Origin of the sequence: Streptomyces sp. NPDC006326 (assembly GCF_040612915.1) — a bacterium.
GTDB lineage: Bacteria > Actinomycetota > Actinomycetes > Streptomycetales > Streptomycetaceae > Streptomyces.
This window is the reverse complement of sequence record NZ_JBEXRC010000012.1, coordinates 1-56,527: the sequence shown is the minus strand read 5'-3', so window position 1 is coordinate 56,527 and position 56,527 is coordinate 1. Positions and strand designations below refer to the sequence as shown.

The window sequence follows — 56,527 nt, the reverse complement described above, 5'->3', positions numbered from 1 at the left end:
CGGGCGGGGCGGCCTCCCCGGCCGCGGGCGGTTCCCACCGGAACGCGACCCCGTGCCGGGCGCACTGCTCCCGCCACACCTCGGCCGCCTGCTCCAGGAGCGCGACGAGGTCGGTGTCGGCGGGTTCCAGGCGGAAGTCGTCGGCCTCCAGCCGGGCCAGGTCGAGCAGGTCGGACAGGAAGCGGTCCAGCCGCTGTGCCTCGGCGACCAGCACCCTGCCCGTCTCGGCAACCCGGTCCGCGGGGATCACGTCGTCGGCCAGGGCCTCCGCGTAGCCGCGCATCGTCGTGAGCGGGGTGCGGATCTCGTGGGAGATGGAGAGCAGGAACTCCCGGCGGCCTTCCTCGCTGCGCAGCAGGGCCCGGTCCAGGACGGCCATGGCGCGGTTGAGCTCCGCCACCTCGGCGGGCCCGCCGCCCGGTCCGCCGCCCGCCTCGTCGTCCCGTACCGGGTCCGGTCCTTCCGCCGCGATGCCGCGGTGGCCGTCGGCCAGGCGGCCCGCCACCTCGGCGGCCCGGGTCAGCGGGCGGGTGATGCGGCGGGCCAGCAGCAGCCCGGCGCAGGCCGCCGCGACCAGGCCGGCGCACAGCGGAAGGACCAGGCTCCGCCGGATGCGCGCGGCGGCCTCGTCCACCGCGCCCATCGGTTTGGCGAGCACCACCCCGCCCGCCCCGAACGTCCGCCCCTCCACGATGACCTGTTCGCCGTCGAGGGTTCCGGTCGCCGACAGCGGCCGGCGGGTGAGCAGCCGGTCCCGCTGCGCGTTGGTGACCGCCGCCGAGGCCGGACCGCGGAGCGTGCCCGAGGCGTCGAGGACGGCGAGGCGCAGTCCGTTGGAGCCGGCGATCAGCTGCTCCCCCTCCACCAGCAGTACGGAGAGCCGCGGGATCCGGCTCAACGCGGTGGCCTGCCGGGCGAGTTGGCGGCGTTCCTGCGCCTCCGCGCCGCCCCGCGCGGTGTACCAGGCGGTGAGCCCGCTCATCAGTACGGCCACCAGGACGACCAGCCCCGCGAACAGGACCAGTTCGCGGGCGAGGGTGCCCCGCCGTCGCGTCCACCGTCGCGTCCACCGCCCCGGTCGGGCGGCGCTCACGCGGGCTCCCCGGCGGCCGCACTGTAGCCGACTCCCCGTACGGTCCTGATCGGGCTGGCGTCGCCGAGTTTGCCGCGGATCTGGGAGACGTACACGTCGACCACGCGGTGGTCGCGGTGGGCCGAGTCGCCCCACACCTGGTCCAGCAGCTGGGTACGGGTGAACACCTGCCCGCGGTGTTCGAGCAGGTAGGCGAGCAGGCTGAGCTCCAGGGCGGTGAACTCCACCCGGGTGCCGTCGACATGAACGGTGTGCCGGGCGGGGTCCACCCGCAGCCGCCCCGCCGTGTGCACGGCCGCAGCCGCCGCGGGGCGGGCCCCGCGGCGGAGCACGGCGTTGACGCGGGCCACGAGCTCACCCGGCGAGAACGGCTTCGTCAGGTAGTCGTCGGCACCGAGCTCCAGGCCCAGGATCCGGTCCGCCTCGTCACCGCGGGCAGTGACCAGCAGGACCGGGGTCCAGTCGTCCCGCTCGCGCAGTCGGCGGCACAGCGTCACCCCGTCCATGCCGGGCAGTCCGACGTCCAGTACGACGGCGGCCGGTGCGAGCCGGGCCACCGCCTCCAGACCTGCGGGGCCGTCCTCGACCGTCTCCGTCCGGTAGCCGTCCCGCTCCAGGTACAGGCGCTGCAGCGCGGCGATGTTCGGGTCGTCCTCCACGATGAGGACGAGCCCCTTGCGGATGCTCATGACGACTCCGGTGACCTGTGCGCGGAGCGGAGCCGCGGAGGGCGGGTGGGGACGCCACTCATGCTAGCCAGGCTGCGCCCCGCGCCCGGGGCGGGCGGCGCGCCGCCCGCCCGGCCTTACACAGCCCTGACAATCCCCTCATGGCCGCCGGGCAATCAGCGGCCATGATCGGTGCCGGTGGCCGGGTGCCGCGGCGGCGTACGCGCCGCCCGGCAGCACCCCGTGCCCTTTCTCTCCGTACCGATCCCCCGGCAAGGACTCCCTCGATGAAACCCAGTGACCAGGCCGCACCACCCGGCTCCGCCCCGGGCGGGCTGCTGTTCCGCACCGGCCGGGCCTGCGCCGGACGCCCGTGGCTCGTGATCGCCGTCTGGCTCCTCGCGCTGTCGGCGGCCGTCGGCGCCGACCGGGCCTGGGGCGGGCAGTACGAGGACGACTTCGCCCTCCCGGGCACCTCGGTGCAGACCGGCGCGGATCTGCTCGACGCCCACGGCGGCCCGGCCCACCGCGGTGTCCCGGCGCAGGTCGTGCTCTCGGCCGGCGCGGAGGGCCTGGCCGGACACCGGGACGCCGTGGAAAGCGCGGGGCAGCGGCTCGCCGGCCTGCCGGAGGTGATCGGCGTCGCGGACCCGCTCGCCACTCCCGCCGCCGTGACCGGGGACGGCCGCACCGGCTACTACACCGTCCGCTTCGACGCGAACCCGGCCCAGTTCGACAAGGCGTACCTGGAGCAGGTCGACGCCGCCCTCGCCCCGCTGCGCGCGGACGGCGTCACCGTCGAGTACGGCGGACCGCTGGGCAAGCTCGCCGCCCCGGCCGGCGCCGACCGGGCGTCGGAGCTCATCGGCATCGCCACGGCCGTGATCGTCCTGCTGCTGGGCTTCGGCAGTGTGGCGGCCGCCGCGTTCCCCCTGATCAGTGCCGTCGTCGGACTGCTGGCCGGGCTGGCGGGGCTCGGCCTGCTCGCCGCGGCGTTCGACTTCGCCGCCGTATCGCCCACCCTCGCCGTGATGATGGGCCTCGGCGTCGGGCTGGACTACTCCCTGTTCCTGGTCACCCGGCACCGCAAGCTGCTCCACACCCTGTCCGACCCCGCGGACGCGGCCGGCCGTACGGTCGCCACCAGCGGCCGTGCCGTGCTGGTCGCCGCCCTGACCGTGACCGCGGCCCTGGCCGGACTGTTCGCCTCCGGCGTCGGCTTCATCGGCATGCTCGGGGTCGCAGCGGGCACCACCGTACTGACCGGCGCGCTGGCCGCGCTCACCCTGACGCCCGCCCTGCTGGGCCTGGCCGGCCGGCGCATCGACCGGCTGCACGTCCGCACACCCGTCGACGAACCTGGCGAGGAACCCGGCGAAGAGCCGGGCGGGGACGGGGACGTCTGGCAGCGCTGGGCCTCCGCCGTCGGACGCCGGCCCTGGACCGTCCTGCTGCTGGGCGCCGCCGTACTGTCGGTGCTCGCCGTACCGGCCGCGTCCATGCGGCTCGGCCACGTCGACGCCGGGGCCTCGCCCCCGACCGCCACCGAACGCCGGGCGTACGACCTGGTCGCCGACGGGTTCGGGCCGGGCACCAACGGACCCGTCACCGTCGTGGTCACCCTCGACAAGTCCGGCACCGACCCGGGCCGGCGCACGGAGCTCGCCGGGCGGCTGCACCGGGCACTCACCGACACCCCGGGCGTCGCCTCGGCCACCCCGCCCGCCGCGACGGCGGACGGCGCCCTTCTCGTCTCCACCGTCGTACCCGGCAGCGCACCGCAGGACCGGGCCACCGCCGACCTGCTGCACCGGCTGGCCGAGGACACCCTGCCCGGCGCGCTCGATCCGTACCACGCCACCGGCTACCTCACCGGGCAGACCGCCGCCCAGCAGACCTTCCGCGACGTGCTCGCCGACCGCCTGCCGCTGGTCGTCGGGCTCGTGGTCGCCGCCGCGTTCGTCCTCCTGCTGGCCGTGTTCCGCAGCCCGCTGATCGCCCTCAAGGCGGCCGTGCTCAACCTGCTCTCGATCGGCGCCTCGTTCGGCGTGGTCGTCGCCGTCTTCCAATGGGGCTGGGGATCCTCGCTGTTCGGCCTGGACGAGAGCGTGCCCGTGGAGTCGTATGTGCCGATGATGATGTTCGCCATCGTCTTCGGCCTGTCCATGGACTACGAGGTGTTCCTGCTGGCGCGGATCCGGGAGTACTGGCTGGCGGGCCGTGACGGCCGGGCCGCGGTCGCCGCCGGCCTGGCCTCCACCGCCCGCGTCATCAGCTGCGCGGCGCTGATCATGACCAGCGTCTTCCTCGCCTTCCTCCTCTCGGCGAACCCGGTGGTCAAGATGCTCGCCCTGGGGCTCGGCGTCAGCGTGGTGCTCGACGCCACCGTGGTCCGGTTGCTCCTCGTCCCGGCCACGATGCACCTCCTCGGCCGCGCGAGCTGGTGGATCCCCGCCTGGCTGGACCGGATGCTGCCGCACCTCGATCCGGAGGGCGGCCGTACGGAGGAGTCCCGGCCCGGCGACCGGACGCGGGAGGTACGGGCATGAGCCGTGGCACCAGTACGGGCATGAGCCGTACCACCACCGCAGGTGCCGGCGGGCGCCCCCGCACCACGGCCGCCGGGCCCGGGGCGGGCGGAAGGGCGGGCGGCCGGCCGTCCCGCTCCCGGCGCGGGCGACGGCGGGTCCGGATCCTCGCCGCGGTCCTGGGCACGGCACTCCTGGCCGGCTGCGCCGAAGCCACCGCGACCGCGGTCGTCGAGAACGGAGTCGAGGACGCCCTGCGAGCCCGCCTGGGGCGGACCGACGCGGACCTCTCCGGTTCGGGCCTGCTGGCGCTGGCCCGGGGCCGGGCCGGCCGCGTGACCGTCACCGGGGACGATGCGGCGCTCGGCCGGGTGACGGGGGCTTCGGTGCGGCTGGGCCTGGAGGGGGTCCCGCTGGGCGGGGGCGGCAGCAGGGCCGTGGACGCCGTCCGCGGGCGGATCACCGTACCGACCGAGGCCGTCCGTGCCTGGCTCCCGACGGGGGAACAGTCCCTGCCCGTCGCCGGGGTGACCACCGATCCGGCAGCCGGGGTCCTGCACATCGGACTCGGGCCCGGCGGCGCCCTGGACATCGCCCTGCGTCCCCGGCTGCACGAGGGCCGGGTGGAGTTCACGCTGGACGCGGCCACGCTGATGGGGACGCCGGCCCCCGAGCGGCTCACCCGGGGGATCCGCGACCGGCTGGCCGCCGGACCGGGGCCCCAGGGCCCGGCGGCGGCCCTGAAGCCCACGTCGGTACGGGTCACGGACCGGGGCATCGAGGCCACGGTCGACGCACGTCATGTCGGCTTCGCCGGAGCCCCCGGCACGGACGGTCCATGACCTCGCACCGAGCGCCCCGGGAAAACAGTAGCCATGTACATAGTATCCATGTACTGTATTTGCTGTGAGTACAGCACCTGAGGGCGCCACGGTGGGATTCCTGGTCTGGCGCCTGTCGATGAAGTGGCGGGTGGCCGTCGACCGGGCGGTCGCGCCGCTGGGCCTGACGCACGCCCAGTACGCCCTGATGGCCTCGCTCCACGGCATGCGGCGCTCCGGGCTGCAGCCCAGCCAGCGTCTGCTCGCCGACCACACCGGGCTGGAGGCGTTGTACGTCTCCAAGCTCGCCCGCGCCCTGGAGGCCGCCGGACTCGTCGCCCGGACCCGGGACCCGAAGGACCCGCGCGCGATGCAGCTGTCGCTCACCGAGCGGGGAGACGACGTCACGGGCCGCGCGATCACGGTGGTCCAGGGGCTCCTGGACCAGCTGCTGGAGCCGCTCGGCGGACAGGACAGCCCGCGCACCCGGCAGTTCACCCGCGAGCTGGCGACCCTGCTCGATGCACCTCTTGATCCACACACCGAGAACGAGAAGGAGCAGTCATGACCACCACCGCACCCCTGGTCAACGCCCGGGTCATCGCCCTGGCCCACTACGCCGGTCGCGCCCTCGCGGAAGACGCGGTGGCCCGCCACGGCGTCACGTTCCACCAGAACGTGACGCTCCGGGCCGTCGTGGTCGCGGGCGGGTCCATCGGCCGCGAGGAGCTCGTCGCCGAGGTCACCGGCTCGCTGAAGACCGACGCCTCGTTCGTACACGGCGTCATGGAGGAGCTGACGGCCGCGAAGCTGGTGGAAGAGGACCCGGCGGACGCGTCGCGGATACGGCCCACCGAAGCCGGACGGGAACGGTACGAGACCACCGCCGCCGCGACCGCCGAGATCGCGGCTCGGCTGTACGCCGGCATTCCGGCCGAGGACCTGGCGGTCGCGGGCCGCGTGTTGACCCTGGTCACGGAGCGGGCGAACGCCGAGCTGGCCGGCGCCTGAGGCTCCGCCCGGCCCATCGCGGTCACGCCGGGCAGCGTCCCGGAAACGCCGGCATGCCCGCCGCGCCGATCAAGCCGATGCAGCCGTCGCATGGACGGACCGGACCATGTGATGTCCGGATCCGGCCCGTCCGTACGCCGCTAGAGGTCGAGTTGGTACTGGTGTGTCGTGTGCGTGGGCGTGTAGCCGAGACTGTCGTTGATCTGTCTCATGTGCGTGTTGCTGTCGGCGGTGTCGGTCAGGAGGCCGCCGAGGTCCGGATAGCGCTCATGGGCGTGTCGGATCGACTCGGCCTTCATCCATCGGCCGAGGCCGTGCCCACGGTGCTCGGGCAACACGCCGGTGCCGTAGTGCTGGCCGTCCCCTCTGCCGTCGCCGGGGACGACCAGCTCGGTGAACCCGGCGATCGAGTCGTCGCAGGCGTCTACGGCAACGACGGTGTGCAGGTGGTCGCCACGCTGTTCGACGGCCTTCGCCGCGGCCCGGACACGGTCCACGTCCCAGGCCACCGCGCCGTAGTCGGTGTCGTCCATGGGCATGTCGTCCATGGCGCGACGCGAGGCGGCGAATGTCTCGGCGAGACCGTCGGGCACGGTTCCGCGCCATGACACCAGCCGGTAGCCGGGATGCGGGCGCTCGATGATGCGGGCGAGGGCGGTGGTGTCCGCGTCGGCGAGCGGCAAGCGGGAGAACCTCAGGGTGAGGACCTTCCTGAAACCGCGCGCCGGCAGGAAGTGGTCGCCCGGCGATCCGGCCTCGGCCTGCGCGATGACGCAGCGCCGGGCATCGGCCCGGGCAGCGGCCACGGCGGCGTTGAGGAGCTGCGAGCCGACGTGCCGGCGTCGTTCCACGGGATGGACACCGAGGGTCAGTTCGGCGAGGTGCTCCTGTCCGGGACTGTTGAACAGGCGCAGAAAGGCGGTTCCGATGGGGATGGCATCGGCGTCGGACGCCAGCCATGCAAGACGCCGGCTGTTCGGGCCGTGAACGGGGTCGGTCAGCGGGGTGATGCGGGACGACAAGGTGTCTCCGTCATGAGGAAGTGGCCAAGGTCAGTACGCGGACTCAACTGCTGAGCACTCCTGCGCATGTGCTGCACACCTCCTCGTCGACAGCACCGGTCCCGAACGCCATCGGACGGCTGGGAGAACCTAGCTGTCCCATCGGATGCTCGGCAAAGGGTTTACGAGAAGCCGGTGCGAACGTGCGGTCACAGCCACTCGTTGCCGGCCGCGACCAGCACGGTTGCTCGTAGCGGACCGCCGGCTTAACGGTCCGACATCGCCCACTGTTCGTGGCGCAGGAGCGGGATGAGCACGGCGGCGACGGCCAGGTGCATCAGCGTCAGGGCGGCCTTGGTGGCGCCGGACGCCTGGACATACGCCATCGGCGCGAGTGACAGCAGCAGGACGGTGACGGCCAGGCGGGTCCAGACGGTCGGGGCCTGGCCGGTCAGCCGGTCCAGTCGCCTCCGCACGGCTGCGGCGAGCAGGCAGACGACCAGCGTGCTGCCGACGACGAGGGGCAGGCTCACGACCTGGATCGGCAGCCCGTTGCCGGGATCGACGCGGAGTTCCACGCCGAGGCCGCGGGCTGCGGTCCACAGCAGGGCCGTGAGGAGGACGGCGCCGACGGCCGCGTATGCGTGACGGCGCAGGCTCGGGGTCGCCCTGTGGGTGGGTGTAGTGGTCATCGGAACGCTCCAAGAGGGCAGGGACGGTCTCACCGCACGTGTGGCGGCCCGCTGCGGCGGCGATGCGGCTTCGTCGCGTCGCTTTCGTGAGGTGGGCGGGGTGTCAGCCGGCCGTGGCTGACACAGGCCGGGCTCGGCACCGGCCGCCGTGAAGCGCGCCACGAGCCCCCATTTCCACACGTCGTGAAATTAACGAGGAGGCTCACGGTACGCTCGCCGCCCTTCGGCGGGCAAGGGTAATTTCCATACACCGTGAAAAACGGGCGGCGGTATGGCCCGTGTGCAGGTGGGCGCGGCCGCGGGCAGCGAGAGGCTCGGCGCCACGCCGCAGGCCAGGGCGGGGGCCGCGACGGTCAGCCGTGCGCCGCGGGGTCCTCGCCCAGGGCGCCGGTGAGGTAGTGCTGCACGGTGGGCGCGATCAGGCGGACGACCTGCTCCGAGGACATCCGGGCGAGGCCGTCGATCGCCCAGATGTAACGCGTCATGGCCAGTCCCACGATCTGAGTGGCGACCAGCTCCGCGCGCAGCCTGGCCTCTTCGTCGGCAAGACCGGCCGAGACGACCTGGAGGACGAGCGTGGAGAAGACGACGCGGAGCTGCTCCATCGCGAAGGGCTCGTGACTCGCGGCGAGGATGATCGAGCGCAGGACCTCCGAAGTGGCCGGATCGTCCCACATGCGCAGCGCCGCCTCCACGAAGGCCCGCCCGCGCTCCTCCAGCGGCACCCGGGCGGCCTCGGCGATGCCCTCACCGAAGGCGGCCGGCGGTTCCAGCGCCGCCTTCAGCAGCCCCGCCTTGTTGGAGAAGTAATAGTTCACCAGGGTCGGGTCCACGTCGGCAGCCTGAGCCACCGACCGCAAGGAGGTACCGAGGTAGCCCTGCTCGGCGAAGGACTTGCGCGCCGCCGCCAGGATGCGGTCCGCCTGTGCGCCGCGTTCCCCGCGCGGCCCCCTGCCTGCTCGCGCCGCCATCCCTGCCGCTCCCCTTCGCGCATTCCGGACGTGGCGCTCAGCCGCCAGTGAAGTTTCAGCTTACCGGGAAATTGGTGCGCGGGCTCCAGCCCTGCCGGTGGAGGCGGTCGAAGCCGTCCAGGAGGAGGTCCAGCGCGAATTCGAACTCGAACTGGTCATCACAGCCCGGGCCGACGACCGAACCGTCGTCGTGGGCCACCGCCGCGGCCAGCTCCATGACGTGGGGGTACGGAGTCTGAGCGGCCGGGGAGGGCTCCGCCGCGGGCGCGGCTCCCGGCGGGGCGTCGAACAGCTCCTGGGTGAAGCCCAGCACCCGGCTGCCCAGGGCGTGCATCACGTGATGGGTGAGATCGACGGAGAGCCCCCCGGCACGGAACATGCCGATCACCGAGTCCAGGTAGGCGAGGACGGCCGGGGTCGGGCCGGTGCGGGAGCGGATCACCTCGGCGGCCCACGGATGGCCCAGGAGGGCGGCGCGCGCGGAGAGGATGCGGCGGCGTACCGCGCTCTTCCAGTCGGCGCCGGGGGCCGGTGCCTCGATCTCCCCGACGACCGTCTCCACCATCGCGTCGAGGAGTTCGTCCTTATTGGCGACGTGCTTGTAGAGCGCCATGGGCACCACCCCGAGCTCTTGGGCGAGTTTGCGCATGCTGAGCGCTTCGATCCCGATGCCGTCGGCCAGCGCCACCGCCGCGTGCAGGACGCGCTCGCGGTTCAGAGGAGCGCGGCGCGCCTGTTGTGGATTCGCCATGTTGACGAGTGTACGCCGTACACCTACGGTAGGCGCAGGTGTACGCCGTACACCACAACAGGGGGTGCACATGAATGCGAGCAGGAGAACCGCAACGGTCGCGGGGGTCTTCTTCCTCGTGACGGAAGTCGCCGCGATCGGCGGACTCGCGCTGTACGGGCCGGTGTTGGGCGGGTTGAACGGGAGCGACTACGTCCTCGGCCCGGGCGCGGACAGCCGTGTCCTGCTGGGCGCGGTGTGCGAGCTCGTCCTCGTGACCGCAGTCATCGGCAGCGGCGTCACCCTGTACCCCGTCATCCGGCGGCAGAACGAAGGCGCCGCCCTCGGACACGTCTGCGGCCGGCTCCTGGAAGCCGCCGTCATCCTCGTCGGCATCGTCGGCGTGCTCTCGGTGGTGACCCTGCGCAGGAACTACGCGGGCGCCGACACCGCGTCCTTCGTCACGACGGGCAAGGCCCTGGTGGCGGTGCACGACTGGACGTTCCTGCTCGGGCCGAACGTGGCGCTGGGGGCGAACACGCTGGTGCTGGCGTGGCTGGTGTACCGCTCGCGGCTCGTACCGCGGCCCATTGCCGTACTGGGGCTCATCGGTGGCCCGCTGATCTGCGCGTCGGCGGGCGCCGTGATGTTCGGGCTGTACGAGCAGGTCTCCCCCGCGGGATCGCTCGCCGCCCTCCCGGTGTTCGCCTGGGAGGTGTCCCTCGCGGTCCGCCTCATCACCAAGGGCTTCGACCCGCAGGCTATGCGGGCAGGTTCAGCTGCCAGGACACACCGAAGCGGTCGTTCACCCAGCCGAATCGGGCACTGAAGCCGTAGGAGCCGAGCGGCATCAGCTCCGAACCCCCGTCCGACAGGGCCGCGTGGAGGCGGTCGATCTCGGCCCGGTCCTGGCACTGCACGAACAGGGAGACGGCCGGGGTGAACCCGAACCCGTGCTTGACGTGGCTGTCGATGCACATGAGCTGCTGACCGGCCAGCTCGAAGGTGGCGTGCCGCACGGTGCCCTCCTCGCCCGGGCCGTCGGCGCCGTAGCGGCTGATGTCGATGATCCGTGCGTCGTCGAAGAGCGAGGTGTAGAAGTTCATCGCCTCCTCGGCCCTCCCCTCGAACATGAGGAAGGTCGTGATCTTCTGCGGGGACGCGTTCGCCATGCGGATGACTCCTTCGGGATGCCGGGCCCAGTGTCCCGTAACCCGGTGCCTCCTGCGGGTCCGGCGCACCGCGTCGCCGCCATGGCCCGCGCCCGGGAAGCGGCGGGGTGGATGCCGATGTCCTCACCACCCCTCGCGGGGCCGGGGGAGCACCGCGTCCACGACCTCGGCCGCGAAGTGGTCCGGCAGCGGTTCGCGGCGCAGCAGCACCCGGACCCAGACGGCGCCGACGACGAGGTCCACCAGCAGCTTGGGGTCCGTCGTCGCCGGCAGCTCGCCCCGGGCGCGCGCCCGTTCGAAGACGGGCTGCTCGCGGGCGAAGCGTTCGGCGAACAGTTCCCGGGTGAGTTCCGCCAGTTCCGGCTGCCCCGACCCGCCGGCCAGGGCGCGTACGACCGGTTCGGCGTAGGGCCCGGTGAGCAGCCCGATGACCTGTTCCACGAGCGCGACCAGGTCACCGCGCAGGCTCCCGGTGTCCGGAACGGAGATGTCGAGGGCCCGGGCGTGCAACACCGTGGCGCGCACCAAGGCCGGCTTGGAGGGCCACCAGCGGTAGATGGTCGTCTTGTTCACGCCGGCAGCCCGGGCGACGGCCTCGATGGTGAGGCCGTCGTACCCGTGCTCGGCCAGGAGTTCGAGGGTGGCGTGGAAGATGGCGGCGGCTGCGCGGGGACCTCTGGTGTCGCTCATGGCGACATCGTACGCTGGGAATGCAACGCAACGTTGTGTTGCATTGTCCGTGAGGGAGAGTGTGACCGATGCCTGCCGAGAGTGCCGTCCCCGCCACCGTGACCTGGGGTCTGCTGGCTGCCTGGATGCTGAACGACGCCGAGGAGCTCGCGACGATGGCCCGCTTCTCACGGGTGCCCCAGCGTCGGGTGAACATCGCGATCGGGCTCATGGGGTGCGTCGTGGTGGCGGCCTCGGCCGCGGGGGCTCGCACCGGTGGCCGCAGCCGGTTCTTCCGCACGGCCGTGACGGGCTTCGGCCTGCACGGAGTCACCCATCTGGCATCGGCCGCCGCCCTGGGCCGCTACACGCCGGGAGTGGCGACGGCGCCGACGGTGGTGATTCCGTACGCCCTGTGGGCCGCCCGCCGCATGCGGGCGGCGGGCGTGCCGTTGACCAACGGCGATGCGCGCGCGTCGGTGCTGCACGGCCTGGGCCTGGCCGCCGTGACGACGGCTGCGGTCCACGCAGTGGCCTGGCTCGCCACACGGCGCGCCGCCTGACCGCGTGGATCCGCGGGCCCCGCCGCGCCGGCCCGGTCGGCTCCGCCGGCACCCGTGCGTACGCCTGCCGGAAGCCGGGCGGCGACCCGTCTGCCCTACACCACCGGCGGGTTGAGCCGGGCGAAGCCCTCCTGGCGGTGGTAAGGGAAGTACGGGTAGGGGGCCGTCCGAGCGCTCGCGGCGTCGAGCGTCGCCATCTGCTCGGGGGTGAGCGTCCAGCCCACGGCACCGAGGTTCTGGCGCAGTTGTTCCTCGTTGCGGGCGCCGATGAGGACGGAGGACACGGTCGGCCGCTGCAACAGCCACCGCAGGGCGATCTGCGGGATGGCCTTCCCCGTTTCCTGTGCGATCTCGTCCAGGGCGTCGACCACGCGGTGGAGGTGGTCGTCCTCGACCGGCGGACCGTAGTCGGCCGTGTCGTGCAGCCTGCTGCCGGCCGGCAGCGGGCGGCCCCGGCGGATCTTGCCGGTGAGCCGTCCCCAGCCCAGGGGACTCCAGACGATCGCACCCAGCCCCTGGTCGAGCCCGAGCGGCATCAGCTCCCACTCGTAGTCGCGGCCGATGAGGGAGTAGTAGACCTGGTGGGCGACGTAGCGCTCGCGGCCGTGGCGGTCGGCGGCGGCGAGCGACTTCATCGCCTGCCAGCCGGAGAAGTTGGAGATGCCGAGGTGGCGGATCTTCCCGGCCCGTACGAGGTCGTCCAGGGTGGAGAGGACCTCGTCCACCGGGGTTCCGGCATCGAAGGCGTGGAGCTGGAAGAGGTCGATGCGGTCGGTGTCGAGGCGGCGCAGGGCCTTGTCGACGGAGGCGATCAGGCGGGAGCGCGAGGTGCCCGCGTCGCCGGGGCCGTCGCCCGTGGGCAGGCCGGCCTTGGTGGAGATGAGCACCTGGTCCCGGCGTCCCTTCAGGGCGGCCCCGAGGACCTCCTCCGAGGCGCCGCCCGAGTAGACGTCGGCCGTGTCGAACAGGGTGATCCCGGCGTCGATGCAGATGTCCACGAGGCGGCGCGCCTCCACGACACCCGTACGGCCCCAGGCGCCGAAGAGCGGCCCCTGTCCGCCGAAGGTCCCGGCGCCGAAGCTGAGCGCCGGAACCTGAAGGCCGGATGCACCCAGTCGCCTGTACTCCATGACGAATCCCCCCTCACCACCCACTAATGGGGCTGTGGTTCCGTTAAGATGCTCGCAGCGTAGCAAGCTGCGAGAGCTAATGGAACTGGAGTCCCGTTATGGAGTTCGCGGAAGTCGAGTCCGACCCGGGGACCGTCCGGCCCGGAGGGCGTACGGCGCGGGTGCGAGCGGCCGTTCTGCGCGCCGCCGCGGACGTCCTGGCCGAGCAGGGATTCGCCCACCTGGACCTCGCCGACGTCGCGCGCCGCGCAGAGGTCGGGAAGACGACCGTGTACCGCCGCTGGGGCACGGCCACCGGGCTCGTGACCGACCTGCTGCTGGACATGGCCGAGCAGTCCGTGCCGCGCACGGAGACGGGCTCACTGCTCGGGGATCTGAGGGCCAACGCGCGTCTGGTGCAGCGGACGCTGGCCGATCCGCGGCAGGGAGCCCTGTTCAAGGCGGTGATCGCGGCCGCCACCTGCGACCCGAAGGCGGCGCAGGCCCTGCACGGCTTCTACACCGTCCGGGTCGAGGAATGGGCGCCGTGCGTGGAACAGGCCGCCGCCCGCGGGGAGGTGCCCGAGGGCACGGACCCGCACGAGGTGATCCGTGCGGCCTCCGCCCCGCTCTACCACCGCCTCCTGACCACCGCCCTCCCCCTCGACGAGGCCGCCGCCGACCGCGCCGCCACGGCCGCGGCGACGGCCGCACGCGCGGGGGCGTACGTACGGGAGCCGTAGCGGTACGGCTGCCCCGTACCGGGAGCGCCTACGGGGCGGTACGCGCCGGGAAGGTGAACGTGTAGCCCCGCTTGGTGAGCCAGGGCAGGTACTTCTTGAGCGCCGCGACCGTCTCGCTGCGGTCGCCGCCCCCGTCGTGGAACAGGACGGTCGGCTGCTGGGGCAGCTTGCCCTCCAGGGCGGCGACGATCGCCGCAAGCCCCGGCCGGCTCCAGTCCTTGGGGTCCACGCTCCAGCCCAGCGGCCGCATCCCGTTCGCGGCGGCTATGGCGCGGCTGTCGGGGGTGAACGCGCCGCCCGGTGCGCGGTAGTAGGTGACGGCGACGCCCGGCACGGCCTTCTCGATCATGGCCTTGGCGTCCAGGATCTGCTTCCGCTGGTAGGCGACGGGCTTGTGGTCCATCGTCACGTCGTGGTCGACGGAGTGGTCGCACAGCTGGTGCCCGTCGGCGGCGACCGCGCGCACCAGGTCCGGGTACTTCTGCGCGCGGGTTCCGATCATGCAGAAGGTGGCCTTCACGTGATTCTGCCGCAGCACCTGTAGGACCTGCGGTGTCCAGCGCGGGTCCGGACCGTCGTCGATGGTGATGGCGATGTCGTGGCCGGAGCCCTGGGCCAGGCGGGATATCCCCACGGGAACCGGGGTCGGGCCGTGGGCGGGCCCTGCGGGGCGGGCGGCCGAGGACCGGGCCGTCGAGCCGTCCGCGGCGGCGAGGGCCGGGGTGCCGGTTGCCGCCAGGAGGCCGAGGACGGCCGCCGCCACGGCGGAGCCCGCCCGCCGACGGCGTGCGGAACTGGTGGTGATGCCCATGGACGCGCTCTCCCTTTGCGCTCGGCCCCCGGATCTCGCGTGTCCGAGCCAGGGTAGGTCACGCGTGCGGGTCCCTTCTGTGGTGCGCGGCACATGCGGTGCGCAAGGCCGCCGCGGCCGTCCCGTCTGCCCGGCAGACCCCCGACCCTGCGTGGTCGGCGGCTGGCTGTAGGTTGCCTCTCACCGTCTGTGCAAGGAGCGCCACCCGTATGTCCATACCCCCGCAGCCACCGTCCTCCCCCGAGCCGTACCCGCAGCCGGGCCCGTACGGAGGACCGGGGCAGCCCGGTCCCTACGGCAGTCCTCAGGGCTGGTACGCGCCGCCGGCGCCGCAGAAGACCAACGCGCTCGCCGTGGTCTCGTTCGTCATGTCGATCCTGTGCGCCATACCGCTGGTCCCCCTGATCCTCGGCATCATCGCCCTCTCCCAGATCCGCAGCCGCGGCGAGAAGGGCAAGGGCTTCGCCATCGCGGGCATCGCCATCCACGCCGCGACGATCCTGTTCTACGGAGGCCTGCTGATCCTCGGCCTCTCCGGAGCACTGGACGACGGCCCGTCGCCGCAGCGCGACACCAGTGGCCAGGTCACCACCCCGGGCTCCAGCGCCGTGGAGGACATCCGCAAGGGCGACTGCTTCAACACGGGCGGCGACCTGGAGAAGTACGACGACGAGGACGGCGGCCAGGCCGGCTTCACGGTGCGCATCGTGCCGTGCACCGAAGCGCACGAGGGAGAGGCGTACCACGTCTTCGACCTGGAGGACGGGTCGTACCCCGGCAAGGACAAGGTCATCTCGATCGCCGAGGAGAAGTGCGGCGGCTCGGCGCTCACCGACTACGTGGGCGATGACGCGAAGCTCCCGAAGACGATGGAGGTGTACTACTACTTCCCTCAGTCCACCACGTGGATCCGCGGCGACCGCGAGGTCACCTGCTTCCTCGGCAGCACGAGCGGCAAGAGCACCGGATCGGTCCACGCCACTTCCTGAGGCGCCGGCGACGGTCGGCCCGCCGTCCGGGCCGGCCGTCACTGCGCGGGCACGGCCGTGCCGCTGCCGAGGTGTTGTTCCATCCAGTCGGCGGCGGCCCGCCGGTAGAGGCGGCGGTTGTCCGCCCGCAGGAACTCGTGGCCCTCGTTGCGCAGGGTCAGCAGTTCGGCCGGTACCCCGCGCTCACGCGCGGCCCGGACGAACTGCTCCGACTCCGTCGGGGGCACATTGGTGTCGTGCTCTCCGTGAACCGCCATCACGGGGGCGCGCAGCTGGTCGATGCGGCTCATCGGGGACAGGGCGCGCAGCAGGTCGCGGTCGCGCTCGGGGTGGCCGTACTTGGCCGCGGCGGACTGGGCGATCCACGGCTCGGTGCCGGTGAAGAAGGTGGCCAGGTCGGACATTCCGCAGACCGCGACGCCCGTGCGGAAGAGGTCCGGGTGCCAGACCAGCGAGGCCATGGTGAGGTAGCCGCCGTACGAGCGGCCCATCACGGCCAGCCGCAGCGGGTCGGCGTACCCGAGGGAGACCACGTGCGCGGCGCAGTCCGCCACGTCGTTGATCGCCGCGAACCTGCCGGTGCCGAGGTCGGCGTCGACGAAGGACCGTCCCCAGCCCGACGAGCCGCGGACGTCGGGGGCGAACACGTCCATGCCCCGGCCCAGCAGTTCGTGGTAGAGCGGGCTGAACACCGGGCGTTCCTGCTCCTCGGGGCCGCCGTGCAGGTGGATCACGCACGGCCCCGGCCGGACCGGGTCGCGTTCCGGCGCCCGGTAGTACCAGCCGCCGAGCATGAGCCCGTCCCGGGCGCGGCACCGCAGCGGAACGGGGGTGGCCGGGGGCCTGCCGGGCGGCCTCGCGTTCTCGTCACTCGCCGACCAGCCGGTGCGCACCGGGGCGAAGCCTCCGGTCAGGTCCCAGATGCCGGGCCGGCGCCGGGAACCGGAGAGCGCGGCGAACAGCCCGCCCCGCCCGACCGGTGCCATACGGGTCACCACCTCGTGCGGGAGCTCCGACCGGTGGTGTGGGCCGACCGGCTCGTCCGCGTGCGTGGCGGGCAGGCCCACGGTCTCCAGTTCGCTCGCGCCGTGGACGTTCCAGGCCAGCAGGGCCCACCGGCCGTGGTCGGGGAGGCTCAGCAGGTCGAGCGGGGTTTCCTCCCGTTCCGCGGCGACGAACAGTTCCTGGAGGGCTCCGTGCTGGTCCAGCCGGGCCCTGAGGAGGGCGGCGAACTCGCGGTCGGCGTCGCTGCGCAGCCACAGGACCCGTGAGTCGGCGGAGAGCCGGCCGATCCACGGGTCGCCGTCGGCGACCGGGAGCCTGAAGGTGATGCGGCCGGCCGAGGCCGTGTCCAGCAGGAGTGCCTCACGGCGTCCGCGCGGTCCGCGGCGCAGCAGCGCGAACCGGCCTTCGGCGCCGATGTCGCACACGCGCAGCGAGGCGGCGCCCGCTTCGCTGAAGAGCACGACGGGCGCCCGGGTGCCGTCCGGGTCGATGAGGTAGGCGGCCAGGCCCCCGCTCATCGTCGCTGCGGCGTGGACGTGGGCAGCGGCGTGGTCGGGGGCGGGTCCGGGCGCGCCGGGGCCGGCCGGTGCCAGGGTCGGCAGGCGCGCCCCGCGGGCCAGGCCCTCGCGGGGGCCCACGGCGCGGACCGGCGGATCGAGCAGGGTCGCATGGCCGTCGCGTTCCGTCCACGCCTCCCCGGAAGGGCTGACGGGGACGGCCGGGTCGGCGTCCTGGGGAAGGTGCCCCGCGCCGCTGTGTGCTCCAGCGACCCCGGACGGCTGGGCGACGGTGACGGCCAGCGACGCTCCGTCGCGGGTCCAGCAGCCCAGGTGGGCGGAGGCCCCCGGTTCGGCTCCGGCGAGGACCCGGCGGCCGGTCCCGTCCGGGCGCACCACCAGGACCCGGGTGTGCTCGCCGCCTCCGGGCGCCGCGGTGTAGGCGATCCACCGGCCGTCCGGCGACCAGGACACCTCGGTCACCGGGTCGGGGTCGGCGTCGAGGATGTGCGCCTCGCCGCCGTCGGCGGGGCCGCTCCACAGCTGCGGCACACCGGCCCGGTCGCAGATGTACGCCACGTGCTCGCCGGTGGGGTCGGCCGAGGGGTACCAGCAGCCGTGGACCGCGAGCACCGAGGGCGGGTCCACCGCACCGGTGTCGGCCAGGTGGACGGGGACGGGCGCGGGGGCCCGGCCCGGGTCCTGGCCGGGGTCCGCGTCCCGGTCCGGCGGGGACGCGGGGGCGGGCGGGGGCGCGTATCGGCCCGGCGGAGCGGCGGGGCGGGCCCGGTCGGGGCGTACGGTCAGACCGGGCGCCGCCGCGCCGTCGGGCCGAAAACGGTGCCGGCGTTCGGAGCGATCCAGGGGCATGTGGGCCTCTTCGAGGGCTTCCGGGGACTCTCACCGTTCAGTGTCGGCGTTCGGCGTCAGGGAGCGGCGCCGGCTGCGGTGTCAGGTGATGCCGTGGGTCTGCAGCCAGATCTCCAGCGAGGCCACCTGCCACAGGGTGCTGGCTCCGCGCTTCGTCCTGTGCCCCGCGGGGTCGGCGAGCATCTCGGCCACGCGGTCCTGGTCGAAGAGGCCGCGCCGGCGCGCCTCCGGAGCGGTCAGGGCCTCCCGTACCCGGTTCAGCACGGGTTCGGCCATGTGCCGCACCGCCGGCACCGGGAAGTACCCCTTGGGGCGGTCGACGACCTTCCGGGGCAGGATCTGCCGGCCGATGTCCTTGAGCACTCCCTTGCCGCCCTGGGCCAGCTTGAGCCCGGGAGGGCAGGCGGCGGCCAGTTCGACGAGCTCCTGGTCCAGGAAGGGCACCCGAGCCTCCAGGCCCCAGGCCATCGTCATGTTGTCCACGCGTTTGACCGGGTCGTCGGTCATCAGCTTGTGGACGTCCAGGCGCAGGGTGGCGTCGAGCGTGCTCTCCGCGCCCGGGGCCGCCATGTCCGCGCGTACGAACTCGCGCGAGGCGTCGTGGTCGGGGGCCGCGTCCTCGTGCAGCAGGGCGGTCACGTCCTCGTGCGGACGGTCGAAGTAGGCCTCCGCGTAGGCGTCCGGCGCATCGGCGCGCCCGGCCGCGGCGATCCCCGGGTACCAGTGGTATCCGGCGAACACCTCGTCCGCGCCCTGCCCGCACAGGACGACCTTGACGTCCTTGGCGACCTGTTCGGCCAGGAGGTGGAACGCCACGGCGTCGTGGCTGACCATCGGCTCGCTCATGGCGCCGATCGCCGATTCCAGCGCGGCGGGGAGCCGGTCGGAGGGGATCAGGAACTGGTGGTGCTCCGTGGAGTAGTGCCGGGCGACCAGGTCCGAGTAGGGGAACTCGTCCCCTTCCTCGCCGCTCTCCGACTCGAAGCCCATCGCGAAAGTGGCCAGGTCGCTCCGCCCCTCTTCGGCGAGCAGCGCGACGATGAGGCTGGAGTCCAGTCCGCCGGACAGCAGTACGCCCACCGGCACGTCGGCGACGGTGCGGCGCCGCACGGCCGTGCGCAGGGCGTCGTGTACGGCTTCCTGCCAGAGCGCCGGATCGTGGCCGAACTCGGCGCGCCGGGTGTACGACGGCTGCCAGTAGCAGTGGTCGTGGTGCGTGCCGTCCCGCTCGATGACGCGGACGGTCGCCTGGGGCAGTTTGCGTACGCCGGACAGCACGGTCCGGGGCGCCGCCACGGTGCCGTGCCAGCTCAGGTACTGGTGGAGCGCCACCGCGTCGAGAGATGTGTCGACACCGCCGCCCGCCAGGAGGGCGGGCAGGGACGAGGCGAAGCGGAGGCGCTCGCCGTCCTGGCTGAGGTACAGGGGCTTGATGCCGAGCCGGTCACGGCCCAGCACCACGCGGCCCGTGCGGTGCTCCACCAGGGCGAAGGCGAACATTCCCACGAGGTGCTCGACGCACTCGCGGCCCCACTGCCCGTAGGCCCTGAGGAGGACCTCGGTGTCGGAATCGGAGTAGAAGCGGTGCCCCAGCCCCTGGAGGCGGCCGCGCAGCTCACGGTAGTTGTAGATACAACCGTTGAAGACGGCCGTGACGCCCAGTTGTGCGTCGGTCATGGGCTGTGCGCCGTCCTCCGACAGGTCGATGATCTTCAGTCGCCGGTGACCGAGCGCCACGGCTCCCTGGGACCAGAGCCCTCTGCCGTCGGGGCCTCGCTGTTCCATTTCGTCGGTCATGCGCTCGACCGCGGCAAGGTCCGGCCGTCCGCCGTCGAAACGTATTTCCCCGCTCAGGCCACACATGCGGCACCTCCAGGTCGCTTCGCACCTCGGGACCGCCGCCCTGCGGGCGCCTGTCTCACGCAGGCCTCGGACGCCTCCTCCAGCATGTGCATTCACTCCCGTGCTCTGCCGGCCCAGACCGTACGACCTGGGCCGGACAGGCGATCGACATGCTGGGCCACTGCCCGCACACGCGTCCCTTAAGCCTCTGTGTTCGATCTCTGACTCTCGGTGCACGGACGGACGGGGGGCCGAGGCCACGCCACCCTGAGGAACGGGCAAAATTCCCTCATCGGACATCGGCTGGAATACTCGTCCAGGTGATCACTGTCGGGGTCGAGGAAGAATATCTGCTGCTGGATCCGGAAACCGGGCTGCCGGTGCCCCGGGCGGACGCGGTGCGCGCGGCCGCCGGGCTGGATCCGGTCAGCGAGGAGGACGAGGTCCAGGCCGAGCTCCTCCAGGCGCAGGTCGAGATCGCCACTCCGGTGTGCACCGAGCTCGACGAGGTCGGCGGTCACCTGCTGCGCCTGCGGCACGCCATCGGTTCCGCCGCCGAGCGGATCGGCTGCCGGGCGGCGCTGACGGGGACCGCACCGGTCAAGCCCGCCGAGCCGGTGCCCGTCACGCCCAAGGCGCGCTACCTGGAGATGCGCTGCCAGGCCCGCCGGCTGGTGGACGAGCAGCTGATCAACGGCATGCACGTCCACGCGGGTGTCCAGGACCGGGAGATGGGCGTCGAGGTGCTCAACCGGATCCGCGTCTGGCTCCCGGCCCTGCTGGCGATGTCCGTGAACTCGCCGCTGTGGGAGGGACGTGACACCGGTTTCGCCAGCTGGCGCACCCTCGTCTACGGGCGGTGGGCGGTCAGCGGTCCCCCGCCGGTCTTCGCCGGTGTCGGTGACTACGACCGGCGGGTGGCCCGGCTCGTGGACTCGGGTGTCATCTCGGACGCGGGCCAGCTGTACTGGCAGGCCAGGCTTTCGGAGAAGTACCCGACCGTCGAGATCAGGTGCACGGACGTCCAGCTGCGGGCCGACGACGCGGTGATGTTCGCCGGCCTCGTACGGGCGCTCGTCGCCACCGCCGTCCAGGACGCGAAGTCGGGGGCGCCGCTGCCGGATTGCCCGCAGGAACTGCTGCAGGCGGCGACCTGGCAGGCCGCCCGGTACGGGCTGAGCGGCCCGCTGGTGGGCTGCGAAGGGGGGCGCCACAGCGCCCGTGACGCCGTGGGCCTGCTCATGCGGCACCTACGGCCGGCCCTGGACGAAGCCGGCGACTCCCGCGAGGTGACCGCCCTCGTCCACCGGCTCCTGCGGGACGGCGCGCCGGCCGACCGGCAGCGCCGGGCGATGGCAGAGGGCGGCCTGCCCGCTCTGATCGAGCTGATCACCACCCAGAGCACCGCGCCCTGAAGGAGCGGTGCGCCGTACCACCGGAGGAGAACCCGTGCGTGTCGTCCTGCTGGCCGGAGTCCCGGAGCGGCCTGTGCGGGCGGACCTGACCGTCCCCCGCGGACCTGCTGTGGAGGTGGCCCGGTGAGTGCGGCGGGCCCGGCCACCGCGTCCGGCGACGCGCTCCCGGGGCTGCTCGCCGAGGCGCACGCCCTCCTGCCCGACACGGTGGCACTGCGCCGGAGCATCCACCGCTTCCCCGAACTGGGCATGCACCTGCCCCGCACCCAGCGCACCGTCCTGGAGGCTCTGGACGGGCTGGATCTGGATCTGGCCACCGGCTCACGCCTCAGTTCCGTCACCGCCACCCTCGAAGGTGCCCGTCCCGGCCCCACGGTGCTGTTGCGCGCCGACATGGACGCCCTGCCCCTGGACGAGGCGACCGGCCTGGACTTCGCCTCCGAGGTGCCCGGGGCCATGCACGCCTGCGGACACGACATGCACACCGCCATGCTGGTCACCGCCGCCCGGCTCCTGTCGGCCCGGCGCTCGCAGCTGGCCGGGCGCGTCGTCTTCATGTTCCAGCCCGCGGAGGAATCCGGCGGCGGAGCCCGGCACATGATCGACGAAGGCGTACTGAAGACCGCCGACGGCGGCGAGGTGGAGTCCGCGTTCGCCCTGCACCTGACGACCCGCTTCGACAGCGGCACGGTCCACCTGCGGCCCGGCCCGACCTTCGCCGCCTCCGACCGGCTGCACGTCGTCGTCCACGGCCGCGGCGGGCACGCCTCCGCCCCGCACCGTGCCCTGGACCCGGTCCCCGTCGCGTGCGAGATCGTCCAGGCACTGCAGACCATGGTCACCCGAACGGTCGACGTCTTCGATCCGGCCGTGGTCACCGTCGCCTCCCTCCACGCCGGCACCACGGGAAACGTCATCCCCGAAACGGCGGAGATCCACGGCACCTTCCGCACCCTCTCCCCCGCCACCCGGCAACGGGTGCGCGAGGGCATCACCCGGGTGGCGGAGCACGTCGCCGCCGCGCACGGAGCCCGCGCCGAGGTGACGCTGACCGAGGGCTATCCGCCCGTCGTCAACGACGGGGCCCGTACGGCGGCCCTCCACGCCGCCGCGGCCGCGCTCCTCGGATCCGGGCGGGTCCACCGGCTGCCCCAACCGTTCATGGGGGCCGAGGACTTCTCGTACGTCCTGCAGCAGGTGCCGGGCGTGATGGCCTTCCTCGGCGCCCGCCCGCCCGGGGTCCCGCCCGAGGAAGTCGCCGACCTCCACTCGAACCGGGTCGTCTTCGACGAGGAGGCACTGGCCACCGGGTCGGCCCTCCACGCGGCCGCGGCCCTGCTCGCCGAAGACCCCGCCCCCGACCGGCCCCGCTGACCGGGCGCGGCCCCGGACGGCCTGTTGGCCGCCGGTCCGGGCCGCTCAAGGGGACACGGTCTGGGTGATGCGCCACAGTCTGCGCGGGAGGGCGCCTTCTTCGCATGCGTGGACCTCTTGGAGGTGCCATCCCTCCGCGAGCGAGTCGACCAGGTCGGCGGAGAAGAAGTGGACGGCGAAGCCGCCGTGCTCCCAGATGTCGTCTCCGTGCCCGGTGCCCGCCCGGTAGTGCGCGTCCTCGGTGTGGCGAACGGTGTAGACGAGCGTGCCGCCCGGCCTCAGCACCCGTTTGACGTCCTTCACCAACGCGTGGATCTCCTCGGTGGACAGGGCCATGCACAGCAGCATGTGCGCGAATACGGCGTCGACCGAAGCACCGGCGAGCGGCAGCGGCTCGCGGACGTCGTGGACCACCGTGGTGACCCGCTCGGCCACGCCCTGCGCGAGGGCGGCCCCGCGCAACTGCTCCAGGCCCACCGCACTGAAGTCGGCGGCCAGTACGGTGAAGCCCTCGCGGGCGAAGTACAGCGCGTCGCGGCCGTGGCCGGCCCCCAGTTCGAGCACCTGACGGGCACCGGCGGCCCGGAAGACCGCGGCGGCGTGGAGGGCCGGCTCGGACGGCTCCCGGCCGTACATGCCGGGGTGTTCGCCGTACGTCCGCTGCCAGTGCTCACGCTGGGAGCCGGCCGGCCCGTGCTCGGATTCCGACATGCCGGGACGCCTCCTTCCCACCGCCCGGGCCGCGATCGCCGCGGCCTCTTCCCGTCCCCCTGCCCGTGCCGAGGCCGAAGCCGTGCTCCGCCGCATCCTGCGGCCCCGCTGACGCGCCGAACGGCGTCAGGCCGCCGTATCCCCGGACGGCCCTGCACGGGTGCGCTCGACGGTGGAGACCACCCTCACCAGTGCCGGCGTCGCGGGGGCCGACCCGAATCCGAACCGCACGGGCGGCACCACCGGAGCGAGCGGACCGAGGTCGACCCCGCCGAAGGACGCAGCGGCGTCCGTGATCGGCCGGAGGTCGCGTGCCGCGTACCACTGGCGGTATCCGCGGCGCGAGCTGCCGCGGGTCCGTACGCCGGGCAGCAGGCGCGCGGGCCCGGCGGCCAGCGCCGCCCAGGCCGGCCGCCGGGCGAGCGCCGGCGGGACGGCCCGCAGCGCGAGGCCGAGGGCTCCCCGTCCGCCGGTACGGAACCGCAGGACCAACGGGCCGGCCGCAACGTCCCAGACGCGGTCGCACCTGTGCACGCCGACGGGCACCGTCCGGACCTCGTCGAAGTGGTAGATGTCCGCGACGCATTCCGCGATACGGGCGCTGGGCGCGAGCAGGATGCGCTGTCCGTCGACGCGCTCCAGCATGACGTCACTGAACGGCCCGAGCGGCGAGCACGGCCAGTGACCCACGACCACGCGCGTACCCGACTCCGTTCCGACGGCTGCGATCCACCCGTCGAAGGTCAGCCGCTCACGTTCCACTCCCCGGGGCTACCCCCGCCGCACCGGCGTATGCACCACCTGACGCTCGCCGCGTCCCTCCGGGGCCTCGCCGTCGTTCGCTCCCGCGGTCGACGGTGGGGCCCGGGCAGGGGGCGTCGCGACAGGCGGAGGGTCACGCCTGCGCCACGGCTTCCAGGGGGCTCAGGGCGGCTGCGCGGCGGGCCGGGACGGCGGCGGCGAGAGCGCCGATCGCGAGGGACACCAGGCACACGAGGAGCAGCGTCCCCCAGGGCAGTGCAAGGGAGTACTGCTCCATCGCGCCGTTGGCCAGCGAGCCGACCGCCCAGGCGCTGAACAGTCCGCCGGCCAGGCCCAGCAGGGTGCCGAAGGCGGCGACGGTCACCGCCTCCAGGCGGATCATCCGGCGGATGCCGGAGCGGTCCATGCCGAGGGCGCGCAGGGCGCCGATCTCGCGGGTGCGTTCGGAGACCGACATGGCCAGGGTGTTGGCGATGCCGAGAGCGGCGATCACGACGCCGATGGCGAGCATCCCGTACACCACGTTCAGCAGGTCGCCCATGGAGCCGGCGGCCTCGTGGACGAGCTGCTCCCGGTTGTGCACCTTCAGCAGCGGGTTGTTGCCCACGGCGGTGCGCAGTCGGTCCTCGATGGTCTTCGAGGCGGCGCCGCCGTCGGTGCGGACGAGTATGCGCTGGACCGAGTCGGGTACGAAGCCGTCCCGCTGCACTTCGGTACGGGCGCCGAGTACGTCGTGGGCGGTGGGGTTGTCCTTGTAGACGCCCACGACGGTGTAGGTGGTGGAGTCCTGGTTCCGGCCGATGCGGGCCTTGACCTCGCTGCCGGTGGTGAGGCCGTTTGCCCGGGCGACGGTAGCGGCGACGGCGATGCGGCCCGGGCCGAGCTCCTCGGCGGATCCGCTGGTGAAGTCGAGCTTCATGACGGCGTTCACCGTCTCGGGGGCGACTCCGGAGATCTGCCGGACGCTGCCGCCGATGAACAGTGTGGAGTCGGTGACGGCGCTCGCGGTCCGCACCCCGGGGGTGTCGGCCACCCGCCGTACGGCGGCGGGGTCGATACCGGCCATGGTGCTGCGGGTGCTGATCACGAAGTCGGCGCCGAGGCCGGCGGCGGCCTGGCGGTCGAGGGCCTGCCCTGTGGAGTTCCCGATGACGGCGAGCCCGGTGACCAGCGCGGTGCTGATCAGCAGGGTGGCGGCGGTGGCCGCGGTGCGCCGCGGGTCGCGCAGCGCGTTCTCCCGTGCGAGACGGCCGGTGGTCCCGAAGCGGCCGGTCAGCCGTCCGGTCAGCCGGATCACCGGGACGGCGAGCAGCGGCGCCAGCACGATCAGGGCCGCGACGAGGAGGGCGCAGCCGAGCATCGCGTTCTGCAGGTTCTCCTCCGAGGCGTCCTTGGCTCCGCTCAGCGACATCAGCCGGCCGGCGCCGAGCACCAGGAGCGCGAGGCCCGCCACGCCGCGGAACCGGTCCCGGGGGGCGGAGGGCGCTTGTCCGGCCGTGCGCATGGCCTCGACGGGCGCGACCTTCGCAGCCTTGCGGGACGGCAGCCAGGCGGCGAGCACGGTGACGCCCACGCCGACGCCGAGCGCCGCCGCGACCGAACGCGGGCCGATCACCAGGGGGCCTCGGGGCAGCACGTCCCCTTCGGTGCTCAAGACGTCGGGCAGTACGGAGGCGATGCCGAGGCCGAGCAGGAAGCCGGCCGCGGAGGCCACGAGGCCGACCAGGAGGGCCTCCAGGAGGACGGAGCGGGACACCTGGCGGCGCGAGGCGCCGATCGCCCGCAGCAGCGCGATCTCGCGGGTGCGCCGCGCCACCAGCATGGTGAAGGTGTTGACGATGAGGAAGGAGCCGATGAACAGGGAGACCCCGGCGAAGACCATCGGCACCTTCTCGTAGCCGCGGGTCAGGGTGTCGACGAGGATGGCCTGCTGCCCCGCCAGGGCGGCGCCGGTGGTGGCCTCGGCCCGGCCGGCCGGGAGCACGTCGGTGACGCGGCGGGCGAGCTCGGACGGGGCGGCGCCGGGCGCGGCGGACAGGTCGATGCCGGTGTAGTGGCCCGGGGCCGCGAACAGCTGCTGGGCGGTCGCCTTGTCGAACAGGGCGAGGGTGCCGCCGGACGTGACCCGGGTGTCCTCGGTGGTGACGATGCCGACGAGTCGCTTGGTCATGACCGGGCCGTCGGTGGCCAGCGTGACCGTGTCGCCGATGCGGAAGCGGCCGGCGGCGGCGGTGCCACTGTCCACGGCGAGTTCACCGCCGTGCGCCGGGGCGCGGCCCTCGGCCAGCGGATGGCGGCTGTCCTTGCCGTCCGCGCCGGGTACGTACGCGGCGGCCAGGTTCGACCACGCCTTGTCGGCCCGCAGCGGGGTGCCGTCCGCCGCGTTCAGGGTGGCCGAGCCGTCGGCCGACGGCCGTACGGCGGCAACACCGGGTACGCCGGCCAGCTTCCGTACGAGCGCGTCGTCGAGCACGCTGCCCTGCTGGTCCGCGGGGCCCCCGGACGGGGAGCCCGTCGCGGTGACGGTGACCGCGATGTCGGCGTAGTTCTTCGACGCGGCGGCGCGGTGGGCCGCGGCGGTGGAGTCGGCGAAGACGAGGGTGCCGCAGACGAATGCGACGCCCAGGCAGACCGCGAGGACGGTCATGATCTGACGGGCCTTGTGCGCCAGGAGGTTGCGCAGGGCTGTTCTCAGCATGGAGGGCTTCCGGGGACGTGGCTCGACGGATGCGAGCGGGTGACGGGTTCGGTCCTGGGGCGAGGACGGGTCAGCTGGTTCGCGGTCGGGCGGCGAAGGCCTTCATCACGTCGAGGACCCGGTCCGGGGTGGGGCGTGCCATCTCGTCGACCAGGCGGCCGTCGGAGAGGAAGACCACGCGGTCGGCGAAACCGGCGGCGACGGGGTCGTGGGTGACCATGACCACGGTCTGACCCAGCTCGCGTACGGAGTCGCGCAGGAAGCCGAGGACCTCGGAGCCGGCGCGGGAGTCGAGGTTGCCGGTGGGCTCGTCGCCGAAGATGATCGCGGGCCGGGAGGCCAGGGCGCGGGCGACCGCGACGCGCTGCTGCTGGCCGCCGGACAGCTGTCCGGGCCGGTGGCCGAGGCGCTCGGAGAGGCCGACCATGGAGATCACGCGGTCCAGCCACTGCCGGTCGGGGCGGCGTCCGGCGATGGACAGCGGCAGCGTGATGTTCTCCAGCGCGGTCAGCGTCGGCAGCAGGTTGAACGCCTGGAAGACGAACCCGACCCGGTCACGGCGCAGCTGGGTGAGCTGCCGGTCGTTGAGCCTGCTGAGCTCGGTGGTGCCGATGCGTACGGAGCCGGAGCTGGGCGAGTCGAGCCCGGCGGCGCAGTGCATCAGCGTGGACTTGCCGCAGCCCGACGGGCCCATGATCGCGGTGAACTCGCCCTCCCGGAAGGCGATGCTGACCCGGTCCAGGGCGGTGACGCGGGTGTCGCCGCTGCCGTACACCTTCGACAGGTCGGTGGTGGCGGCCGCGATTCCGGTCGTCGGATGCAGCGCAAGGGGGTCGGCGGTCACTGGGGACTCCTCTTCGAGTGCGGAAACGTGCACGTCGAAGGGTGTCGGGGAAACGTGTCGGGGCCGGGGCCGCCGTGTATCGGCGTGCGCGCCGCTTCGTAGCAGTTCTGTAGGCGGTCGGGCCGCCCGCGCAGGAGCGGCCCTTCAGGCCGGCAGGCGGAGCGTGGCCACGGCTCCGCCGTCCGGGGCGTTGTCCAGGCGCAGCTCCGCGCCGAGGAGCCGGGCCTGTCCCAGGGCGATGGTCAGTCCGAGGCCGTGGCCGGAGCCGCGCTCCGCGGCACCCGTGTGGAAGCGGCGCGGGCCGTGGAGCAGCAGGTCCGCCGGGAAGCCGGGGCCGTGGTCGCGTACGACGACCGTCCGGCCCCCGACGGTGACCTGCACCGGAGTGGCCCCGTGGCGGTGGGCGTTGCCGACGAGGTTGCCGACGATCCGCTCCAGGCGGCGCGGGTCGGTCTCCACGGTGTCCGTGGTCTCCACGGTGTCCGTGGTCTGCGCGCTCCCGGCGGCCCCGTCCGCCTCCGCAACGGTGACCTCGGTGTCGAGGCCGGTGCGCGCCACGGCTTCGGCGACGACGGCGGTGAGCGGCACCCGCGCGCGGACCGGCTGCTCGGCACCGGCGTCGAGGCGGGAGATCTCAAGGAGGTCCTCGACCAGGCCGCGCAGATCGCGTACCCGGGTGCGGAGCAGGTCCTCCGTCTCACCGGGCGGCAGCAGGTCGGCCGCGGCCAGCAGACCACCCACGGGCGTGCGCAGCTCGTGGGCCACGTCCGCGGTGAAGCGCCGCTCGGTACGCAGGCGTCGGCCGAGACTGTCGGCCATGAGATCGACGGTGGCGGCGATGTCGGCCACCTCGTCCCGGCCCTTGGTCGGCCCGGTCCGGGCGTCGAGGTCCCCGGCGGAGATCCGGCCCGCGGTCTCCGAGACCCGCCGCAGCCTGCGGGCGAGCAGCCCCGCTCCGTAGGCCGCCGGCGGCGCGGCCGCCGCGAGCGCGACCAGCGAGGCCACCACCATGCTCATGTCCAGGCGGCGCAGCCCGTAGAGGTCGGAGCTCATGTTGACCTGGACGGCCAGCACCGGGCTGTCCGGGCCGCCGACCCGCTGGGCGGCCCAGACGCTCGGCCCGACGTTGCCGTCGACGCGCCCGTCGTAGGCCGTGTGGCGGGCGCCGTCGGCCGGGTGGCGCAGTACGGCGGGCAGCTCGGCCGGGTCGAGCTCGGCGCCGTCCGCGAGCGTTCCGGTGCGCCGGTAGGTGTCCATGGCCGCGTACACGGTGTTGAAGGCACGGGCCTCTGCCCGCTGGCGGATGTCGTGCGCGGTCCACAGGTGGACGATGACGCCCACCGCCGCCGCGACCAGGCAGGCCGTGGCCGCGGCCAGCGCGGCGATCTTCCAGCGCAGGGACGTGCGGCCCGGCCGCAGCCGGAGGAACGGGCGCACCGGCGTCAGCGCCTGAGCTTGTAGCCGAAGCCGCGGACCGTCTCGATCCGGTCCCGCCCCAGCTTCCTGCGCAGCCGCTGCACGCACAGGTCCACGACGCGGCTGTCGCCGTCCCAGCCGTACTCCCAGACGTTGCGCAGCAGGGTGTGCCGCTCCAGCACGACGCCGGGGTGGGCGGCGAACTCAAGGAGCAGTTTCAGTTCGGTCGGCGTCAGTGCCACGGGGCTGCCGGATACGAACACCTCCAGGCCGCCGGTGTCGATGCTCAGGTCCCCGAAGACCAGCCGTTCGCCCTCGGACGGCGGCGGGCTCTCGTCGGCGGCCCGCTCCGGCCCGGGGGTGGACGCGTAGGTCGCCCGCCGCAGCAGCGAGCGGATACGTGCCACGAGTACGTAGGTGTCCACGGGTTTGACGACGTAGTCGTCGGCCCCGGCCTCCAGACCGGCGACGACATCGAGCCCGTCGCCGCGCGCGGACATCATCAAGACCGGCACCAGGCTGGTCTCCCGGACCCGACGGCACAGGCCGATCCCGTCCAGACCGGGCAGCATCACGTCCAGGATCAGCAGGTCGAAGCCCTCGTCACGGAAGAGCTCAAGCCCGGTGAGCCCGTCGGCGGCAGCCTTCACCTCGTAGCCGTAGCGCTCCAGGGCAATGGTGAAGGACCGGCGCATCAGCTCGTCGTCCTCGACCAGCAGTACGCGGACGGGCCGCGGAGAGGGCGGGGCCGGGGCGTGCGAGGACACGGGCGGACGACTCCTGTTCGGAACTGGCTGGCGGGTGAGGCACCGGTCCCGTGTGCGCTCCGCTCAGCGGCGACCTGAGAGGAACGATACGGCAGGCCCCGGGGGCGGTGACGGCGCCGGACGACAACCCGCACCGCAGTCTCCGGGGCCTCCCCCGCCCGAGGATGCGCAGGTCAGGCCGGGGTGCGGCCGGGTCAGCCACCGGTCCGGACGGTCCGGCGGTCTCTCGACGCCGGCGGGCCGGGGCACCGTTCGATGGGCGGCCGAGCGCCTCCCGATACCCGCCCGATACAAACCGCGCCCCGGCGAGGAGCGCAGCGCGGCGGTCAGGCTGGCCCGTCCGGCGGGGGGATGACGCCGATCTGTTGGAGGAATCCGAACAGATCCTTGTCGGACCACTTTTCGGCGAGCTTTCCGTTCTCGATCCGGTGGATGACCGTGCCCGTCATGGTGATCGGCTTGCCGGTGGCGGGGACTCCCGGGAGGTCCTTCTCGAAGACGCCGCGAGCGGTGAGGCGGGTCACGACCTTGTCGCCCTCCGCGATCTGGTCCTCGATGTCATGGGTTCCGGGCGTACTTTCCCAGAACAACCGGAAGGCTTGTTTGAGCCCCTCCCTGCCGGGTGCGCCGAGCCCCGGGAAGGGCGGCGGCGAGTGGTCCTTGTAGTCCTCGGCGACCAGTTCGTCCATGGCGTCCAGGTTGCCCGCGTCGATCTCCTGGTAGAAGCGGCGGACCAGTGCCTTGTTCTCCTCGGCGGACACGGCTCTTTCCTTCCGGCTGGACGGCGCTGCGCACGGGACGCGCCCTGTCATGGTCGTCCCGTGTCCCTTCTCCCGGTGCCTCGACGCACCGGTCGCCCGCCGCGTTCACCCCGGGGAACGCCTGCCGGCCGGGTGGGCCGTCTCCAGCGCGGCGGACAGGAACCCGACGGTCGGAGCCGGCCCGTCGTGTGCCACGCCGATGCCCAGGCCGGTCATCCGCCCGGCCGGCAGCTGCCGCTGCTTTGGGCGGAGGCCGGCACGGCCGTGGCTCTGCACGCTCATTGCCGGCGGCGGAGCTCGTCGAGCTGCTCGGCGAAAGCCTTCGTCTGCGCGATCAGCCGGCCGCGCGCGTTCTCCTGGTCCTTGTTCCCCTGCTCCTTGAACGCCGCGCTGAAATGCCCCCTGAGCTGGGTCCACCAGCCGTAGTCGAGCATCGCCCATGCCTGCGGGCACAGCGGGGCGCGGGTCTTCGGCAGGTAGCCCGCGTCGACCAGGGGCCCGGAATACCTCTTCGGGTCGCTTCCCTCCAGCTGGCAGAGGAAGGTGAAGACCCGCTGCTGGGTGACGGGGTGATCGCTTGAGAGCCCCTCCAGTGTCAGCTTGCCCTCCTTGCGGGCGAGCTCGTCGAAGAGGATCGCCGCCGCCAGGGACGGGTCCGGGCCCACCTCGTTGACGGTGTAGAAGGAGGCGAACCCGTCGGCGGCGTCCTCCTCCAGCCCGATGTTCGCCAGCAGGAGCTGACGCTGCAGGGCGTGTCCCATCTCGTGGCCGAAGATGAACTGGGTCGACAGCGCGGTCAGGTCATCGACATTGAACTTGTCCGCGGGGAACAGGGCCGGACGCTTGACCGTCTTGACCACGTCCCTGAGGACGCCTTCGATCCGGGTCAGGAACGACGGAGGCACGAAGATGGTCCTGCCGTCGGGCTGGGTCACCGCATCCGTGACCCCCGGTGGAACCTTTTCGGTGACCTTCACGACCAGGTCGTGCGGGAGGGCGACCGAGGTGTTCACCCAGTCGGCGGACTGTTCGAGCACGCGGGATTCCCGGACCACCGCCACGGCGTGCCGGTCCTTCGCCGGGATCGCACCGTCCTCGTAGACGACCGTGACCCTGCCTTGCGCGTCGGCCTTGTCGGCTTCGGCGTCGCCGCCGCAGGAGGTGACCGCGAAACAGGCCACGAGCACCGCCCCCGCGAGAGCAGTCCGCACCAGGGCCGAGGGCCTACGACTGCTCTGCACCCTGGTCAGCTCCATTCCTTCGTCCAGGCATCCGGGCGGGCGGCCGCGCCGTCACGGTCCCGGGAGGGCGGGCGCGCCCCCTGACACGCGGATTATGAGCGACAGGAGCCTTTGCCTCCTGTCTTCGATGACCGCTCGGCGCGGGTTTCGTCCTCCTGGCGGAGGCGGAGACGTCGTTGTCCGCGAAGGCCGTTCAGCCGCTCGGGGTGAAGGTCACCGGCAGGCTCTCGGGGCCGCGCAGGCCGCCGGGGCGCCAGCGGATCTCGTCGCGCGGTACTGCGAGGGCGAGACCGGGGAGTCGGCGCAGGGCGGTACCGATGGCGATCTGCCCCTCCAGCCTGGCCAGCGGTGCACCCAGGCAGTAGTGGATGCCGTGGCCGAACGCGAGGTGGGCGTTGTCCTGCCGGGTGATGTCCAGGCGGTCGGGGTCGGGGAACCGTGCGGGGTCGCGGTCGGCGATGGCGGAGGCGATCAGCACGGTCGCGCCGCGCGGAACGGCCACGCCCGCGATCTCGACGTCCTCGCGGGCGAACCGGGCGATGCCCGGGCTGACCGGGCCGTCGTAGCGCAGGAGCTCCTCGATCGCGCCCGGCAGCAGTTCGGGGTCGGAGCGCAGGAGGTCCAGTTGGGCCGGGTGGGCGAGCAGCGCGGCGATGCCGCCGCCGATCAGGTTGACGGTGGTGATGTAGCCGGCGGCGAGCAGCAGGAACACCATGGCGATCAGTTCGTCCTCGGTCAGCTGCTGCTCCTCGTCGCGGGCGGCGATGAGACCGCTGAGCAGGTCGTCGCCGGGGTGCGTCCGTTTGGCCCGGATGAGCTCGCTGACGTAGGCGCGCATGTGCTGCCACGCCTCGTTCACCACCGCGGGATCCGGCGGCTCGCTGCCCCGCATGATCATGCGGTCGGTCCAGCGCTGGAAGTCGTGCCGGTCGTCCACCGGCACCCCGAGCAGTTCGCTGATCACCGTGACCGGGAGCGGCAGCGCGAAGTCCGCGATGAGGTCGGCGCGGCCGGACGGGAGCATCGCATCCAGCAGGCCGTCGGTGAGGGACTGGATCCGGGGCCGCATCCCGGCCACCCTGCGGGCGGTGAACGCCTTGGAGACCAGGCGTCGCAGGCGGGTGTGGTCGGGTGGATCGCTGCGGAGCATGGTGCTCAGCATCGCCTCGCGCTCGGAGTGCGGAAGCTGGCGCAGGAGCCGGAGGTCCGAGGCGTCACGCGCGTCGCTGCTGAGGCGGGAGTCCGACAGGGCTTCGAGCCCGTCTTCGTAGCGGGTGACCAGCCAGGCGTCCAGGCCGCCCGCGATGACGACGCGGCGCACGGGGCCGTCCTCGCGCAGCTGCCGGTACAGCGGGAACGGGTCCGCGACGAAGGCCGGGTCGCCGTAGGGCAGAAGGACGGGCCGCTCGCTCACGATGCCTCCCGGAGTAGGTCGTCCTCGTCGCTCGTGCAGAGCGAGGCCACGAGGCTATAGGCCGTTGGACGTTACGTGGTGTATTGCACTGCTTATTCCCATTGTGCGCAGGGCCTTGTGCACCGGGCCGCGGCCGCGGCCCGGCAGGCGGGGACCTTCCGCCCCTCCCCGATCGGGTGTGCCGGCCGCACGCGCGGGCGTGGCGGCGGTGTCGGCGGGGGCAGCCGGTCACCATGGGTGGGGAAGGAGGTCTGCCATGCCCGCAGAGGGATCCGCGAAGCAGCCCACGACGAGGCAGCCCACGACCGAGCTCGACGCCCGCTACAGCTCCGCGCTCCAGCCCCGCCCGGGTGCCGAGGACGTCATCGCCACCGAGTGGGCCGAGGCACAGCGGCTGCTGGAGGCTGCCGAGATCTTCTGGGTGTCCACGGTGCGGCCCGACGGCCGGCTGCACGTCACGCCCGTGATCGCCGCCTGGCACGACGGGGTGCTGTACTTCTCGACCGGCGCGCGGGAACAGAAGGCGAGGAACCTCGCCCATGACGGCCACTGTGCGCTGACCACCGGGGGGAACTCGCTCACGGAAGGGCTCGACCTCGTGGTCGAGGGCACGGCGGAGCAGGTCGCCGATGCGGCGCTGCTGGAGGAGGTGATCGCTGCGTACGAGGCGAAGTACGGGGCGCACATCACCTCGTCCGAGGGCACCTTCCACGGGATCGGGGACGCCTTCCGCAAGGGGGACGCGGTGGTGTTCGCGGTCGCCCCGGCCACGGCGTACGGCTTCGGCCGGGACGACGGGGTGTACACGCACACGCGGTGGACCTTCTGACCCCTTGCGGACGGGGGCCGGGCGGCCTCGTACTGCGATGGTCCGGGGCCGCCCGGTTCCGGTCAGCGGCGTCCGACCGCGGGGTCAGACCTTGTAGTAGAGGTCGAACTGGCGCGTCCCGCCGGAGGAGTTGTTGGTGATGCCGAAGCACAGCCGCAGCCCCTCGGGACCGGTGTAGACGGCCATGCCCTCCGGTTCACGGGGGTCGGCGTTCGCGTCGGCCTCCGAGTGGGTGCGCAGGATGTAGCCGGTGGCCGGATCGTTGAGCACCCCGTTGAGGTCCATCGACGTGGTGTGGATGGTCCACTTGTCCACGCCGGACAGCGGCTGCGACGGGTCGCTGGTGCGGGGGTCGCCGTCCAGCATGTAGACGTACCGGCCGTGCGACGCGAAGCCCTGGAACGTGGCGGCCGTGGTGGTGGGTGCGCCGCCCGCGTCCGCCTTGGGGAGGAACGGCTGCTGGATCCGGGCGAGCGGGGCCGGCAGGGCGGAGCCGCTCACGGCTGCCGTCCGTGCCGCCGCCAGGTCGTAGGCAGCGAACCAGTGTTCGCTGCCCAGCGCGTAGCGCAGCAGGAGGATCCCGCGGGCCGCGTCGACGTACGGGGTCATCGCGGTGGCGGCCGGGTCCGGGGAGGCCAGCCGCTGGACGGCGGGGTGGCTGGTCCACAGCACGGTCCGGTCCGCGAACGGGAACCGTACGATCTCCTGGCCGTAGCCGCTCCTGGCCGCGTTCGCCTCGGTCCACACGTAGGCCGGAGAGTTCGCGGTGGCCGGCTCGATGCCGAGCGACACACCGTGCCCGAAGCCGAGCAGGTACATGTAGCCCAGGACGTTGCCGCCCAGGTCGTGCCGGGTGAGGCACAGATCGCCGGACGCGTCGTGCTGGTTGGCGCCGATGGACGGCGTGATGGCGGCCTGACTGCCCCCCTTGAGGTAGGCGACCTGGCTCGCTCCGGCTATCTGCAGGGTGTAGAGGTGCCCGTTGACCGAGTCGTACGCGATGCCCTGCAGGGTGGTCGAGGTGTCCTGGTTGACGATGGCGGCGGAATTCCACCGCGTCGACGGGTGGTTCACGGCGATGAGCGGTGCCCCGTCGGGAATGTTCGCGGGGTTCACCGCGGTGTCCGCGCGCGCGGCGCCGGCCGCTGCCAGGGGCGTCGCCGCGGCTGCGGCGACGCCCGCTCCGGCGAACATCAGTCGACGTCGGGACACTCCTGGCGATGGCATGGGGACTCCTCATCCGCTGTACGGGTGGTGCCGGATCCGCCTGCACGGCCGATCCGGCGGATCACTGTAGAGGAGCCCTTGGCGCGGGCGGGGCGAGGGCCCCGGCGGTGCGGCCGACGGGCGAGCCAAGCCCTTCGGCGCATGCCGCAACGAGGCCGGGGATGCGGGCTGTTCGGCTTCCGCTTCACATCGGGAGGGCACTGCGGCCGGGTCGTGAGCCGCTCGTGGGGGCAACCGGCGCATGGTGTGCCGCAGCATCACCGACCGAGGCCGGGACCTGCCTCGCCGCGCGGCCGACCTGGCCGCCGCGTTCCATGACAAGGTCACCGTCTGCCGTCACCGCACCACCCGCCGATCCCGCGGCCGGGCCGGCCGCTCCCGTCGGACGTGACCGACAACCGAGTGCTGTGGGACGATGCGGGGCGGCCGCGCTCAAGACGGCCCTGGCCTCCGGGACCGCCGTACGAGCGCAGGCCGTGGCCGGCACGGTCCGCACCGACGGCGCGGCGGTGGCCGCGAAGCTGCTGCTCGACGCCGTCGGCTGAGCGTCCCCCCGGCGCGGGAGCCACACCGCCGACCCGGCAGGTTCTGTGCCGCGGCGGGCCCCCGCTCAGGCCGCAGCGCCGGGGTCGTCCCGCTCGGCGCCGCCCCGCCCGGGCCCCGTTTGCGGCGGCCTGCGGCGGGACGAGCTCGCCCGTACCGGGCAGGTGTCCCACACTGGTACAGGGCACCCCGTTGCCAGGCGGTGCCGTCCGGATCCGGGTGAGCGGGAGGCGGACCATGGTCATCACTCACCACATCACCGAAGACACCCTGTACGTGCAGCTCCCCAAGGAGCTGGACATCGACAACCGGGCCGCGGCCGCCCTGCAGATCGAGGGCCTCATCCACACGCACCGCCCCGGCCAGGTCACCATCGAGCTGCCGACCCGGGACCCCTCCCCCATGACCCTCAGCGCCCTGGCGCGTACGCACCGGATGTGCCAGAGCCTCGGCATCCCCCTCACCGCGATCGGGCCGGGCGGGCAGCCGCGGCGGCTCCCCGTCGGCGACTCGGCCGGTGCGACCCGCTCCCAGCGGCTCGAACACGGAGCGCGACACAGCCACTGATCCGGCCGGACGCGCCCCGTCGAGGACGGTGCGAGGGCCGGCCGGTGACCGGTCCGCCGGCTCAGCGGCGGTGGATCCGGTCGACGCCGTACCACTTCGAGACACAGGCGGCGACCCAGTCCCGTTCGTAGTCCGCCGTGAAGAAGGGCTCGGCGAGACCTCCGACGTAGAGGGGCCGGTAGCCCACGTCCGCGGCGCCCCGCGCGGCCTCGGCGCGGATCCGGGAGTTCTGGGCGTCCCAGGCCACGGCGCGGCTGACCGTGACGGTCGTGAGCTGGCGGAGGTTCGGGACGAGCGCCCCCACCGACGCCAGGGCCAGGCAGGCCGCCGCCACCGTGCAGGCCCCGAGGAGCGCGCCGCTGCGGCGGCCCGCCGGCCACCGGCCGCCCCGTGCGCCCAGCAGGGCGCCGTATCCGCACAGCGCCAGTTCCATCGGGACGAGGTAGCTCGTCCAGGTACGGGCGTACGTCCATCCGCCCGGGCCGTAGCCGCTGCGCAGGCCGGCCACCACCGCGAACGACCCCAGCACCACCACGGGCACGGGAAGCAGCAGCACCATGGCCAGCATGTGCCGCGGGACGGCCCGCCGCGGTTCCCCCGGCGCGGCCACACGGCCGGGTGGGCCGTGGAATCTGCTGCTGCTGGACAGGCCCAGGAGGACGCCGGCGGCGGCGGCGCCGAGGTAGGCCCACTGGCCGGTGACCGCGTCCCACATGTGCAGCCAGTCCTCGAAGGTGCCCCTGAGTTCGCCCGCGGTGAGCAGGGACTCCTTGTCCGGCTGCTGGGCGCGGCGCCACCGGGCGCCGGGGGACGTGTACAGCACGGCCAGGCCGCACACCAGGCCGGAGCACCAGAGCAGGCACCAGGTGAAGGGGCGCCCGTCGCGCGCCAGCCCGAGGCGGGGCAGGGCCAGCAGCCCGGCCCCGGCCGCGAGCAGGCCGCTGACGAGCGCGAACGGCTCGCTCAGGGTGCCGAGCACGAAACCGGTGAAGAACGCCGCGGCGAAGCCGCCGGCCCGGACGGCGGCACGTGGGTGCCGGACGGTCCGGATGCCCAGGAGCAGCGCCCACACTCCGATGACGCTCGGCACGGTGTGGGAGATCGTCGCAGGAGCCCACAGCAGTACCTGGTAGCTGCGGGTGCCCGCGTAGTAGAGCAGTGCCTGGATGACCAGGGCGCAGGCGGTCAGGACCAGCAGCCGGGGTCTCCCGCCGAGGAGCCGGACGAACTCGCGCCCCAGCAGGACCAGACCGGCCGTGAAGGTGACGGCGATGACGGTGGGGAGGATCTTGGTCCCGGCCAGTCCGTCACCGTAGAACACCCCGCTCAGGAAGGCGTTGGCGACCCTGCCGTTCTGGGTCCGGTAGAAGTCGGAGGTGATGCCGATGACGCCGAGGTCCCGGGATTTCCAGGCCGCGCACCAGTCGTCGGACGTCGGCCGTACGTAGAGCCCGAGGAAGCACCCGACGGCGATCAGGGCCCCGGCCGCCGCGACGAGGATCCCACCGGCTCCCGGCAGGAGTCCCCGCCGCAAAGGGCGCCCCATCCGGCCGGTCGCCCGGTCAGCCGCCCGGGGACGTGTGCCGAGGTCCTCGTCCTCGATCGAAGACGTGCTCATTCACCACCCCTGTGCAGGAGGCCGGGCCGGACGGGCGGCGGATGCGCCCGCCGGTTCCGGTGACCGCAGGGCCCGCGAACACCCATGATGTGCACGATCACCACCTCCGGCATCCCGGGCACGCCAGGACGGGGGGTGGGCAGGCGCGTCGCGCGCGAGGTCTCCCGGTGCCGCCGCTCACCCGGGCGGCGGCCTGCCGTGGCGGCTCGCGGGCGGCTCTCCGAGGATGGGGAATCCGGACCCACACGTCCGCGGAGCCCGGCGGAGGGAGCGGTGATGCCCGGTGTCCCGCTCGCTCGGTGGGCGGTCGTCACGGCTTCCTTGGCGTGCATCGCCCTTCCCCTGTGTACTGCCGGGGACCATGCCCGGCGGCACACCGGTGGAGGGCGGCCGGTGTTCTTCGTCAGCCCGGTGGGGCACCAGGGACGCGGTGACGCCGAGGGCAGTTACGCGCCCCGGCCGGTGCTCGCCGCCCCGACCGTCGGCCTGCTCTCCAACACGACCGCCGCCGAAGGGGTCCCGCCGTCCACCGCCCGGGGGGCCCGGTACGTGGAGCGGAGCCACGTACTGCGGTTGCCCTCCGGCCGGTGGAAGTACCTCCCCGCCGCCGGGACGGCGTCGGTCGTGGTCGCGCCCGGCCATCCGGCCGCGCGGGAGCAGATCAGGCAGAGCCGCGCCTGGCTGGCCGCCGGCAGGGTCCCGGGGCGGTCTCCGGCGCGGCGCGCGGCGGCCGAGCGGGCCCTGCTGGCCATGCGCGCCCTGCTCCGGCCGAACGGCGCCCTGGCGGCGGGATGGACCCCCGGCTGGAAGTACTCGTGGCCGCGTGACTCCAGCTTCGTCTCGGCCGCCTTCGCGCACACCGGCCATGACGCCGAGGCCTACCGGATCCTCCGCTTCAGCGCAGCGACGCAGCGGAAGGACGGCGCCTGGGATGCGCGGACGAGGCTCGACGGGTCGGGCCCGCCGGACGGCAGACGGTGGCAGCTCGATGCCAACGGCTGGGTGCCCTGGGCGACCTGGCAGTGGTACCAGGCGGCCCCCCGGGCCACCCGCCGGGTCCGGCTGTCCGTCCTCTACCCGATGGTCCGTACGGCGGCCGACCGCGCGGCGGCCTCCTTGCGGGCCGACGGGCTGCCCCCGCCCTCACCGGACTACTGGGAGCTGACGACGACCACGGCGAACATCGGCACGGCCGCTCCCCTGCTCGCCGGACTCAACGCCTCGGCGGACCTGGCCCGGGAGGTGAACCGGCCGGACGACGCGGCGCGCTGGGCGAGTGCCGCGAGGCGGCTCTCCACCGGGATCTCCCGGACGTTCGCCCCGCTGGGCTACCAGCGCACCGCCGACGGGCGGCACGGGCACGACAGCGCGGTGGCGTTCATGGCGCCGCCCTTCAACGCGGCCCCCGCCGGCCTGCCCCGGGCGCTCGATGCCACGTACAAGGCCCTGCTCCTGCCGAACGGCGGCCTGACGCCCGGAAACGACCCCGCGGCGCCCTGGGGCGGCAGCGCCTGGACTCCCAGTACCGCGTTCTTCGCGCTCGCGTGGGCCGGCACGGGAAGACCGGCGAAGGCCGGACAGGTCCTGGACTGGCTGCTCTCCAAGCGGAACGCGCTCGGTGAACTGCCGGAGAAGGTGGACGAGGAGGGCAGGCCCGCATCGGTCGCCCCCCTCGCATGGACGGACTCGATCGCCGTGCTCTCGCTCGTGGCGCTCGACGGTACGGCGCTCCCCACTCCGCCCTTGCGGCCGTAGTGGCACGGGAGTCCGCCCTTTCGCCCGCGGGGCCGGACGCTCCGGGGGCGGGGCCTCAGACGGGCGCCGGCCCGTCCCCCGGTGGCGGAGCGGTACGGAGGCTCTCCAGCGCCGCCAGGAGGCGTCGGCCGGCGAGTCTTTCCGCCGCCACGGCGCGCCTGAACGGGAGGTAGCGCGGATCCTGCCGGGCCCGGGCTTCCGCCGCGGCGGCGACGCGGAGCTCTCGGGCCCGGTCCAGCTCGTTCTTGGCGTCGACGTAACGGCTGTCGAGCAGCCGGTGGTCGAGCACCTCGGCGAAGGCGCGCTCCGACAGCTCGCCGAGCCGGTCGAGCTCGGCGGCGCAGCTCTCGGGGGCCGTGGCGGCACAGCCTTCTTCGAGAGCACGGGACAGCGATCCCAGGGTCGTTCTGAGGTCCGGGTACCCCCACGCCGGCGCAGAATCGTTCCTGCATCCCGTTGCGAAGGCCGCCAGCACGGCGAAGGAGGCCACGGCGCGAACCGCTCCCGGTATCGCGCGCCCGCACCCTGGAGAGCAAGGGGTCATGGGAGCCCCAATCGCCGGTGGTCAAGGGCCTCGGGCAAGGGCCTTCGGGCAAGGCCTTGGCTGAGAGCCTTGGTCAGGAGCCGACCTCCGCCGGGCCGCGACGTGGTCTGTCCGCCATCCTCGCCCGCGCTGATCGGCGCTGCCACCGGAAGCGCCGGGAGCAGCCCGCCCGCGGGCAGGGGCCCTGCGCCGGCTTCACCGGGACTGCGCCGGCCTCACCGGGAGGGGGCGGCCCCGGCCTGCGCGACCGTCGAGGGCTGGACCGCCCGGTGCCAAGAGGAGGGAGGGTTGCCGGCGACCGGCTCGGATCCGGCCGGGGGAGCCGTGGTGACGTGCAGGCCGGCGTCCAGGCCGAGCGCCGCCGCAAGGGCCGTGCCGTCCGGCTCGGCCACGGCCGCCGGAGCGCCCGTGTAGAGCATCTGGGACTCGTACCAGGGCTGCGTACCGTCCGCGTCCGACACGCCGACCGTGCCCTCGCCCGCGCGGCCCGCGAGCAGGCGGCCCGCGACGCCGACGGCGCCGTAGCCGCCCTGGCCGCCCACTTCGGTGACCGGGGAGAACTCCGGCGCGGCCGCGCCCGCGGTGGCCAGGCTCGTCGCGACGGCACCCGTACCGGGCCGGCGGAAGTACAGGCGGACGCCGTCTCCCTGCGGACCCGCCGAGAGCGGGCCCGTGGTCGCGGGCAGCCCGGTCCGGAAGGGGCCGCCGTACCGGGCGTCCGGCGTCGGCTGCACCCAGGCCAGCACCGTCCCGGCCGTCGCCGCGTACACGTGGCGCCGCCCCGAGCCGTCGGTCGCAGTGACCGGATCACCCAGCAGACCGGAGCCGCCCAGAGCCTGCCAGGCACCGAAGGCGCCGTCGGGGGTCTCCTGCGTACGGGCGCGCAGGGTGCGCCGGGAGTCCCGTACGTACACCGTCAGCCGGCCGGTGGGGTCCACGGAGACGGCCGGTGCACTGATCGCCGAGGTGCCGGCTATGTCCACCGTGTCCGGGGTGCCCAGCGACCGCCAGGGGCCGAACGCGCCGTCGGGCGCGGTCTGGACGGCATACACCAGCTCCCGGCCGTAATCCCGGGCCGTCGTCCCCAGGGTGGTGCGGGTGGCGAACACCGCGATCCTGCCGTCGGGGAGCCGGGCCGCCGTCGCACCCGCGTCGATGCCGGTGCCGGGCAGGAACCGGGGGCCCAGCCAGGCCGCCCCGGGGCCGCTGCGCGACCAGTACGCCATCCGGCCGTCCAGGACGGCGAAGGCCCACAGCCGGCCGGGGACGCCCTCGGCCATCCAGGAGGTGCCGTCGCCGCGGCCGTAGCGGATGGTCTGGCTCCAGCCGGCGCCGGCGGGCCGGGTCGCGGTCTTGCGGTCGCCGCAGCCCGCGGGGCTGCCGCACCAGTCCTGGTGGTCCAGCCAGGCGTAGGTCTTGAGGTAGCCGAGCTTTTCCTCGGCCGTCCGCGGGTCGAGCGTCGGGGGCAGGGAGGTGTTGGGGTAGCTCACGTAGTTCTGGACGGAGAAGTGCGGCCGGTCCGTGGACTTCGCGTAGCGTTCGGCGGCAGCCTGCACGAAACGGGCGCCGTAGACGTGGTCCTGGTGGTCGAGGAAGACGCCACTGCCCTCCGACCTGCCCGGCGTCGGGTCCTGCGTGCGTATCGTCGTCGGCTTGTACCTCGCGAACACCTTCGCGATGGCGTCCACGACCTGGTCCTTGCTGTACGAGAACCAGGGCTTGACCGGCGTCCCGGAGGTCAGCTGGGCGCCGAGGGAGGGGACCTTGGCGTCCCACAGACCGCGCAGGCTCTCCGGATTGTCGTCGGAGATGCTCCGGGCCTCCCGCAGCTGCATCCAGACCAGGTTGACCTCGGGCCGGGCCACGAGGACGTCCACTTCCGCGCTCCCGCCGCCGACGGTGGGCAGGGAGGTGCGCTGCCAGGCACTGGTGCGCTTCCCGGTGGCCATCTCCGCGTAGGCGGCCCGGATGCCGTTCTGCCGGGCCTCCGCGTAGGCGGCACGGTCGGCGGGGCCGGCGGGGTCGTCCAGGTGAGGGCTGTGGGCCTCGTTCCTGCCGTCGGACTCGCCCGAGGTCAGGTAGACGGTGGTGACCTTGATGCCCGTCTCTATGGAGCGGCTCAGGTCGGGGTTCAGGAAGAAGAGGTCGTCATCGGGATGCGCGACGACCTGGACGACGGAGCCCTCGGTCACGCTCGGCCGGACGATCGCCTCGGGGGCCGTCGCCTGCTGGGCGGTCGCGTACCCGTAGGCCCAGCTCGTCACACCGACGACGCCGACGCCGAGCGTGGCGAGCAGGGCCGCGAGGCGGGTGCGGCTGGCCAGGGACATCTACAACGCCTTGGGGATCGATCCGTGCGGAATTCCGACGAGGAGTCAGTCGGCGCCCCGATGGCTCTACCGCTTCCGGAGACGACCGGGGCCGATTATGCCCCGCGCGTTTTCGCCTGACACACCATCAAGTGGTATATGACGGAAACCGAATGCGATGCACCTTATGGCGGAGTTGTCCTATTTGTTAAGGCTTGAGCCGTTCGGGCCGAGGGGGTCCGTACGGCCGGTGCGGGCCGCCTGGCCTGCGCTTCAGGGGGTCGTGCGCGGCGGCGCCGACGACGGCGCGCCCGCCCGGGTGTGACGCAACCCACGGGGCCGGGGCCGGCGTGACCGGCGGCGTCGTACGGGGGACCCCGGGAGGCGGCCGTCACACCGGGGCATCCCCGGCGTGCCGCCGGGGGCGCGTCGCGCGGGCCGGTGGACCGGAGCCCGCGGGCCGGTGGACCCGGACCCACGGGCCGGTGGACCAGGGCCCGCGGGTCCGCGGGCCCGGGCCGCGGGCCGGTGCGCCGCGGACTGCGCGGGCGCCCGGCCCGGGCGGCGTCAGCGGGTCGCGCCGAAGTCCTGCGTCCAGTAGGAGTTCGGCCCCGCCAGGCCGACACCGATCTCCTTGAAGGCGCAGTTCAAGATGTTCTCGCGGTGCCCGGGGCTGTCCATCCAGCCGGCCATCACCTGCTCGGGCGTGCTGTAGCCGTAGGCGACGTTCTCGCCGTAGGTCATCCAGGCGTAGCCGGCCCGGGTGATGCGCTCGCCCGGGTCGGAGCCGTCGGAGCCGGTGTGCGACATGTTGGCGTGCGCGGCCATGTCCTTGCTGTGGTTCAGCGCGGCGCTCGTGAGCTTCGCGTTGACGGTGAGCGCGGGGCAGCCGGCCTTGGCGCGTTCCTGGTTGACGAGGGCCACCACTTCGGCGGCCGGGCCCGAGGGCGCCGCGGTCGCGGCGGTCGTCTTCGGCGGGCTGACCGGGACCGCCGGCCGGGCCGGGGCCGGCTTCGCGGGGGCCGCTGCCGTGGGACGCTTCGTCGCCTCCGTGGACGGCTTCGCCTCCTGGGGCGCCTCGGTGGGCTGCGCGGTCGGCTGGACCGTCTCGACGGGAGTGCCCGCGCCGCCCGGCCGGCTCTCGACCGGCGCGCCGGGGAAGGAGGCGCTGTAGGAAGGGGCGCTGTAGGAGGGGCGCTTGTACTGCTCGCCGTCGGCCTTCGCCGCACCGGATCCCTGGGGGCCCAGGCATGCCATCGCGGCCGTGGGTATGCCCACGATGCCCAGGGTGGCGGCGGCGATGAATATCTTCTTCTTGTGCTGCGTCCTCTTACGGTGCTTCCGCATGCGTGACCTCACTTGGTTTCGGCGAAGCGTTCCTGCGGCTGAACTGCCGGAGCGCCGAGCGGGCCGCCATTGTGAGAACGCCGGGAACGGGCTGGCAAGTTTCTCCTTCGGCCCGCGGGACAGCGGCGGAGGCCGGGCTTGAAATGGGCGGAGAGTCATGCTGACCGTGCGGCCGCCGGGTGCGGTGAGATGAATGAACGGCCATCAGAAGCACCTGCGACGTGGAAACTTGTCACACATCCGCCCACTCCTTGAGACGCCCATTTCGACGGAGACGGGAATGCCCGATTCCAATCGGACAAATCTCGACATGTCGGCGCGGCACTCCCGGACGTAATGCTTCCGTGATCACCTGCGACGGCGTGATGCATGTCACTGTTTCGCGCGGGCAGCGGCAGGCGCACCCGCGCGTCGAACGAACGGCCCGACGCGCAAGCCGCCTGGCAGGGGGTCAGCCCTCGGCGACCCATCCCGGCACGGTGGGGAGCACCGCCTCGGCGAGGCGGAGCAGCACCGCGTCGTCCGGTACGCCGCCGTCCGCGCGCCACACGGTCAGGTCGAAGGAGCCGCCGCTGTCCTGGGGGTCCCTGGCCACGGTGAGGGTGCGGGCCGGGACACCGGGACGGCCGGCGGTGCCGCTCCCGTCAAGGCGGAACGTGATCCTGACGGTGCGGTCCGAGTAGAGGGCAGCCGGACGGCCCAGTACCGTACGCTGCCCGCCGTCCCCGAGCAGGGAGGCGGACGCGGCCACCGGGAGGTCGTCGTAGGTGGCCGTCAGCTCGACGGTGTACGTCGCGAACTCCACCCGGCCCGAGGGAGTGGCGATCTCCTCCCCGCCGGCCGGCTTGAGCGAGCCGTTGCCGCCCCCGGCGCTCTTCACGGTCTCGCCGGGCGTGCCCAGCAGCCCTGCCAGGTCGGGGCGGTTCAGCGCCCCGCACAGCTGCGCACCCGAGAGCCGCCCGGACGCCTGCCCCGGCTGCCCATCGGAGCACCTGGCAGGCGCCGCCCCGTGCGGCAACGACTCCTGCCGGAAGGTCCACAGCCCGGCCCCCAGGGCCGCGACCATCACCACGGCCGCGACGGCCTGTCCCCACGCTCCCGCGCTCGTCGTGGACCCGCCCATGCCGTCGGCCATGCTCCCCCACCTGCTGCGATCCCCCGGTACGTGCCCGGGGACCCTAACCCGTGATCATCAGGTGGACCAAGGGGATTTGGTCTACGGGGAGTGCCGGAGGCGAGGGGGGACGGGGGGACGAAGGGGGGACGGGAGGAGGGCCTGTCCGGCGTGTCCGCCGAGGGCGACCCCCTGGCCCGGTCGCGCTGCCTACCGTGGCCGCATGAACGCACGTGCAGCGCTGCCGTCCGCCGGATACGGGATCCGGTGCGCGCGACGAGCAGAGTCGCGCACGGTCGCCGCGCTGCTGGCCTGCGCCTTCGCCGACGACCCGGTCATGGCGTGGATGATCCCCGACCCGTCCGACCGGCTGCACAGGATCGCCCTGTACTTCGAGCTGGCCCAGCGGCAGCAGCGGCCGCGGGCCGGCGCGGTCCGGGTGGCCGCGACCGCCGACGGACGGCTGCTGGGCGCCGCACTGTGGTCGGGCCCCGGCCGCTGGAAGACCTCCCCGCTCCAAGAGCTGGCGGCGCTGCCGCGCTACGCGCGCGTCTTCGGCGCACGGGGGATGTCGCGGGCGGCCGACGTGCAGAACACCCTCCACGCGGCCCACCCGGAGGACCCGCACTGGTACCTGCCGGCCCTGGGGACCGATCCGGCGCTGCAGGGCGCGGGAATCGGTTCGGCCCTGGTGCGGGAACAGCTGGCCCACTGCGACCGGCTCGGGCAGCCCGCGTACCTGGAGTCCGGCAAGGCCTCGAACGTCCCCTTCTACGAACGCCTCGGCTTCCGCGTCACACGGGAGATCCGGCTCCCGGACGGCGGACCGGCCCTCTGGCCCATGTGGCGCGACGGGAAGGGCCCCGCGCAGTAGCGGCTGCCCGCCCTCCCGCGGAGGTTTTCGCGGGCTGCGGCACGGGCCCGGGGGGGGAATACCCGGGGGATGCCGCAGTCCCTCGACCGTTGAACCGCAGTCGCGGACGCGACTTTTACCAAGATCGGTTTTCGGCGTCAAGCCACGTATTCGAGGGTCATGACGCCACTCTCGCCGCAGGGTTTATTTGAAGTACGCCCTCACCGGGACGAACCCCCGGAGACAACGAGGCCCAACCCATAGCCCGGCCCTTTCCCCGGGCTGTTCCACCCACCCTTTTCCTTACCTCGAATGGAGAATTCCCATGTTCCAGCGTTTCTCGACCCGTCGTATCGTGCTGGCCGGCGCTTCCGTGGCCCTGCTGGGCGGCGGCATCGCCCTCCCCGCGACCGCCATGGCCGCCCCGGTCACCGCCCCGCAGCACGCCGTCGCCCTGGTCCAGGACGACAGCGCCGACGGCATCGGCACGGGCGGCGGCTCCAACGCCGAGAACACCACGGTGGGCGGCAACGCCACCGGCGGAAACGCCAACTCCGGCGTCGGCATCTGCAAGGGCAAGTGCACCATCACCACCGGTGCCGCCACCGGCGGCAACGCCAGCGCCGACGCGATCAACCAGGGCGACGCCACCTCCGTGGGCGGCGACGGCAAGGGCAACGGCGGCATCGTGAGCAAGACCGACGCTCAGGCCATCAAGGACCAGGTCAAGGCGAACCTGAAGGCCAAGCTCGGCAAGTGAGAGCCGACCGCCCCCCGGCTCCCGGGGAGTGCGTCCCGGCCGGCCGGCCACACAGCGGATGCCGGAGAGGCTCACAGCCTCTCCGGCATCCGCGCGCCCGTGGACCGGCGGGGCGCCGTGGATCAGGACTGTCCTGATCACAGCCAAAAGATGTCCGGAAAATACCAGTAGGAGAGGTTTCATCCGCCACTGGAGGGCTATGCTGCTGGTAGGCCTACGAGGCGAGCGAGGGAGTCCGACCGAAGTAGCCGACTGGGGCGGAAGTAGGTTCTCCGCCGTGGCCGACGTCATCGGTAGGGCTGAGAGGCAAGACGGTCGGAAGACCTGAAGGCGACCTCCACCACCTGATCCGGACCATACCGGCGCAGGGAGCCCGCTTCGTAGGTCGTTTTCGTGCCGACCTGCCGCAGAGCCGTGTGCCCTGCCGCAGAGGCGTCGAAGAGGCGCCGTCGAAGAGGCGCCGGCCGTGCGGCCTAGGGCCGGCCCGCTTCGCCCCCGCCCTCGACCCGGTCGACGAGGATGATCGCCACGTCGTCCGCCAGACATCCGTGCGTATGTCCGAGCAGTGCCTGCCGCAGCTCCTCCAGGAACGCCTTCCGGCTGTGGTCCCGCATCGTCGCCATGGCCCCGGGCAGGTCGAAGAAGGCGTTGTCGCGGTCGCGGGCCTCGATGACGCCGTCCGTGTGGAGCAGGAGCCGGTCCCCCGGTGTGAACGGATAGCTGTCCAGCCGCCCGGGAGGACCGCTGATGAACTCCTCCAGGCCGAGCGGCGGCAGCGGGGTGCTGGGCGTCAGGGGCCGTACGGCGCCGTCGCGCAGCAGGAGCGGCGGCGGGTGGCCCCGGTTGACCACCTCGATGGCGGGGCCGTCCGGGACCTGGGCCACGACCGCGGTGACGAATGCTTCCCTCAGGGCGTCCTCCCCGCCGCCCGTCCCGGCGCCCGCGATGGCGGCGTCCCGCCGCAGGGCCGCTCCGCAGTGGTTGATGACCTCCAGCAGGTCTTCCTCGTAGTGCACGGCCTCCCGGAACGCGCCGAGCACGACCGCGGCGGCCCGTACGGCGGGCAGTCCCTTGCCCCGGACGTCCCCGACGATCATCCGGAGCCCGTACCGGGTCTGGACCGCGTCGTACAGATCGCCGCCGATCTGCGCGCCCTGTTCGGCCGCCATGTACATGCTGGCGGCCCGTACGGGGCCCAGGCGGGCCGGCACGGGCCGCAGCAGGACCTCCTGGGCGGCCACGGCGATACGGCGGAGCTGGTTGAGCTCGTTCTCCCGGCGCGTGCGGGCGGCTCTGCTCGTCATGAAGCTCGCCACCGACACCAGGAACAGGGCGAGGAAGTTCGTGTAGACCTGCTGGCCGCCCCAGGCGTTGTTGCGGGTGGCGGTGGCCACGCTGACGGCTACGGCCACGCCCGCCGCCGCGAGCGTGCCCTTGGGGCCCATCGTCACGGCCGCCAGGGCCGGTGTGGCCACCAGGAGCGGGCCGGTGTACAGCACGTGCGCGGGCGTGAGCTCGATGAGGAGCACCAACAGGGCGACGGCGAACGGCACACACTCCGCGAGGGTGTACAGGAGCTGGTGGTCGCCGCCGGCTCCCGGTCCCGGGGGCGCACGCAAGGGCGCTCTCATGAGTACAGCCTGCCTCGCCCGGTTGCACGCCCGCCACTCACCGGATGGAACGGCCCCCGCTCACCGGACCACCGCGCCGAGCAGGGCGTACGGGCGCCGCCGCGATCGGGTAGGGATGCGAAAGGGCGGGGCCCGTCCCGCCGATGCCCTTCGAGTCTGGAGCGCCGCGCACCCATGAGCAGCCACCCCGCGGATGTTCCCCGGGTCTCCCGCAGGGAATTCGACGCCCTCTTCGCCTCGGTCCGCACCTGGGGCCGCTGGGACCCGGCCGACCGTGGCGCCTGGAACCGGGTCACCCCGGACCACGTCCGGCGGGCCGCCACGCTGGTCCGGGACGGTACGGCGGTGCCCCTGGGGCTGCCCTGGAACACCCTGGCCGGCCCCGACAACACCAGGCCCGCCCTGCACTACATGTCCGACCTCGGCGACGTGGAGCCCCCCGAACCGGCCACCCACAAGGACTTCCTCGCCGTCGACTACCACGGCAAGGGCGTCACGCACCTCGACGCGCTGTCGCACATCGCCTACCGGGGGCAGCTCTACGAAGGGCACCGGAACCGCGAGGTCGTCGGCTCCGACGGGGCTCGTTTCGGCTCGGTGGCGGCGCTCGGTCCGCTCGTCGCCAAGGGCGTGCTCCTCGACCTGCCCGCCGTCCTCGGCACCGACTGGCTGGAGCCCGGGCAGGCGGTCCGTGCCCGTGACGTGCTCGCCGCTGAGCGGGCGCTCGGCGTCGGGATCGACGACGGATGCGCGGTGCTGCTGCGCTCCGGCCGGTTCCGGCGCCGCCGCGAACTGGGGCCGTGGGACGTCGACGCGGCGAGCGCCGGCTTGCACGTGGACGCGATGCCGCTGCTGGCCGAGCGGGCGATCGGCCTGCTGGGTGCGGACGGTGACAGTGACGTACGCCCCTCTCCGGTCGAGGGCCTCCACTCCCCCGTCCACGCACTCGCCCTCGCGGCCATGGGGGTGCCGCTGCTGGACAACCTGGACCTTGAGGCGCTGTCCGCCGCGTGCGCCGCGGCGGGACGGTACGAGTTCATGATCGTCGTGACGCCCCTCAACGTGCCCGGCGGGACGGGGTCGCCGGTCAATCCGGTCGCCGTCCTGTGACTGTGAAGCGGCAAATCGCCAGGAATATACTCGGAACGCGCTTATTCGACTTCACCGCACGGACCCGAGCGATCATCCCGATACCGCTGGGGCGCACCGGCAAGGGGAAGTGATGCAGATGGCGGTCACGGGAGAACAGATCGGCCCCGCACGCTCCCGTGAGCGGTTCCTGGTGGGCGAGTCGGTCGGGACCGGGGTCCGGAATCCGATCTTGAACTCGTGGCTGCGCTGTCGGCTGCTGGGACTGTCGCCGGACCAGACCGAGCTGCCCTACACGGACGACTTCGATCCGGACAGCCGGCTCGTACGTGCGGCCGGACCCGTGCTCGACCAGCTGCAGGCCCGGTTCTCCGGCAGCAAGATGAACATCTCGGTCGCCGACGCGAACGGCACCGTGCTGCAACGCCGTTTCGGGGAGCCCTCCCTCGCCCGGAGTCTGCCCCCGATCCAGAGCGTGCCCGGCTTCGTCTTCGCCGAGCGGTACGCCGGGACCAACGGCATCGGCCTCGCCCTGGCCGAACGGCGCCTGATCCAGGTCTACGGCGCCGAGCACTTCGCCGAGCGTTCCCAGTCGAACGCCTGCTGCGCCGTCCCGCTCCGTGACCAGCTCAGCGGCCGCATCGTGGGCGTGCTGTGTTTCGGATACCCGTACGCCTACGAGCGCCCGGCCCTCACGGTCATGGTCCGCCGGGCGGCGGAGTCGATCGAGCGCCGGCTGATGGAGCAGAGCTCGGCGCGCGAGCGCGGGCTGCTGCGGACGTACCTCGACGCGGAACGGCGCGCCAGGACGGGCCGGGCCGCCGGGGACGGGCACCACACCGGACCCACCGTCCCCGCCGAGCCGCCCGGACTGGACGAACTGGTCGATCTTGAGTTGGACCCGCACGACCAGACGGTCCTCAAGGAGAAGGCGACCGAGCTCATCTCCGCCTCCCGGCGGGCCGCCGTCGAGGTGGCGCTCCCCCACGGCCGGGAGGCCACCTTGCTGAGCCGCCCGGTCACCAGCCGCTCCGGGGTGGCGGGCATGGTCGTCGAGGCAGTGCTCAGCAGCGACACGCCCCCCGTCCACCACCTCTCCGTCTCCCCCCGCGCCGGACGGCCGCCCGCCGCGCCACCGCCCGGCACCTCCGAGTCCCGGCCAGGCTCCGAGTCCCGGTCCGGCTCCGAGTCCCGGCCCGGCACGGTCCGCGGCCTGGTCCTGGTGGGCGAGCCGGAAGTCGGGAAGTACGCCATCGAGGCACGACGCCGCCTGGAGCTGCTGGCCGAGGCCAGCACCCGGATCGGCACCACCCTGGACGTGGGCCGCACCGCCCGGGAACTCGCCGAGATGGCGGTCCCGCGCCTGGCCGACTACGTGACCGTCGACCTGCCCGAGGCCGTACTGCGCGGCGACGAGCCCGCCGATCCCGGGACCGACCTGCACCGCACGGTGGTGCACGGCATCCGCGAGGACTGTCCCTTCTACCCGGCCGGGCAACACGTGGAGCTCCTCCCCGGGACGCCCCACATGCGCTGCCTGACCGGTGGGCACGCGGTCCTGGAACCGGAGCTGAAGTCCTCGGCCGGCTGGATCGCCCAGAGCCCCGAGCGCGCCCGGCGGATCCTCGGGCACGGCGTGCACTCGCTCATCGCTGTGCCGCTGCTCGCCCGGGGCGTCCTGCTGGGCATCGCGAGCTTCTACCGCGCCGAGGACCCCGCCCCCTTCGGGGACGACGACAGTCGGCTGGCCCAGGAACTCGCCGCCCGCGCCGCCCTGTGCATCGACAACGCCCGCCGCTACACCAGGGAGCACACCCTCGCCCTGGCCCTGCAGCGCAGCCTGCTCCCGCGCGGACTGCCCGAGCAGGGCGCCGTCGAGGTCGCCCACCGCTATCTGCCCGCCGAACACGAGGTCGGCGGCGACTGGTTCGACGTCATCCCCCTGTCCGGCACCCGCGTCGCCCTGCTCGTCGGAGACGTCGTCGGCCACGGCCTGCACGCGGCCGCCACCATGGGGCGGCTGCGGACCGCGGCCCGCAACTTCGCCGAACTGGAACTCGCGCCCGACGAGCTCCTCACCCACCTGGACAACCTGCTGGTACGCCTGGACCGGGAGGAGGGCGGCGACGACGCCACCGGCAGCGCCGGCATCGTGGGCGCCACCTGCCTCTACGCCATCTACGACCCCACCTCGCGGCAGTGCACCATGGCCCGGGCCGGCCACCTCCCGCCCGCACTGGTCCACCCCGACGGCAGCGTGAGCTTCCCCGACCTGCCCGCCGGGCCCCCGCTGGGCCTGGGCGGCCTGCCCTTCGAGACGGCCGAGGTCGAACTCCCCCGGGACAGCACGCTGGTCCTGTACACCGACGGGCTCGTCGAGGACCGCCACCGCGACATCGACGTCGCCCTCGACCAGCTGCAGCGTGCCCTGGCCCACCCGGGCCGGAGCCCCGAGGAGACCTGCCGGGCGGTCGTCGAAGCCATGGCGCCCGAGCACCCCACCGACGACATCGCCCTGCTCGTCGCCCGTACCCACACCCTGCCCGCCGACCGGATCGCCGTGTGGGACCTGCCGGCCGACCCCGCCCGGGTCTCGGACGTCCGCACCGCCGCCACCCGCCGGCTGGCCGACTGGGGACTGGACGAGCTCGCGTTCTCCACCGAGCTGATGCTCAGCGAGCTGGTCACCAACGCGATCCGCTACGGCACCGAGCCGATCCAGGTGCGCCTGATCCGGGATCGCGTCCTGATCTGCGAGGTCTCCGACGGCAGCAGTACCGCCCCGCACCTGCGGCGGGCGGCCGGCACGGACGAGGGCGGACGCGGCCTGTTCCTCGTCGCACAGCTGGCCCAGGCCTGGGGCACCCGTTACACCCCCCGGGGCAAGGTCATCTGGGCCGAATGCGCCGTGGACGCGGCCTGATGTCCGTCACGTCCCTGAATGTCCCCTGAGTCCCAGTAGCATCCTCCCTGTCCCACCCTCCCGTGAGGGAGGTCCGAGGTCGCCTCCGGAGACGTCCGTGCATGACGCCCATGACCCTTCCGACACCTCGACGAACCTCCCGCCCCGGAGCGGCGGCGGTGAACCGCTCGTACGGGTACGCGGCCTCGGCAAGCAGTTCGGCGGGACCCTCGCGCTGGACGACGTCAGCCTCGACCTCCACGGAGGCAGCGTGCTCGCCCTCCTCGGTCCCAACGGCGCCGGCAAGTCCACGCTCATCAAGGTGCTCGCGGGGGTCCTCCGGGCCGACGAGGGCGAGGTGACGGTGGCCGGGCACCCGCTCGGGTCCGAGGCGGCCACCGGGAGGATGTCCTTCATCCACCAGGACCTCGGCCTGGTGGAGTCGATGACGGTCGCCGAGAACATCGCCCTGGGGACGGGCTACCCGCGCCGCCACGGCCTGATCTCCTGGCGGCTGACCCGCGAGCGCTGCGCCGAGGCCCTCGGGATCGTCGCCGGGCACCTGGACCCCGAGGCGCGGATCGCGGACCTCGCGCCAGCGGAGCGTTCCCTGGTGGCCATCGCCCGTGCCCTCGCGGGACGGGCGCAGCTGTTCGTCCTCGACGAGCCGACCGCCACCCTGCCCGCCGCGGACTGCACCCGCCTCTTCGACGTCCTGCACGCGTTGCGCGACCGGGGGCACGGCATCCTGTACGTCAGCCACCGGCTCGACGAGGTGTACCGGGTCGCCGACACGTTCGCCGTCCTGCGCGACGGCCGCCTGGTCAGCCAGGGGCCGCTCGCCGGGTACGGCCCCGCGCGTCTGGTCCAGGACATCGCGGGCGGCGTACCGGCCGGGCGCGGGCCGGGCGGCGCCGTTCCCGGCGACCGGCCTCCCGGGCCTCCGGTGCTGCGTCTCGACGCCGTGACGACCCAGCACGCCGGGCCCGTCAGCCTGGAGCTGGCGCCCGGGGAGATCCTCGGCATGGTGGGGTTGACCGGCGCCGGCCACATGCACCTGGGGCGGGCCCTCGCCGGCGCGCTGCCGCTGCTCGGGGGGCGGGCCCTGCTCGACGGCCGGCCGTACCGGCCGCGTACCGTGGCCGCCGCCCGCGGGCGGGGGGTCGGTTTCGTGGCAGCCAACCGTCAGGAGGAGGGCTGCGCCCCCGATCTGACGGTCCGGGAGAACTTCCTGGCAAACCCCCGGGCGGCCGGCGTCCCGGCCTGGCGCTGGCTCGGCCCCCGGCGGGAGCGCCGCGAGGCCGCCGCCCTGATCGAACGGTTCGCGGTGCGCCCCCGCGACAGCGAGGTGCCCCTCGCCACCCTCTCCGGAGGCCATCAGCAGAAGGTCGTCCTCGGCCGGTGGCTCCGCGGCGGTCTGCGGCTGCTCATCCTCGAAGAGCCGACCGCGAGCGTGGACGTCGGAGCCAAGGCGGCGATCCACCGGCTGCTCGACGAGGCGGCGGCCGAGGGCCTCGCGATCCTGCTGGTGTCCACCGACTTCGAGGAGGTCGCGGACCTCTGCCACCGCGCCCTGGTCTTCGTACGCGGATCGGTGGCGGCCGAACCGGCGGGTGCCGCCCTGACGCCCGCCGAACTCACCCGCGCCTCCTCGGCCATGCCCGCGATCACCGGAAGCACGACGGCCCCGTGACCCGCCGGTCCCCCCGCGGGCATCACCTCCTCGGGAGCTACGGGCTGCCGGCCCTGGCCGTCCTGCTCTTCCTCGTCTTCTCCGTGGCCCTGCCGGACACCTTCCCCACCCGGGACAACGTGTCCTCGATCCTCTCCAACCAGTCGGTTCCCGCCCTCCTCGCACTCGGTGCGACGATTCCCGTCGCCACGGGGAAGTTCGACCTCTCCATCGGCTACGGGCTGGGCCTGGCGCACGTCGTGGTGATGCACCTCCTCGTCACGGAGGGGACGCCCTGGCCGCTCGCCTGCCTCGCCGTCGTCCTCGGAGGGGCGCTGGTCGGTGCCCTGAACGGGGTCGTCGTCGAGTTCGCGCGGATCGACTCCCTCATCGCCACGCTCGGCACCGGCAGCATCATGTACGCCCTCACCGGATGGCTGACGGACGGCGGCCGGATCGTGCCCGGCCCGGACGGCCTGCCGACCGCCTTCACCGGCCTGTACGACGCACGGTTCCTCGGGCTTCCGGCGCCCGCCTTCTACGTGCTCGCCGCCGTGCTCGCCCTGTGGGTGGTGCTGGAACGGCTGCCGCTCGGCCGGTACTTGTACGTCATCGGCTCCAACCCCCGGGCCGCGGGCATGCTCGGCATCCCCACCCGCAGGTACTCCGTTTACGCCTTCGCCGGTTCGGGCCTGGTCGTGGGCCTCGCCGGGGTCCTGCTGGCCGCGCAGCAGCAGATCGGCAATCCGAGCGTCGGCCTGGACTACCTGCTGCCCGCCTTCGTCGGCGCGCTGCTCGGCTCCACCACGATCAAGCCCGGGCGCGCCAACGCGTTCGGCACCCTCGTGGCCGTCGCCGTGCTCGCCGTCGGGCTCGCCGGGATCGGCCAGCTCGGCGCCCGGTTCTGGGCCACCCCGTTGTTCAACGGCGGCACGCTCCTGGTGGCCGTCGGCCTGGCCGGATACACGGCCCGGCGGCGGCTGCGCACGCGGGCCGCGCCGGACCGGAACCCGCCCGCCCGGCCGGCCGGGCCGTCGGCAGGAGGGGCCGACGAGGACGCCCCCCAGCCCCCAGCGCACCCCTAGTCAGGAGCACCGTGTACCCGAACCGCACCAGCGTCCTCGCGGCCGCGGCCCTGTGGGCGGCCGCAACCGCTCTCCTCGCCGGCTGTGGAGGGGGTCCGGCGCAGACCCCGGCTTCTCCCCCGGCCCCGGGCGCCGGCTGCCCGGCCGTACTCGCCGAGGCGAAGGAGGCGGTGGGGCAGGCGGAACGTACCGACCTCTCCTGGAACGGCCCCACGACCGGGCCCGCGGCGGTTCCCGGCAAGACCGTCGTCTATGTGGCCCAGACCATGACCAATCCCGGTGTCGCCGGAGTCGCCAAGGGCATCCGGGAAGCGGCGGCGGCCGCGGGCTGGCAGGTCCGGGTGATCGACGGGGAGGGCACTCCGGCGGGCATCCAGGCCGCGCTCAGCCAGGCGGTCACCCTCAAGCCCTCGGGCATCGCCATCGGCGGCTTCGACCCGCTGCTCACGGCGCAGCAGACGGCACGGGCCGAGGCTGCGGGCATTGCGCTGGTCGGCTGGCACGCGGTCACCTCCCCCGGACCGAGCACCCGGCCCCGGCTCTTCACCAACATCACCACGAACGTGGCGGAGGTGGCGCGGATCAGCGCGGACTGGGTCATCGCCGGGTCCGGCCGCGGCGCCGGGGTCGTCCTCTTCACCGACGACTCCATCCCCTTCGCCCGCAACAAGTCCGAGCTGATCAAACAGCGGCTGGCCGACTGTCCCGGGGTGAGGCTGCTGGCCACGGAGAACATCCCCATCCCGGACGCGAGCCAGCGCACCCCGCAGCAGGTCTCCTCCCTGGTGTCCCGCCTCCGGAACCGGTGGACCCACTCCGTCGCGATCAACGACCTCTACTTCGGCGACGCCGCCCCGGCGCTGCGTGCCGCCGGGCGCCCCGGTGAGGGGCCGCCCTTCAACATCGGCGCGGGCGACGGCGACCCTTCCGCCTTCCAGCGGATCAACAGCCGGCGCTACCAGGCGGCGACCGTCCCCGAGCCCCTGAACCAGCAGGGCTGGCAGATCATCGACGAGTTCAACCGTGCCTTCGCGGGCCGTCCCGCCAGCGGCTACGTGGCACCCGTCCACGTGGTGACGGCCGAGAACAGCGGCGGTGCCACGTCCTGGGACCCGAGGGGCTACCGAGAGGCCTACCGGAGAATCTGGCGCGGGTAATTGCGGGGGCCGTCCGGGGGTCGGGGACCTTTTACCAAGATTGATTCCGGGCGTCAAGGCACGTATTCGAGGGGCATGACGCCCGTCTCACCGCAGGGTTTATTTGAAGTACGCCCTCACCGGGACAGACCCCGGAGACAACGAGGCCGACCATAACCCCGGCCCTTACCCCGGGACATTACACAGACCCCTTTGTCTCATCCCGAATGGAGAACCTCATGTTCCAGCGTTTCTCGACCCGCCGTATCGTTCTGGCCGGAGCTTCCGTGGCCCTGCTGGGCGGCGGTATCGCACTGCCGGCGACCGCGATGGCCGCCCCGGTCGCCGCCCCGCAGCA

At 73.3% G+C, this 56,527-nt stretch carries 49 protein-coding genes and 1 riboswitch (1 of these 50 cut by a window edge); of the genes, 21 read left to right on the top strand and 28 right to left on the bottom strand.

Translation table 11 applies throughout. The features are described 5' to 3' along the window. Both ABZ128_RS12460 and ABZ128_RS12455 read right to left on the bottom strand, forming a co-directional pair. A protein-coding gene (locus ABZ128_RS12460) for a HAMP domain-containing sensor histidine kinase (RefSeq protein ID WP_356847924.1) crosses the window boundary here: on the bottom strand, positions 1–1,093 show its 5' portion. The gene continues 371 nt to the left of window position 1, outside the view; 1,093 of the gene's 1,464 nt are visible here — the first part of the coding sequence; it begins with the start codon at positions 1,091–1,093; its stop codon lies beyond the left edge, outside the window. After that, complete coding sequence (locus tag ABZ128_RS12455; protein ID WP_356847923.1) at positions 1,090–1,782, bottom strand: response regulator transcription factor; 693 nt, start codon at positions 1,780–1,782, stop codon at positions 1,090–1,092. The genes ABZ128_RS12460 and ABZ128_RS12455 overlap by 4 nt, the downstream gene beginning before the upstream one ends. 266 nt (positions 1,783–2,048) lie before the next feature. On the opposite strand from ABZ128_RS12455, the gene ABZ128_RS12450 reads away from it, so the two are divergent. The 4 genes from ABZ128_RS12450 to ABZ128_RS12435 all read left to right on the top strand — a co-directional run bounded on the left by ABZ128_RS12450 (position 2,049) and on the right by ABZ128_RS12435 (position 6,121). Further along, a complete protein-coding gene (locus tag ABZ128_RS12450; protein ID WP_356847921.1) occupies positions 2,049–4,310 on the top strand; it encodes an MMPL family transporter in 2,262 nt (753 codons plus the stop codon). A gap of 20 nt (positions 4,311–4,330) precedes the next feature. After that, a complete protein-coding gene (locus tag ABZ128_RS12445) occupies positions 4,331–5,131 on the top strand; it encodes a hypothetical protein (RefSeq protein WP_356847920.1) in 801 nt (266 codons plus the stop codon). Positions 5,132–5,195: 64 nt separating this feature from the next. Further along, positions 5,196–5,678 (top strand): MarR family transcriptional regulator, encoded by a 483-nt coding sequence (locus tag ABZ128_RS12440; RefSeq protein WP_356847918.1) that lies wholly within the window; start codon positions 5,196–5,198, stop codon positions 5,676–5,678. After that, on the top strand, positions 5,675–6,121 hold the full coding sequence (locus tag ABZ128_RS12435) for a MarR family transcriptional regulator (protein ID WP_356847917.1): 447 nt from the start codon (positions 5,675–5,677) through the stop codon (positions 6,119–6,121). The genes ABZ128_RS12440 and ABZ128_RS12435 overlap by 4 nt, the downstream gene beginning before the upstream one ends. 140 nt (positions 6,122–6,261) lie before the next feature. Here ABZ128_RS12435 and ABZ128_RS12430 read toward each other — a convergent pair whose 3' ends face one another. The 4 genes from ABZ128_RS12430 to ABZ128_RS12415 form a co-directional block, all read right to left on the bottom strand. Continuing rightward, positions 6,262–7,143, bottom strand: coding sequence for a GNAT family N-acetyltransferase (locus tag ABZ128_RS12430; RefSeq protein WP_356847916.1), 882 nt, complete (start codon positions 7,141–7,143; stop codon positions 6,262–6,264). Between the two features lie 245 nt (positions 7,144–7,388). Next, positions 7,389–7,814 (bottom strand): DUF6069 family protein, encoded by a 426-nt coding sequence (locus ABZ128_RS12425; protein WP_356847915.1) that lies wholly within the window; start codon positions 7,812–7,814, stop codon positions 7,389–7,391. Between the two features lie 353 nt (positions 7,815–8,167). Further along, positions 8,168–8,785, bottom strand: a complete 618-nt coding sequence (locus tag ABZ128_RS12420; protein WP_356847914.1) for a TetR family transcriptional regulator — start codon at positions 8,783–8,785, stop codon at positions 8,168–8,170. A gap of 55 nt (positions 8,786–8,840) precedes the next feature. Next, entirely contained in the window at positions 8,841–9,536 is a 696-nt protein-coding gene (locus tag ABZ128_RS12415; RefSeq protein ID WP_356847912.1) for a TetR/AcrR family transcriptional regulator C-terminal domain-containing protein, read from the bottom strand. A 70-nt stretch (positions 9,537–9,606) separates the two neighbouring features. On the opposite strand from ABZ128_RS12415, the gene ABZ128_RS12410 reads away from it, so the two are divergent. Further along, a complete protein-coding gene (locus ABZ128_RS12410) occupies positions 9,607–10,344 on the top strand; it encodes a DUF4386 domain-containing protein (protein WP_356847911.1) in 738 nt (245 codons plus the stop codon). Here the strand turns inward: ABZ128_RS12410 and ABZ128_RS12405 are convergent. Together ABZ128_RS12405 and ABZ128_RS12400 are read right to left on the bottom strand one after the other, a co-directional pair. Further along, a complete protein-coding gene (locus ABZ128_RS12405) occupies positions 10,277–10,687 on the bottom strand; it encodes a VOC family protein (RefSeq protein ID WP_356847909.1) in 411 nt (136 codons plus the stop codon). The two genes, ABZ128_RS12410 and ABZ128_RS12405, sit on opposite strands and share 68 nt — an antisense overlap. A 123-nt stretch (positions 10,688–10,810) precedes the next feature. Continuing rightward, complete coding sequence (locus ABZ128_RS12400; protein ID WP_356847907.1) at positions 10,811–11,377, bottom strand: TetR/AcrR family transcriptional regulator; 567 nt, start codon at positions 11,375–11,377, stop codon at positions 10,811–10,813. Between the two features lie 68 nt (positions 11,378–11,445). Between ABZ128_RS12400 and ABZ128_RS12395 the strand changes: the two genes are divergently transcribed. Further along, positions 11,446–11,919, top strand: coding sequence for an HXXEE domain-containing protein (locus ABZ128_RS12395; RefSeq protein ID WP_356847906.1), 474 nt, complete (start codon positions 11,446–11,448; stop codon positions 11,917–11,919). Positions 11,920–12,014: 95 nt separating this feature from the next. Here the strand turns inward: ABZ128_RS12395 and ABZ128_RS12390 are convergent, their stop codons facing one another. Beyond that, complete coding sequence (locus tag ABZ128_RS12390; RefSeq protein WP_356847905.1) at positions 12,015–13,049, bottom strand: aldo/keto reductase; 1,035 nt, start codon at positions 13,047–13,049, stop codon at positions 12,015–12,017. Between the two features lie 98 nt (positions 13,050–13,147). On the opposite strand from ABZ128_RS12390, the gene ABZ128_RS12385 reads away from it, so the two are divergent. Beyond that, positions 13,148–13,771: a TetR/AcrR family transcriptional regulator C-terminal ligand-binding domain-containing protein gene (locus ABZ128_RS12385; RefSeq protein WP_356847903.1), complete on the top strand. Its 624-nt coding sequence runs from the start codon at positions 13,148–13,150 to the stop codon at positions 13,769–13,771. A 28-nt stretch (positions 13,772–13,799) separates the two neighbouring features. Here the strand turns inward: ABZ128_RS12385 and ABZ128_RS12380 are convergent, their stop codons facing one another. After that, entirely contained in the window at positions 13,800–14,582 is a 783-nt protein-coding gene (locus tag ABZ128_RS12380; protein ID WP_356847902.1) for a polysaccharide deacetylase family protein, read from the bottom strand. A 209-nt stretch (positions 14,583–14,791) separates the two neighbouring features. Between ABZ128_RS12380 and ABZ128_RS12375 the strand changes: the two genes are divergently transcribed. Then, complete coding sequence (locus ABZ128_RS12375; RefSeq protein ID WP_356847900.1) at positions 14,792–15,571, top strand: DUF4190 domain-containing protein; 780 nt, start codon at positions 14,792–14,794, stop codon at positions 15,569–15,571. Between the two features lie 38 nt (positions 15,572–15,609). Here ABZ128_RS12375 and ABZ128_RS12370 read toward each other — a convergent pair whose 3' ends face one another. Both ABZ128_RS12370 and ABZ128_RS12365 read right to left on the bottom strand, forming a co-directional pair. Then, positions 15,610–17,943 carry a prolyl oligopeptidase family serine peptidase gene (locus tag ABZ128_RS12370; RefSeq protein ID WP_356847898.1) on the bottom strand — a complete coding sequence of 778 codons (2,334 nt, stop codon included), beginning with the start codon at positions 17,941–17,943 and terminating at the stop codon, positions 15,610–15,612. Positions 17,944–18,024: 81 nt separating this feature from the next. Further along, entirely contained in the window at positions 18,025–19,806 is a 1,782-nt protein-coding gene (locus tag ABZ128_RS12365) for an N-acetylglutaminylglutamine amidotransferase (protein ID WP_356847897.1), read from the bottom strand. Between the two features lie 299 nt (positions 19,807–20,105). On the opposite strand from ABZ128_RS12365, the gene ABZ128_RS12360 reads away from it, so the two are divergent. Next, a complete protein-coding gene (locus ABZ128_RS12360; RefSeq protein WP_356847896.1) occupies positions 20,106–21,200 on the top strand; it encodes a glutamate--cysteine ligase in 1,095 nt (364 codons plus the stop codon). A 123-nt stretch (positions 21,201–21,323) separates the two neighbouring features. Continuing rightward, positions 21,324–22,574 carry a M20 family metallopeptidase gene (locus tag ABZ128_RS12355; RefSeq protein ID WP_356847894.1) on the top strand — a complete coding sequence of 417 codons (1,251 nt, stop codon included), beginning with the start codon at positions 21,324–21,326 and terminating at the stop codon, positions 22,572–22,574. A 45-nt stretch (positions 22,575–22,619) separates the two neighbouring features. On the opposite strand, the gene ABZ128_RS12350 is transcribed toward ABZ128_RS12355, so the two are convergent. The 9 genes from ABZ128_RS12350 to ABZ128_RS12310 all read right to left on the bottom strand — a co-directional run bounded on the left by ABZ128_RS12350 (position 22,620) and on the right by ABZ128_RS12310 (position 33,188). Continuing rightward, entirely contained in the window at positions 22,620–23,285 is a 666-nt protein-coding gene (locus ABZ128_RS12350; protein ID WP_356847893.1) for a class I SAM-dependent methyltransferase, read from the bottom strand. Positions 23,286–23,411: 126 nt separating this feature from the next. After that, positions 23,412–24,047: a hypothetical protein gene (locus ABZ128_RS12345; RefSeq protein WP_356847892.1), complete on the bottom strand. Its 636-nt coding sequence runs from the start codon at positions 24,045–24,047 to the stop codon at positions 23,412–23,414. A 133-nt stretch (positions 24,048–24,180) separates the two neighbouring features. Then, entirely contained in the window at positions 24,181–26,745 is a 2,565-nt protein-coding gene (locus ABZ128_RS12340; protein WP_356847891.1) for an FtsX-like permease family protein, read from the bottom strand. Between the two features lie 70 nt (positions 26,746–26,815). Next, positions 26,816–27,568, bottom strand: coding sequence for an ABC transporter ATP-binding protein (locus ABZ128_RS12335; RefSeq protein ID WP_356848063.1), 753 nt, complete (start codon positions 27,566–27,568; stop codon positions 26,816–26,818). Between the two features lie 165 nt (positions 27,569–27,733). Next, positions 27,734–29,026: a HAMP domain-containing sensor histidine kinase gene (locus ABZ128_RS12330; protein ID WP_356847889.1), complete on the bottom strand. Its 1,293-nt coding sequence runs from the start codon at positions 29,024–29,026 to the stop codon at positions 27,734–27,736. A 5-nt stretch (positions 29,027–29,031) separates the two neighbouring features. Continuing rightward, entirely contained in the window at positions 29,032–29,772 is a 741-nt protein-coding gene (gene cseB, locus ABZ128_RS12325; protein WP_356847888.1) for a two-component system response regulator CseB, read from the bottom strand. Positions 29,773–30,098: 326 nt separating this feature from the next. Then, a complete protein-coding gene (locus ABZ128_RS12320) occupies positions 30,099–30,533 on the bottom strand; it encodes an ester cyclase (protein ID WP_356847887.1) in 435 nt (144 codons plus the stop codon). A 278-nt stretch (positions 30,534–30,811) separates the two neighbouring features. Next, complete coding sequence (locus ABZ128_RS12315) at positions 30,812–31,789, bottom strand: DUF4344 domain-containing metallopeptidase (RefSeq protein ID WP_356847885.1); 978 nt, start codon at positions 31,787–31,789, stop codon at positions 30,812–30,814. Positions 31,790–31,967: 178 nt separating this feature from the next. Then, positions 31,968–33,188 (bottom strand): cytochrome P450, encoded by a 1,221-nt coding sequence (locus ABZ128_RS12310; RefSeq protein ID WP_356847884.1) that lies wholly within the window; start codon positions 33,186–33,188, stop codon positions 31,968–31,970. A gap of 256 nt (positions 33,189–33,444) precedes the next feature. On the opposite strand from ABZ128_RS12310, the gene ABZ128_RS12305 reads away from it, so the two are divergent. Continuing rightward, a complete protein-coding gene (locus ABZ128_RS12305; protein WP_356847882.1) occupies positions 33,445–34,017 on the top strand; it encodes a pyridoxamine 5'-phosphate oxidase family protein in 573 nt (190 codons plus the stop codon). Positions 34,018–34,101: 84 nt separating this feature from the next. On the opposite strand, the gene ABZ128_RS12300 is transcribed toward ABZ128_RS12305, so the two are convergent. After that, the gene (locus ABZ128_RS12300; RefSeq protein ID WP_356847880.1) at positions 34,102–35,244 is read right to left on the bottom strand and encodes a hypothetical protein; all 1,143 of its coding nucleotides are present in this window, start codon (positions 35,242–35,244) and stop codon (positions 34,102–34,104) included. Between the two features lie 407 nt (positions 35,245–35,651). On the opposite strand from ABZ128_RS12300, the gene ABZ128_RS12295 reads away from it, so the two are divergent. Both ABZ128_RS12295 and ABZ128_RS12290 read left to right on the top strand, forming a co-directional pair. Continuing rightward, positions 35,652–35,789, top strand: coding sequence for a hypothetical protein (locus ABZ128_RS12295; RefSeq protein WP_356847879.1), 138 nt, complete (start codon positions 35,652–35,654; stop codon positions 35,787–35,789). Positions 35,790–36,024: 235 nt separating this feature from the next. Further along, on the top strand, positions 36,025–36,354 hold the full coding sequence (locus ABZ128_RS12290) for a hypothetical protein (RefSeq protein WP_356847878.1): 330 nt from the start codon (positions 36,025–36,027) through the stop codon (positions 36,352–36,354). Positions 36,355–36,415: 61 nt separating this feature from the next. On the opposite strand, the gene ABZ128_RS12285 is transcribed toward ABZ128_RS12290, so the two are convergent. Beyond that, positions 36,416–37,972, bottom strand: coding sequence for a hypothetical protein (locus ABZ128_RS12285; RefSeq protein ID WP_356847877.1), 1,557 nt, complete (start codon positions 37,970–37,972; stop codon positions 36,416–36,418). Between the two features lie 393 nt (positions 37,973–38,365). Here ABZ128_RS12285 and ABZ128_RS12280 point away from each other — a divergent pair, with 393 nt between their 5' ends. Further along, entirely contained in the window at positions 38,366–39,727 is a 1,362-nt protein-coding gene (locus tag ABZ128_RS12280; protein WP_356847875.1) for a hypothetical protein, read from the top strand. Between the two features lie 55 nt (positions 39,728–39,782). Here ABZ128_RS12280 and ABZ128_RS12275 read toward each other — a convergent pair whose 3' ends face one another. The 4 genes from ABZ128_RS12275 to ABZ128_RS12260 all read right to left on the bottom strand — a co-directional run bounded on the left by ABZ128_RS12275 (position 39,783) and on the right by ABZ128_RS12260 (position 45,062). Continuing rightward, on the bottom strand, positions 39,783–40,217 hold the full coding sequence (locus ABZ128_RS12275) for a hypothetical protein (RefSeq protein ID WP_356847874.1): 435 nt from the start codon (positions 40,215–40,217) through the stop codon (positions 39,783–39,785). A gap of 269 nt (positions 40,218–40,486) precedes the next feature. After that, positions 40,487–42,601, bottom strand: a complete 2,115-nt coding sequence (locus tag ABZ128_RS12270; RefSeq protein ID WP_356847872.1) for a PIG-L family deacetylase — start codon at positions 42,599–42,601, stop codon at positions 40,487–40,489. 546 nt (positions 42,602–43,147) lie between these two features. After that, the gene (locus tag ABZ128_RS12265) at positions 43,148–43,927 is read right to left on the bottom strand and encodes a CAP domain-containing protein (protein ID WP_356847871.1); all 780 of its coding nucleotides are present in this window, start codon (positions 43,925–43,927) and stop codon (positions 43,148–43,150) included. A 451-nt stretch (positions 43,928–44,378) separates the two neighbouring features. Next, the gene (locus ABZ128_RS12260) at positions 44,379–45,062 is read right to left on the bottom strand and encodes a DUF6215 domain-containing protein (protein ID WP_356847870.1); all 684 of its coding nucleotides are present in this window, start codon (positions 45,060–45,062) and stop codon (positions 44,379–44,381) included. A gap of 202 nt (positions 45,063–45,264) precedes the next feature. Here ABZ128_RS12260 and ABZ128_RS12255 point away from each other — a divergent pair, with 202 nt between their 5' ends. Together ABZ128_RS12255 and ABZ128_RS12250 are read left to right on the top strand one after the other, a co-directional pair. Further along, a complete protein-coding gene (locus ABZ128_RS12255) occupies positions 45,265–45,915 on the top strand; it encodes a GNAT family N-acetyltransferase (protein ID WP_356847869.1) in 651 nt (216 codons plus the stop codon). 304 nt (positions 45,916–46,219) lie between these two features. Further along, positions 46,220–46,654, top strand: coding sequence for a hypothetical protein (locus tag ABZ128_RS12250; RefSeq protein WP_356847868.1), 435 nt, complete (start codon positions 46,220–46,222; stop codon positions 46,652–46,654). Between the two features lie 217 nt (positions 46,655–46,871). Further along, positions 46,872–47,042, top strand: a riboswitch (TPP riboswitch). Between the two features lie 85 nt (positions 47,043–47,127). On the opposite strand, the gene ABZ128_RS12245 is transcribed toward ABZ128_RS12250, so the two are convergent. Continuing rightward, positions 47,128–48,285 carry a PP2C family protein-serine/threonine phosphatase gene (locus tag ABZ128_RS12245; RefSeq protein WP_356847866.1) on the bottom strand — a complete coding sequence of 386 codons (1,158 nt, stop codon included), beginning with the start codon at positions 48,283–48,285 and terminating at the stop codon, positions 47,128–47,130. Between the two features lie 174 nt (positions 48,286–48,459). On the opposite strand from ABZ128_RS12245, the gene ABZ128_RS12240 reads away from it, so the two are divergent. The 5 genes from ABZ128_RS12240 (at position 48,460) to ABZ128_RS12220 (ending at position 56,190) form a co-directional block, all read left to right on the top strand. Next, on the top strand, positions 48,460–49,395 hold the full coding sequence (locus ABZ128_RS12240) for a cyclase family protein (RefSeq protein WP_356847865.1): 936 nt from the start codon (positions 48,460–48,462) through the stop codon (positions 49,393–49,395). Positions 49,396–49,513: 118 nt separating this feature from the next. Then, entirely contained in the window at positions 49,514–52,297 is a 2,784-nt protein-coding gene (locus ABZ128_RS12235; protein ID WP_356848061.1) for a SpoIIE family protein phosphatase, read from the top strand. 97 nt (positions 52,298–52,394) lie between these two features. Further along, positions 52,395–53,969: a sugar ABC transporter ATP-binding protein gene (locus ABZ128_RS12230; RefSeq protein WP_356847863.1), complete on the top strand. Its 1,575-nt coding sequence runs from the start codon at positions 52,395–52,397 to the stop codon at positions 53,967–53,969. Then, entirely contained in the window at positions 53,966–55,033 is a 1,068-nt protein-coding gene (locus ABZ128_RS12225) for an ABC transporter permease (protein WP_356847861.1), read from the top strand. Before ABZ128_RS12230 ends, ABZ128_RS12225 begins: the two co-directional genes overlap by 4 nt. A gap of 11 nt (positions 55,034–55,044) precedes the next feature. Beyond that, positions 55,045–56,190 carry a substrate-binding domain-containing protein gene (locus ABZ128_RS12220; protein ID WP_356847860.1) on the top strand — a complete coding sequence of 382 codons (1,146 nt, stop codon included), beginning with the start codon at positions 55,045–55,047 and terminating at the stop codon, positions 56,188–56,190. The last annotated feature ends 337 nt before the right edge of the window (positions 56,191–56,527 follow it).

Coding starts and splice junctions, on each gene's coding strand:
- ABZ128_RS12350 (WP_356847893.1), bottom strand. CDS start 23,285: ATGTCGGAATCCGAGCACGGGCCGGCCGGCTCCCAGCGTGAGCACTGG.
- ABZ128_RS12365 (WP_356847897.1), bottom strand. CDS start 19,806: ATGTGTGGCCTGAGCGGGGAAATACGTTTCGACGGCGGACGGCCGGAC.
- ABZ128_RS12240 (WP_356847865.1), top strand. CDS start 48,460: ATGAGCAGCCACCCCGCGGATGTTCCCCGGGTCTCCCGCAGGGAATTC.
- ABZ128_RS12315 (WP_356847885.1), bottom strand. CDS start 31,789: ATGGAGCTGACCAGGGTGCAGAGCAGTCGTAGGCCCTCGGCCCTGGTG.
- ABZ128_RS12415 (WP_356847912.1), bottom strand. CDS start 9,536: ATGGCGAATCCACAACAGGCGCGCCGCGCTCCTCTGAACCGCGAGCGC.
- ABZ128_RS12305 (WP_356847882.1), top strand. CDS start 33,445: ATGCCCGCAGAGGGATCCGCGAAGCAGCCCACGACGAGGCAGCCCACG.
- ABZ128_RS12410 (WP_356847911.1), top strand. CDS start 9,607: ATGAATGCGAGCAGGAGAACCGCAACGGTCGCGGGGGTCTTCTTCCTC.
- ABZ128_RS12445 (WP_356847920.1), top strand. CDS start 4,331: ATGAGCCGTACCACCACCGCAGGTGCCGGCGGGCGCCCCCGCACCACG.
- ABZ128_RS12425 (WP_356847915.1), bottom strand. CDS start 7,814: ATGACCACTACACCCACCCACAGGGCGACCCCGAGCCTGCGCCGTCAC.
- ABZ128_RS12250 (WP_356847868.1), top strand. CDS start 46,220: ATGTTCCAGCGTTTCTCGACCCGTCGTATCGTGCTGGCCGGCGCTTCC.
- ABZ128_RS12255 (WP_356847869.1), top strand. CDS start 45,265: ATGAACGCACGTGCAGCGCTGCCGTCCGCCGGATACGGGATCCGGTGC.
- ABZ128_RS12420 (WP_356847914.1), bottom strand. CDS start 8,785: ATGGCGGCGCGAGCAGGCAGGGGGCCGCGCGGGGAACGCGGCGCACAG.
- ABZ128_RS12405 (WP_356847909.1), bottom strand. CDS start 10,687: ATGGCGAACGCGTCCCCGCAGAAGATCACGACCTTCCTCATGTTCGAG.
- ABZ128_RS12265 (WP_356847871.1), bottom strand. CDS start 43,927: ATGCGGAAGCACCGTAAGAGGACGCAGCACAAGAAGAAGATATTCATC.
- ABZ128_RS12235 (WP_356848061.1), top strand. CDS start 49,514: ATGGCGGTCACGGGAGAACAGATCGGCCCCGCACGCTCCCGTGAGCGG.
- ABZ128_RS12390 (WP_356847905.1), bottom strand. CDS start 13,049: ATGGAGTACAGGCGACTGGGTGCATCCGGCCTTCAGGTTCCGGCGCTC.
- ABZ128_RS12260 (WP_356847870.1), bottom strand. CDS start 45,062: ATGGCCGACGGCATGGGCGGGTCCACGACGAGCGCGGGAGCGTGGGGA.
- ABZ128_RS12450 (WP_356847921.1), top strand. CDS start 2,049: ATGAAACCCAGTGACCAGGCCGCACCACCCGGCTCCGCCCCGGGCGGG.
- ABZ128_RS12455 (WP_356847923.1), bottom strand. CDS start 1,782: ATGAGCATCCGCAAGGGGCTCGTCCTCATCGTGGAGGACGACCCGAAC.
- ABZ128_RS12395 (WP_356847906.1), top strand. CDS start 11,446: ATGCCTGCCGAGAGTGCCGTCCCCGCCACCGTGACCTGGGGTCTGCTG.
- ABZ128_RS12370 (WP_356847898.1), bottom strand. CDS start 17,943: ATGCCCCTGGATCGCTCCGAACGCCGGCACCGTTTTCGGCCCGACGGC.
- ABZ128_RS12300 (WP_356847880.1), bottom strand. CDS start 35,244: ATGCCATCGCCAGGAGTGTCCCGACGTCGACTGATGTTCGCCGGAGCG.
- ABZ128_RS12400 (WP_356847907.1), bottom strand. CDS start 11,377: ATGAGCGACACCAGAGGTCCCCGCGCAGCCGCCGCCATCTTCCACGCC.
- ABZ128_RS12290 (WP_356847878.1), top strand. CDS start 36,025: ATGGTCATCACTCACCACATCACCGAAGACACCCTGTACGTGCAGCTC.
- ABZ128_RS12375 (WP_356847900.1), top strand. CDS start 14,792: ATGTCCATACCCCCGCAGCCACCGTCCTCCCCCGAGCCGTACCCGCAG.
- ABZ128_RS12270 (WP_356847872.1), bottom strand. CDS start 42,601: ATGTCCCTGGCCAGCCGCACCCGCCTCGCGGCCCTGCTCGCCACGCTC.
- ABZ128_RS12380 (WP_356847902.1), bottom strand. CDS start 14,582: ATGGGCATCACCACCAGTTCCGCACGCCGTCGGCGGGCGGGCTCCGCC.
- ABZ128_RS12285 (WP_356847877.1), bottom strand. CDS start 37,972: ATGAGCACGTCTTCGATCGAGGACGAGGACCTCGGCACACGTCCCCGG.
- ABZ128_RS12435 (WP_356847917.1), top strand. CDS start 5,675: ATGACCACCACCGCACCCCTGGTCAACGCCCGGGTCATCGCCCTGGCC.
- ABZ128_RS12245 (WP_356847866.1), bottom strand. CDS start 48,285: ATGAGAGCGCCCTTGCGTGCGCCCCCGGGACCGGGAGCCGGCGGCGAC.
- ABZ128_RS12385 (WP_356847903.1), top strand. CDS start 13,148: ATGGAGTTCGCGGAAGTCGAGTCCGACCCGGGGACCGTCCGGCCCGGA.
- ABZ128_RS12340 (WP_356847891.1), bottom strand. CDS start 26,745: ATGCTGAGAACAGCCCTGCGCAACCTCCTGGCGCACAAGGCCCGTCAG.